We start from the raw sequence: 56699 nt of genomic DNA on the forward strand, positions 1-56699 counted from the left end.
AATCTGGGCCAGCCAGAAATATAGAATATAGTTTTTCGAGTCAGACCATAATTAATCCTGGAGGTCTTGTTGACGTTGAGAAAAGTACAAATTCAGCGGAGGGGGTTGCTTACAAAGTTGAACATATGGTCAATGGACAAGCGTTCAGTGATATTGAAACGAATAGGAGGGAGCGCATAGTTGTTAATGAAAACGAATTATCACCTAGTATTAATTTAAGAATAACTCCAATAAGGAGAGGTGATATCAAGCCAGGGGTTGCCAATATACATCTAACTCTAACGCTCACACATAATTGAATCATAATCTATACTAGGAGTTAATGTTGTGATAAAAAAAACGATTTTTGTCGGTATATTGTTTTTATTGAATATCTTTTTCGTAGATATACGTGCGGCCATACAAATTCATGGCACCCGTTTTATATATAATGAGGCTGATGCCTCTGCAATAGTTAGAATTACTAATGAGGGTAATTATGCCAGTTTAGTTCAGACATGGATTGATGCCGGTGATTTGCTGATGCAGCCGGGGGAGGATCTCTTACCTATATCAATCCTACCACCTATGGCAAAAATAGAGGCGAAGCAAGGGCAATTATTTAAGTTGATCTATACAGGGATTCCCTTGCCAAAGGATAGAGAGTCAATTTTTTGGATTAATGTACTTGATATTCCAAGAAAAGTACTTGATGAGAAAAGTTCAAATTTGGTTAAAGTGGCCGTACGATCTAGAATGAAGATTTTTTATCGTCCTACAGGATTAATGTACACGCATCAAGAGGCGATAAATAAGTTGCGCTTCAATATAGATAGGAAAAAAAATATGCTAAGGATCATTAATGATGGAGCGTACCACTTAACTATTGAAAGCGCAAAATTAGACGGCTCCGTTCTCGACATTAAGTCAATGATATCTCCGTTTTCTCAAAAGGAGTATAATATTTCAGGTGTTGCCTATCCCCTAAATGGGGCTGAGCATAAAGTGGTTTTAAATATAATCGGTGACTATGGACAAATCATTTCATCAAGTTTTTCATTTAAAACTGTGAAATAAAAACCCCGTTCAATTAATGATTGTTAGATATTTTGGGATGCTAAAATTTGTTCTGTGAGAAAGTAAAAGAAAAATGCGATGACGTTAATCGACACTCCAATGAGTACAGCGAATGCATCAGATACTGCCGACAATTAGAGATACCTAAATTTAACGTTGGGTGTGAATATATATCAGCTAATAATGTATACTGTGGTGAGACATTGAGGTGTGCACCTCAAATGGGGTCTGATGAAGGTGTCGGGCTCATTAGGAGAGCAGTCATGATGGCTATGAATCAATCTGAGCTGCAATGTAATTCCGTGATGTTCATATGTCAGGAATCAAAAAATTCTAAAGACCTCGCTTGCCATGCTAACAATTTTACTTGTAGTTGTTGCTTTTGTGATCTGGAGCAGATTTTTCTAAACGTAGGCATTGATAAAATAGAAAACGTGCAATATATATTATCTTCATTAATGAACTTAAATGTCAAGGTGTGTGTTTTTTTTGACATGCTCTCTATCTTAAATAAGGATGGGTTGAAAAAAGCTTGTGTATTGAGTGAATGCGGTGTATCCGTCGGTATTAGTGGATGTATTGATATCGACAGCATATATGATCATATCTTCTCATCAAATATTTTCGATTTTATTGAAATAAGCTTGCCTGATAACATGAGCGACGCTTGTGTTTATAATCGACTAAAGGATAAAATTCTTTACTTAAAAGAGAGCTTTGGTGTCGAGACAGTTTTAAATGGTCGGGGTGCTAGTATTAATGCTTTAGGTGCTACTGGATGTTGGGGGATTGTTTGTTGTTATCAATGTTTTTGGGGGCGCGATGTTAGGAACAAAAAATTTCAATCGCCGATATCGTGACAAGGCGAAAATATATACATTTACATTAGTGTTTTTTTTGTTATTAGTGGATATAATATTCCTTGTTAATGTTTATACTAAAAATCATGATGCGTTACGTGAGCAAGCTGATAATGGAGAAAGGCAATTAAAGAACGAGGTTAAAAAGATCTTGGATGAGGTTCGTGTTGCCGTTGAGCTTATCGCGGTCAATGATAATGCAGATTTGGCTTGCCATGATTTAAAACCACAGCTTTTTGATGCAGCGATACAGAATACATATGCTGCAATGTTTTATGTTATCAATGCTGATGGTAGCATTTGTTCGCCCCATAAAATCAGCGTTCAGTTACATCGTTTTTTATCTAATGATGATATACTAAAGTTAAATGATGGTATTCATAAAATCGTTGTGAGTGAGGATGATAACAACAGGTTCTTCATGTTGCTATCTAAACATATTGGTAGTAAGGTTTACGTCGGTGTCATTAACTATATTTACGTCATAGATGACATAGAGGATTACAATCGCGCTGGTGATGGAGTTAAATATAGTTTAAAGGTCTTGGGTGATGACATAAGTCATAGTTCTAACTATGTAGATGCTCAAAATAATAAAGGTGAGATCGGGGATTATAATTTAGCTATAAATTATAATCTTACTCATGATATGAACTACCTGTTTCTATTAGATAATAAGTTATCCATCTCTTTATTAGTTTTTTTTAATTTTTGTGTTATTTGTTTTTTATATAAACTAGCCCCTATAGTTAAAGAGTATTTTTTATATATTGATATTGTTGCAGGATGTAAATATAATGAATTTACTCCATATTTGCAACCGATAGTAGATAGTGGCAATAATAATGTTGTTGGGTGTGAGGTTTTGGTTAGGTGGAATCATCCACTTTATGGCCTCATTAGTCCATTAGAGTTCATTCATGTCGCTGAGCAAAAAGGACTTATTATAAGGTTAACTGAGAATTTAATGGCTCAGGTTGCAACTAGCCTTTCTAATGAAAAAGAACTTAGAGAATTTAGTGTCAGTTTTAATGTTACATTAGAGCATTTGTTATCACCTACTCTAATTTCTGCTTGTCAGCACTTTTACTCTGAGTTTATTGGTGAGTCATCACCTAAAATCTGTCTTGAAATTATCGAGCGCAGTTCATTTGATGATTATAATGATGCTGATATTCTTGCTGCAATGAAAAGTCTGAATGGCATTGGTGTCACTTTTGCTGTTGATGACTATGGTACAGGTTATTCATCATTAAAACATATATACTCTGAGTGTATTTCAGTTATTAAAATTGACCACCACTTTGTAAGACATATAGTTCACAGCACAATCGCAAGTAAAATTGTAATGAATATTCTTGATCTTGCGAGTAGAATCAATGCAGTTGTCGTTGCAGAAGGCGTAGAGCAAGATGAACAGGCTGAGTTTCTTAAATTACTTGGTGTTCATCGTTTTCAAGGATTTTTATATGGAAAGCCAATTCCATTAAATGAATTTAAAATGAGAAAATAGATTAATATATTCCTTAAGTGCGATTTTAAGATCGCGAAGATATAAATTTGTCTTGTACGATTCATAGAGACCGTTTCAATTTGCTAAGCTGTAAATCCAATCTATAATTGGGGTCGCGAATCCGTTCCTTTTCTGGGACGTAGTGGCTATCCACCTTGTACAGATCTAGTTATCACCTGACTCCGGCCTCAAACCTGTGTCTTGTTTACGCTACTTTAGTGCGCAACTGCGCACTTCCTTCGGTATCAATTTCAGACCCTTCATGAACATGCTGTAGGGTTTTCGTATCGAACAAACCCTGATTTTTGACGATGTTGGATAAGTGGTTTGACCACATGCCTGCTTAAAACCTTATGGATCGTTGCTAAAGCGAGGGAAATATTAAAATGCTGGCGTAAGTCGCTCTGTATACGCCGGGCTCCTAAGTTGCGAGTCCGCTTGATCTCTAGGATATGTAGCTCTTCTGAGCTCCAGACCTTACGGTTGGGAGAGTGTTGAGGTCGCTTACTGAGTCTCGCTAGACCGGCGTCACCGTAGTCTTTGTAGCGACGCCACCACTTCCTGAGAGTCGGTCTAGATACGCCGCACTGACGACATACAAGACCTGCGTTACCGGTTTCCTCGTAGAGGTGTATCCACCGTAATCTTTTCTGAATTTCCCTGTTCATAGCATCACATCATAGTGAAATGATCTCTATGAATCACACGACCTGAGAATGGCTATAGCACAGCGAAGGTGTAGCACGATTAGGATCAGTTATTTAGGTCGTACGCATTTTAAAAAAATATTAAATCAATGATTTTTATATTTTTTATATTTTTTTATATTTTTTTATATTTTTTGGTGTCTTTTTAGCGGACATATTTTTTCTTGGGCGTTACTGTGATGAAGCTATATGTCGCTCAAGCTCAATATGTCGCTCAAGCTCATTAGTCTATCCAAGCTCCATTTTCTATTATTAAGGCTGTTAAATAATGAATTTTTTAAGATTTAAAATTGTGACTTTTTTTGTGTGCCTGTCGTGTGTATCTGGGATGTCAAATGCAAATGGAGTAGGAGCATGCGAAACAAAAGTACCAGAATTGGTTGAACATAACTTAGCAGGGGTTAATCCTGGTCAGGGACAGGATGAAAAGTCAGCTACAATGCAAAAGAATTTGATTATTGTAATGGCTAAACAGCTTTGTGAGAAAGCAGAAAAAGCTCGTGGCAATGAAAAGGCTATAGCTCAAGTGAGGGCTAAATTCAAAGAAATGATTAATGGCAGCGGTACCGCTGAGAGTAAAATGACTCAGAAGATGATGTTGCAAGCTTTTGAAATTGGATTGAAAGGTTAGCTTCTATAATTTTTTGTTTGCAAAAAACATGACCAAGTTTATTTCTGGTCGTGTGATGTGCAGATAATTGGTTGTCGTATGGAGTCGCTTTTGGGGTGACTCCTTTTTACATAATTATGACACACATACCTTCTCTGGAGTAAGCCAATCTCAATGGACGGATATTGTGCGGCACCGGGCGTGTCTAATTTGAAGCGGGGAGCTCACACGATCTGACTACACCTGCAACTTTGAGCGTGGCGGCAATTTTTACGATGGCAATCATAGCTCTCGGGGTGGCCAATCGGTCAAACTGCCGAAACTTATAACGAAAATCTCTTCTACACTAAATTATGCCCATGATTTTTTCCACCCTGTTTTCCGGTTAACTATTTCTATGACAATTCGCCTGCTTGCCGCAGCTCTTGTTGCGGGATTTACCATCACAACGCCGACCTACGCCGGTACTTATCCGGATGACGCTCCCGCATTGGGCTATTCGCCGGCCAACATGGATACCAGCGTCAATCCGCGCCAGGATTTCTATCGCTACGCCGCCGGCAACTGGCTCAAGAAGACCGAGATTGCAGCCAGCGATTCGGACGTCGGCGGTTTTGTGTTGCTGGGACACAATCTGGACAAGCAGTTGCTTACGCTGATCATGGAGGCTTCCAAGGTAAGCGACGCACCCAAGGGCAGCCCCCGTCAGCAAGTGGGTGACTACTACAGGGCGGCCATGGACAACGCACGCCGTGATGCCATCGGCCTCAAGCCGCTGGAGGCCGACATGAAGCGCATCGCTGCGGCAGGTGGCACGCCGGCCGACTATGGCCGTCTCGCCGGCCGGCTACAGACTGCGGTGGGCGGCTCGCCGCTGATCATGGTCGGGGCCATGCCAGATGCCAAGGACAGCAGCACCGGCGTCATGGTGCTGGCGCCGGGCGCACAACTGCTCGAACAGGACGAGTACGCCCAACCCGAGCACCAGAAACTGCGCAACCTGTATCGCATGTACATCGTAGCCATGCTGCACGGCATCGGCGAGCCCATCGACGCCGCCAAAACTCAGGCGGCCAAGATTGTGACTATGGAAAAGCAAGCGGCGGCCGGGATGATGACGCCGCTGCAGCAGCGCGATCCGGCCAACACGTACAACATCATGACGCTGGATCAGGCGCAGGCGCTGGTGCCGGCGCTCGACCTGCGGGTCTATTTGGCCGAATTAGGCGTCGCCGTACCCGCGCGAGTACAAGTGGTGGATATCAACGCCATGAAGGCGCTGCAAAAAATGCTGACCGAGCGTTCGGTCGATGAGGTGAAACTGCTGATGCGCTGGTTCTTGCTGGCCGGCCGCGCCTCGGAGTTGGGACAACCGTGGCGTTTGCAGGAAGAAGCGTTCACGATGGAGCGCAGGGGCCTGAAAAACCCGCCCGAGCAGAAGCGCGTCGTCACCCAGCAAATTGGCGCGCAGCTGTATCACCCGTTGTCGCAGCTGTATGTGCAGACCTTCTTTCCCGATTCCACCCGGCGCGACATCACCGAGATGGTCGGGCATATCAAGGACGAGTTCGCCATCCGCCTGCGCAACAACCCCTGGCTGGACGAGGCGACCCGCGGCGCGGCGCTGGAGAAACTGGGCAAGATCGACATCCAGGTTGGCTACCCACAAGGGTGGGTCGATTTCAGCGGGATCGACATTCGTCCGGACGACCATTTCGGCAATGTGCAGCGCGCCAGCCGTTTCGCGTTTCAGCGCGAAATGGCGCAGGTCGACAAGCCTGTGCTCAACAACCGTTTTGCCGTGGCGACCAAAACCACGCCGATTGCGGTTAACTCCGCCTACAACTTCACCACCAACACCATCGACATCACGGCGGCCATTCTGCAGCCGCCGTTTTACAAGCCGGGTGCCGATCCAACTGCCAACTACTGCGCTATCGGCGGCGTGATTGGCCATGAGATCACCCATGGTTTCGACAGCCTGGGGCGTCAGTACGACCCGCAGGGCAACCTGCGCGACTGGTGGACGCCGCCGGCGAACGCCGAGTTCAAGCGGCGCACCGACGTGCTGGTCGATCAGTACAGCCACTACGAAATTCTGCCCGGCCTGATGCACAACGGCGCCATGACCGTGACGGAAAACACCGCCGATCTGGGTGGCATCACGCTTGCCCATGCTGCCTTGAAGCGCTACTTGGCAAAGAACCCGATGCCGGATGTCGATGGGCTGACCGCCGACCAGCGCTGCTTCGTGGCCTGGACGCAGATGTGGGCCTACAAGGCACGTTCGGAACGGCTGCGCTACCTAGTGTCGGTCGATGTCCATGCCATCGCGTCAGTGCGGGCCGTCGCGCCACTGCTGCATCTCGACGCCTTCCACCAGGCTTTTGACACGCGGCCGGGCGACCCGATGTGGCGGGCCCCTAAAGATCGCGTGGTGATCTGGTGAGCGGCACCATCCTCAATCGGGCACGCCAATGGGGCGTCACGATGTTCGCCGCCTGCTTGATGGGCGCGGCGGGCTTTGCAGGAGCCGCCAGCCCGGAAAGCCATGCGCCGGAGATTCTGCGTGTCAAGGCGGAACCGGCGACTGTCCAGGTTCAGGGCGACACGCTGTACTACACCGGCAATTTCTCGACAGCGAGTTCCGCGGCCTTCGACGCCGCTGTGGCTGGCATCGCCCGTGGTCAGGTGACCCGCCTGGTCATCAGTTCCGGTGGCGGCGATACGGTAGCTGGACGCCATGTCGGGCGCTGGGTCAGGGACATGGGGCTGGTAGTCGAGGTGGATTTCATCTGTTTTTCGTCCTGTGCCAACTACATTTTTCCGGCCGGGCGTGCCCGGGTGATCCGTGCCGATGCCTTCGTCGGCTGGCACGGCAACGAGCGGACGTTCCATGTGCAGGCCGCACGCAAGGGCATCAGCCTGGAAGACCAATTGGCTCAATATGTCCCCAAAGACGCATCGCCTGAAGAACAGACTGCCTTCTTTCGGGATTTTAAAGCAACGACGAGGGTGACACTGAAGGACGAGGCGGACTTCTACTCGAAACTCGGTCTCAACGACGCCTTTGCCGTGTGCGCAGTCGGTGACATTCTGGAGAAACGCCCTGGCTACGCTGGCCAGATCGGCTGGGGATTTTCTCTCGCCGACATGGCGCACCTTGGCCTGACCAACATTGTTTATCTGGGGGACGGTGCCTATGAAGACTCTGCCCGTTTCCGGAAGTACCTTGTGCGAATCAGCGCCGACGAATGCTCTGCAATGCTGAAATGACGCAAAGCTCATCAAATCGAAGAGAATATCCCAATGGCAAGTTTCATCAGTAGCCCAATCCGAAACGAAGAGCGGTTTTCCCGGCTGGAAGAACCCGCGACAGATTTCCCGTTTTATAACGGAGTGCCAGCTTCCATTTACGGAAGGCAATGGTTGTTTGTCATGGTCATGGTCGTTGCCGGCTTCCTGGTGTTGGCCTCACCTATTGACTGGCCAGATGGCGCGTTCTGGAAATGCCTGCCGGCGATATTGATGCCCGGCTTGCCACTGCTCACAATGGCTTACGTTGCGCCCGGTCACTGGAAGGCCATCTTCGGCAAGGTCGGCGGCCGCGAGGTCAAACTGATGTTCGGGTTTGCGCTGCTCAACATCGTCGTCAGCATGACCGTCGGCGCCATCGTCTTCGCGCTGTTCGGCACCAGTCCGAACTCCGCGACGGCCGAGTTGGCCGGCCTCGACACGGCAGGGCGCATCGCCTATTTTGCCAAGACCATCCCGCAACTGCTTGGTGAGGAAGTCATCACGCTTCTACCGTTTCTGGCTCTGTTGCAGTGGTTTTCGAAAGGCTTAGGCATGGGAAGAAAGGGCGCAATCATCTGCACATGGGTGATTACGTCCGTTGTCTTTGGCCTAATTCACCTGCCCACCTACGACTGGAACTGGATCCAGTGCATTGTCGTCATCGGCTCCGCACGCATGATTCTTACGTTGCCATGGATTCTGACCAAAAACATTTGGGTATCCACCGGGGCGCATATCGTTAACGACTGGCTGCTTCTCGTGGTGACTTTGCTGGGGGCCAGTCTTGTCGGCAAAATCTGAACAGTTATATTATTCGCCGCGTGAATGACGTAAGCGACTTCAGAAACGACGCTGTTTTAGTTGATCACTACAGGATGGGGTATAACGTCAAGCTTATGGTGCCGTAGTTCGTTAAGTCATATATAGAGAATAACAAGAACGATAATGCGGATGCCGAAGCTATTAAAGAACATAGAAGGAAGCGGCCCACTGGGCCGCTTCCTTCTTAATCTGCAGGTGAGGTTCTGGATACAAATTGAGCCCACGTATCCATCATTGGACGCCGCAGCTCCAGTAGGTCAGTGCGATGGTATGCAGCCTCCACTTTGTTTTGCACTGTGTGGGCTAACGCTCGTTCAGCGAGATCCCGTGCATATCCTTGCTCGCTGCACCAGTCTCGAAAGCTGGAACGAAAGCCATGAGCAGTGGCCAGACGACCAGGAGTAGAACTTGGCGCTTTTACCCGTCTCAAAAATGTCGTTAGTACCATATCTGAGAGTGGGACTTGATCGCGTGGCGAAGGGAATACCAATTCATCATGCAATCCCTGCAATCCCACCAAGATCTCGACGGCTCGAAGAGATAACGGGACGCGATGCATTTGTTTGGCCTTCATTCGTTCTGCTGGCAAGGTCCAAATCTTTGCTTCCAGATCTACCTCTGACCATGCCATCGCTCGAACCTCACCTGAGCGGCAAGCAGTCAGGATCAAGAACTCCAACATTAAACGAGTTACATCGTAACGTTGTGTTGTCCTCAGATGCTGCTGAACAAAGGCGGGAATGTCACGCCAGGGCATAGCTGGCTGATGCTCTGTACGCACGGCTTTACTGGGTTGTAGCGGGAGTAAGTGATTGACCACATCAACCGGGTTTGCTTGGCAGTGACCGTGCGCCCAGCCCCAAGCCATGACCGCATGCAGCCGTTGTTTCACACGGCTGGCAGTTTCAGGGATCTCCAACCAGATCGGCATTAAGACCTCGGCTATCTGTGCAGGAGTGATGGCAGAGATTGATTTCTGGCCAATCATAGGGAATGCATATTGCTCGAGCGTCGAGATCCACTGTTTGCCGTGTTTGGGGTTTTTCCATCCTGGTAGCAGTTTGGAGTGAACTTCTCGAGCAGCTGCTTCGAAAGTTGGGATAGAGGGTTTGCTCTCTTCTGCACGTTTGAGTTCGAGTGGGTCAAGGCCATTGGCGAGTTGCTCTCGCATCTTTTGGCCTTGCTTGGTTGCATCCGCGATAGATATCTCGGGGTAAGAGCCAAGCCCTGCATTTCGGCGTTTTCCGGTCACTGGGCTGACATAGCGAAGCACCCAGTTGCCACGACCTTTTGTTGTTGACGGATGAAGTGCAAGGCCAGTCATGCCACCATGTGCAATCGCTTTGTCATCTGGCTTGAGATTACGTGCTTTAGTATCGGTAATAAGTGCCATTGGGAAGATTCCTTGAGAATGTGGCATGCCATGGACTATGCCATCCATTGTGCCATTTAGTGCTGGATGGAGTCACTTCAAATTGGACGTTGCTGGATGGGCGTTAATGTAACTATATGATTTAAAATGAAGGTTGTGGGGGTTGTTGGATTGTTCTGGATTTGATTCAGGCGGTCTCCCTCACCGCCAAATTGCAAAGCCCTGACGGAAACGTCAGGGCCTTTTGCTTTTCTGCTTTTTCACCGGTAGGCCTCTGGCTATAACTCTGTCGCCTTACTCAGGATCCAGCTCCTGCGGGATCACATCGCGTTTTTTCAGGGTGGAGAGATAGACCAGTAGGGCAATGGCGGCCAATAAGGCTGCCGAGGCTGAGTATCTGCTGAGCTCCAGTCCCCCTTTGCCAAGCGGCTTGTCGAGGAAATCCCCCACCACAGCACCCAGCGGGCGAGTGATGATGAAAGCCGCCCAGAAGAGCAGGGTGCGTGAGACCCGGGTCAGCAGGTAGGTGGCGACAATGGCCAACAAAATACCGCCAAAGAGTACCATGCTGCCGGTATAGCCAAAGCCGCCATCATCGGCCACCCAGTCACCCAGCGCGGTGCCCAGTGTCTGGGAGAACATGATGGTGATCCAGTAGAACATCTCGGTTCTGGATGAACTGATGTCACTGGTCGCTATGCTGCCCTGAAATTTGTACCACACCAGAAAAGAGCCCATCAGCAGCAGGAACAGCAGGGTTGACCCGCCTGCATAACCCATCCCCAGTGAACGGTCGGCAAAGTCTGCCAACGTGGTGCCCACTGTGGTGGTAGCGATAATGGTTGTCCAGTAGAGCGCCGGGTTATAGCGCTTGGCAGAAATCTGGGCGCCGACGGCAATAAAGAAGATCACGGCAAAGATGCCGGTACTGACCAGATAGCCGAGATCCATCGACATGGATACCGCATCCCCTCCGGTTTCTCCCAGGGTCGTTGCCAATATTTTGGTGAACCAGAATGCCAGAGTGATCTCCGGCACCTTGCTGACTGAGTGAGCGACGCTGTTATGCATAATGCACCATCCTGTGGTTTGACGAAGAGCCGTCAGCAATGAGGATGTCGGGGATTTCTTAAGAGAGGCTTAAGGTCACAGAGGGGATGGCAAGAAAAGATCATTTTTGACCAGATGCAAACTTTGCGGGTATCAGCGGGATCTTAATTATTCCTTAAGGTTCAAGTTTTATTGTCCGCCAGCAATTCAATAGTTGATAAAGCTCACATTGTAACAAGGTGTTACTGATTAATTGAGGGGGTTATCAACTGGCGCTGTTAGTATCCCGATGCAGCTTTGGTTCAGGTTGCGTTCAATTTTCCGGCATTTGGTTCAAGAGGTGGTGTTTCGGTGGTAAAAATCAGAGTTGTACCCTTTATCTTCTTGTTGGCACTGATATTTGCCTTCCTGCTTAACTGGCCCGTGTTGCTTCACTTCTACGATATCCTCAGCAATCTGGAGCACTTCAAGATAGGGTTTGCCATCTCGATCCCGGTGCTGCTGGTGGCGGCGCTCAACTTCGTCTTCATGCCCTTCTCCCAGCGCTACCTGCTGAAACCCTTCTTTGCCTTTCTCTTTGTGACCGGCGCCATCGTCAGTTACACCATGCTGAAGTATCGGGTCATGTTCGATCAGGAGATGATCCAGAACATCTTCGAGACCAACCAGAGCGAGGCCTACTCCTATGTCAGCCTGCCCATCGTGGTCTGGGTGGCGTTGGCCGGTGTGTTGCCTGCCGTGCTGCTCTTCTTTGTCAAAATCGAGTACCCGAAAAAATGGTATCTGGGGCTGTTCCAGCGCGCCCTCTCCATGGCTGCATCCCTGGCTGTCGTGGGCATCATAGCGGCGTTTTACTATCAGGATTACGTTTCGGTCGGGCGCAACAACCAGACTCTCAATCGCGAGATAGTGCCGGCCAACTATGTCTACAGCACCACCAAGTATCTCTACAAACGTTACGTCGCCGAGCCCATTCCGTTCACCACCCTGGGTGATGATGCCAAGCGAGTCGCGAAAGAGGATAAACCGACCCTGATGTTCCTGGTGGTGGGGGAGACAGCCCGCGGCAAGAACTTCTCGATGAACGGCTACCAGAAAGAGACCAACCCCTTTACCAGTGAGGCCGGGGGCGTTATCTCCTTCAAGGACGTGCGCTCTTGCGGCACGGCTACGGCAGTGTCGGTGCCCTGCATGTTCTCCAACATGGGGCGCAAGGAGTTTGATGACAACCGGGCCCGCAACAGCGAAGGCCTGCTCGATGTGCTGCAAAGAAGCGGGGTTTCCATCTTCTGGAAGGAGAACGACGGCGGCTGCAAAGGGGTGTGCGATCGGGTGCCCAACATCGAGATCAAGCCAAAAGATCACCCGCAGTTCTGCGACAAGAACACCTGCTATGACGAGGTTGTGCTGCAGAACCTCGACGACGAGGTGGCGCAGATGAAGGGCGACAAGCTGGTCGGTTTCCATCTTATCGGCAGCCACGGCCCGACTTACTACAAGCGCTATCCGGATAACCATCGCCAGTTCGTGCCGGACTGCCCGCGCAGCGACATCGAGAACTGCAGCGATGAAGAGCTGGTCAACACCTATGACAACACCATCCGCTACACCGATTTTGTCATTGCAGAGATGATTACCAAGCTGAAAAAGTATGAAGATAAGTACAACACGGCGTTGATCTACCTCTCTGATCACGGCGAGTCGCTGGGGGCGATGGGGCTCTACCTGCATGGCACGCCCTACAAGTTTGCCCCTGACGACCAGACCCGGGTGCCGATGCAGGTCTGGATGTCGCCGGGCTTTGCCAAAGAGAAGGGGATGGATCTGAACTGCCTGCAGCAAAAAGCGGCAGACAATCGCTACTCCCATGACAACCTCTTCTCCTCTGTGCTCGGGATCTGGGATGTCAGCACGGCGGTGTACGACAAGCAGCTCGATATTTTCAGCCAGTGCCGCACCGTGCAGTAAGGTGAGGGCCGACTCGGGGCGCCACTGCGCCCCTTTTTTATCCCCAAAATTGTTTAGTTTTCATATATGACTTGCTCCATTTGTTTAGATGATATGTACGAAATGGAGCGGGTTGCCATCAAAAGAGGAAGCGAAAATGGCCAAACCTGGCGCTACAGGGATCACCCGGATTATCCATGCCACCCGTTACAGCATGAAGGGACTTTCGTCCGCCTGGCTGCATGAGGCTGCCTTTCGTCAGGAGCTGCTGCTGATCATATTGCTGATGCCGCTGGCTTTTCTGGTGGGGGATGGGCTGACCCAGATCCTGCTGCTGATGATCATCAGCTGGCTGGTGGTGATCGTGGAGATCCTCAACTCCGCCGTCGAGGCGGTGGTGGACAGAATTGGCTCCGAACATCACGAGCTCTCCGGTCGGGCCAAGGACATGGGCTCTGCCGCCGTCTTTATCGCGCTGGCGCTCAACGTGCTGGTGTGGGGGGCGCTGACCGGCCGCAATCTGCTGGGCTGGTGGTGATCAGCCGAAGTTGACGAGATCCCGAATACAAAAAGAGAGGGCGACCCTGTGGTCGCCCTCTCTGTTTTCATCGCCGCTCAGGGTGTGGTGAGGGCCATGTGCTTGGTGATGGCCTGATAGAGCACCGGGTAATCATCCTCAAAGTGGTGGCCGCCCGGCAGGGTGACGGTGGTGACGTTGGGCTGGTTGAGACGGGGGCAGAGGCGGTCGTCGTCATCGTCATCGGCACCTTGCAGGCAGACCATCGGCAGATCCCGGATGGTTTTCACCTGCGGTTCGGTCGGGTAGCTGCGCGCCTTGTGGGTCAGCATGTCGCTGACGTGGATCTCGAAGTCCGAGCTGGTGGAGGGGGAGAGCATCACGGCCCCGACCAGCCCCTGGCGATAGTGCTCCGGCAACCGGTTGATGACGAAGGGGACAATCTCGGCACCAAACGAGAAGCCGACCAGCAGCCAGCGGGGGCGCTGCCAGCGAGTCTGGTAATCATCGAGGATCCGCTCCAGATCGGCGGTCACCTGCTCCGGGGTTTTCTTCTTCCAGTAGTAGGTGAGGGAGCTCCAGCCCACGACCGGCATGCCGTGCAGCTGAAACTGGGCGCTCAACCCCTTGTCGAGGGCCGCCCAGCCACCATCGCCGCTGAGAAAGATCACCATGGGGGCGTCGGATGGCTGCTTGACCGGCAGCTCAATCAGGCTCAGGTCATCCTTGACCGGGGCGGCATGCGCCGCAAAAGATGAAACGGGCAGTACGAGACTGAGTAACAGCAATATCAAGGCTCTCATTGGCCATGCTCCTATTTCTTGATCAGCCCCAACGGGCCGCGGCTAATCAGGGTGATCAGGTGAGTCAGGGTTCTGGGCAGTACCAGCTTGCTGCTGCAGAGCAGGTAGCGGGGTTCCCAGCGGGGCGAAAATTTCTCCTTGTAGCGTCTGAGCCCCTGAAAGTTGTAAAAGCGGCTGCCACGGACGAACAGGGTATTGCCAAGGCGGGCCCAGTAGCTGTTGAGCGGGTGATCGTTGAAGCCGGACATGGGGGCCATCCCCAGATTGAAGCTGGCGTACCCTTGCGCCTTGCCCCACAGCAGCAGTTCGACAAAGAGAAAATCCATGATGGGGGCAGTACCGGTATCCAGGCTGTAGCGCATCAGATCGATGGAGAGCATCTCCTTGTTATCGCTCACCCAGAGGTTGGCAAAGCCGACGATCTGCCCCTCGTGCCAGACCAGCGCAGCCGGGCTCAAGGTCAGGTAGTCAGGCTCGAAGCGGCCGACCGAGAAGCCCTTCTCCTTGCCCATCTTGCTCTGCAGCCAGGTATCGGAGACGGTCTGCAATCTGGGCAGCAGGGGGGCCACGGCGCTTGCCTCGACCACCTCGAAGGTCAACCCTTCCCGTTTGCCCTTGGCGTGGCTCTGACGCAGGTTGCGCAGCCGGCTGCCCGCCAGATCGAAGGTAGCCAGATCGACCATCGCCTCTTCACCAAGCTTGAAGGGGATCAGCCCCAACTCCAGATAGAGCGGCAGATAGCGGGCCGAGACCTGATAGAAAACCGGATTGGCGTCGTGCTCGTCGCACCGCTCGCGAAATTGCCAGAGCAGCTCTTCGATCTGCTCGGGGCGACCGACCGGATCCCCCATCACAATCCAGCTGTTGCCCTCGATGCCATACATCAGGAAGGCGTCGCCGGCGGGGTGGAACAGCAGGGACTTGTCCTGCAACTGGGCCAGATAGCCGTGGATCCCCCCTTCGCGCACCACCAGCTCGTGAGCGCGCGCCAGCGTCTCCTTGTCAGGCTTTTCACCGACTACGCGCAGCGGTGCAAGCAGCTGGGCAACCCCGGCCACGGCCAGCACGGCCACCACGCTCCCCATGGCGCGCAGGCCGCGGGCAGCCCCGCCGTGGGGCGAGAAGTGGAACCAGAGGGCGTGGTCATACTCCACCTGACGGTAGGAGAAGAGCAGCAGCCACAGCGCCCCCAGCAGCACGGCGCCGACCGAGATGAGCCAGCCCGGGGTGTACTGGGGATAGAGCAGCGACCCCTTGCGATAGAAGAGGGAGCGGCAGGGGGTCATGATGAGCAGGAAGCTGCCGAGCAGCAGGGCTGACTCCCAGTCCCCCCCCTTGAGCAGGGAGAAGGCGATGCCCAGTGCCAGCAGCAGCTGGGTGATGCGAAACGCGGCGTCATGACGGCGATAGAGGCTGCGCGCCAGCAGGATCAGGAGGATACCGCTCACGCTGCCGAGCACGTGGGAGAGCTCGAGCAGGTGGAGCGGCAGCACTTGCAACCACACTTCGATGTGGCTGCGCATGGTCGGGATCATGCCCGAGCAGAGCAGCAGACTACCGGCGGCGAATGTGCCGACGCTGATCAGGGCGGGCAGAAACTCCTGAATGGCGCTCATGATCCCCTGCAACCGCTGCCAGCGAGCCTTCTGCTGCAACATCTCCTGACTGGTAAAGAGCAGCAGGGCGCAGAGGAATGGCAGCACGTAATAGATGCAGCGGTAGAGCAGCAGCGAGGCGAGCAGCTTGTCGGCCGGCAGGTAGTGGGCCAGCAGCAGGCTCATGCTCGCTTCGAATACCCCGATCCCGCCCGGCACGTGGGCCAGCACCCCGAGGAAGCTGGCCAGCACGAAGGCACTGAGCAGCACGGGGTAGGGGACGCTATTTGCGGGTAACAGCACAAACAGCACGGCGGCGGCGGCCATCCAGTCCGCCAGCGCGACCAGCAGCTGCAGCAGGCGTACCTTTATCCCGGGCAGGATCAGGCTGTGTTCGCGCCAGGAGAAGCTGGGACGGGGCCAGAGCAGATAGCCCAGCACCAGCAGCAAGGCGCCGGCACCCGCCAGATGGAGCAGGCTGTAGATCCAGCTTGGCCAATCGGGTAGCAGCTGGGCCGCCGTGCTGCCGAACAGCAAGGCACTGCCGCCCCAGCCGAGCAGCCCGAGGAAGAAGGTGATGGAGCAGAAGAGTACCACCCGTGCCACCTCGCCGGTCGCCAGCCCGAGGGCGGAGTAGATCCGGTAGCGCACCGAGGCACCCGTCAGCAGGGCGAAGCCCAGGGTGTTGGAGAAGGTGTAGGCGATAAAGGAGGTAACACCCACCTGCTGCCAGGGGAGCCGTTTGCCCAGCGCGTGCAGCGCCAGCATGTCATAGCCGCAGAGCAGGCCATAACTGAGCAGGGTCAGCAGCAGGGCGCCAGCCAGCGTGGGCAGCGGTTGTGACCAGATGGCGATACGAATATCGTGCCAGTGCCATGAATGGGTCAGATGATAGAGTACGGTCAGGGCGGCGCCCAGCAGCAGCAAGCTGCAGAGCGGGCCTAGCCATTTAATGAGATGACGCCACATTCCATGTTCCTATTGTCAGTTCAAACGATGAGCGTTGATGAGGTTACGGTAATGGGTTGGATGATGCGCGATAGCCTGAATAATGTGCGGCAGTGTCATGAGGTTATTACGATAGTCGGCATGATGGAACAGCAATGATCTTGTCATGTGGAACCTGCTTGGCAGAGGCAGTTTTCATCATGACCAGATGAAAAGGGAGGCGACCAGCCTCCCTTTTATCTCTCCGCTCTACTCTTGCTCTGTTATGCACAGATTGACGGTCTGGTCGTCACTCAAGGGTCAGAGGCGATTACTTGGTTTTCGGCGCGACTTTGACGGATGGCGTTTTGTGCGCAGTTTTATGGTGCTTTTTCACAACCTTGGTCTGGGTCGCTTGCGGAGCGGCAGTTTTGGTCGGGGTGGCAGCCATGGTGAAACCGGAAGTCAGGGCGAAAACGGCGGCCAGAGTCAGGGGAATGATTTTTTTCATGGTCAATTTCCTTATTCGGATTGGTGGTATGGAGCGTTTCTCCATGACTTCATCCTATGACGCTGAGCGCGGTACTTCAGTGAGCACTTGGTGACGGTTTGTATCCAAATGTACAGGGAGGGTGAGGCAGAAGCGGGCTCCCTTGCCGGTGGGAAGCAATGCCACATCACCGCCGTGGTGGAGCGCTATGCTGCGCACAATGGCAAGCCCCAGCCCGGTACCGCCGGTGCGGCGATCCCGACTCTGATCAAGACGCACGAACGGCTCGAAGATCTGGTGCGCCAGTGCGGGGTCGATACCCGGCCCGTCGTCGCTCACCTCAAGCAGATAGTTCTCCTGCAGCCGCGAGATGGAGAGGGTAACCTCGCTCTCGGCGTAGCGCAGGGCGTTGCCGATGAGGTTTTCTACGGCGCGTGTCAGCAGGCGATGATCGCCGCACCAGGGCATCTTGATGGGAGGCAGAGCGAGGATCAGGTGTTTCTCCGGCCGCAGTGCCTGCCAGTCGCCGAGGTGATGCTCTGCCCAGCTGCCCAGCTCCAGCTCATCCCGCTGCAGCGGCAGCTCGGGTCGATCCAGCTTGGCGTAGGTCAGCATCTCTTCGATAAGGGAGTCCAGTGCCCCCAGATCCCGCTCCAGCGCCTGCTGCTCTTCTGCGGCAGGGGCAGGATCGAGCATGGCAAGCCGATAACGCAATCTGACCAGCGGGGTACGCAGCTCATGGGCGATGGCATCGGTGAGCTGCTTGCGGCTGGTGAGCATGGCTTGCAGCTGGGCGGTCATCTGATCGAAGGTACGCCCCACCCTGGCCAGACTGCTGCCCGGCGGCAGGTTGGTACGGCAGGATAGATCGCCATCGCCTACCCGGCGGGCCGTCTGCTCCAGCTGCAGCAAGCCGTGCCAGTGTGGGCGCAGCCAGAGCAGGATGGGCAGCCCGAGAGAGAGGCCAATGATCAGCAGCAGTCCCACATCGACCCAGTGCAGTTCGTGCAGGTAGGAGAGATAGGGCACCGGGCCAACGATAAGCACCTGATCGGTATCGGGGATCCGTTGCAGGAAGGTGTCATCCTCCTCGACGATGACGATATTGCCGGCGGCAAGAAATGCCTGATCCTCGCTGGCAAGGGGCTGATGGGCCAGCTCGCCAACCTTGAGGGGGAGGGTGAACTGGCTGCTCTGCTCGGCCAGCCGATCTGGCCAGCGCTCGGGCGGAATTCTGGCCAGCTCGTCGGTCAGCAGACCAAGGGAGCCTTGCATCATCCGCTCAAGATAGCGGTCGCCGGCTCGCTCGGCGGTGACCTGATAGACCACGCCAACCAGCAGAATCGCCAGAGTGAAACAGCCGATCAACAACAGATAGAACTGGATAAAGAGACGGCGCATGGTTGTGCTCCCTGATTAAGGCTATTCCCAGGCGTGGGGGACGAAGAGGTAGCCCTTCTGGCGCACCGTCTTGATCCGGGTCGGGTTGTCAGGGTTATCGCCCAGTTTGCGGCGCAGGCGGGAGATGGCCACATCCATGCTGCGATCCTGACCGTCATACTCTCGGCCGCGCAGGCTGCGGAACAGGGCTTCCCGCCCCAGGATCTGGCCGGCGTGGCTGGCAAGCTCCCACAACAGATCAAAGTCGGCAGTCGAGAGGGCAATGCTCTCGCCATCGAGGCGGACATCCCGCCCCGGCCCATCGACCAGCAGACGGCCAAATTGCAACTGCTGCGGCACACTGCCGGCGGCGGCGATCGGTTGCGCGGCAGTTTGCTGATGCTGGCGGAATTGCACCCGCAATCTGGCCAGCAGCACGGGGGGAGGGGTGGTTTTAAGGATGTAGTCGTTGGCCCCCAGCTCCAGGCTCAGGATCTGGTTCATGTCGCTATCCAGCGAAGTGAGCATCACGATGGGGCCATCAAAGCGTGGCCGCAGATCCCGACAGAGGGACATACCATCCTGTCCCGGCAGCATGATATCGAGCAGCACCAGATCCGGTTGTTCGGCTTCGACCCGGGCCAGCGCCATATCGCCTCTGGGTTCGAGGATCACTTCCATATCGTGGCGGCCAAGCCAGCTGCTGATGAGCTGGCCAATCTCGGGATCATCTTCAACAAAAAGAATGCGTTGCATAGAAAAGCTCCAACCGGAAGCAGGAGAAAAGAGGAGCTGTCAGCATATCAATGCCACCCGGGAAATACAGAAAAAGAACGAGGGAGGGTTATATGGGACGCGCGATGAATAAGAGTGATAGCCGGGGTGGCGGAGCAATGATGAGGCTCTGGGCCATTAGCATTTCAGCCACTCAGGGCGCAGTGCGATGAGACATTCGGGGATATAAACGTAGAAAATGGCGCTGCAGAAACAAAAAAACCGGCCTAGGCCGGTTTCTTGACAAGCCAGAAGGCTTGTATATGGTCGCTTTGGGAACTTGTGCCAAACGACGGAATAATGGGGTGGCTGATGGGGCTCGAACCCACGACAACCGGAATCACAATCCGGGACTCTACCAACTGAGCTACAGCCACCACTGAAAACTGCATCGATTCTTCAACAAATTGAGAATCAATGGCGCGCCCTGCAGGATTCGAACCTGCGACCCACGGCTTAGAAGGCCGTTGCTCTATCCGACTGAGCTAAGGGCGCTTTTCTCGACTCGCCTGAATGGCAGATCGATAAACTTGGTCGGTGATAAAGGATTCGAACCTTTGACCCTCTGGTCCCAAACCAGATGCGCTACCGGACTGCGCTAATCACCGAAATTTTTGCTTTCAACGTACCAGCATAACGACATGAGCCGTACTGGGCAACGGGGCGGCATCATAACCAAGCAAAAGAGCCAGCGTCAACGTATTTTTCCCCCAGTAAATTCAAGTGCCTACTTATTGCCCGTTGCAGGCCAGACCTCTCTTGGACGCTAACATCCCGGCTAAAAAAATGCGACAATGCGCGGCAGTTGAACACATGGTGAGTGGAGAACGATGTCTGCCAAAATCATAGATGGAAAACAGGTTGCGCAAACGATTCGCAGCCAGGTCGCGGCACAGGTCCAACAGCGGTTGGCAGCAGGGAAACGGGCTCCAGGGCTGGCGGTCATTCTGGTGGGGGCAGATCCTGCCTCTCAGGTTTATGTCGGCAGCAAGCGTCGGGCTTGTGAAGAGGTCGGTTTTCACTCTCGCTCATATGACCTGAGTGCAACGGCAAGTCAGGATGAGTTGTTGGCGCTGATCGATCAGCTGAATGATGATCCAACAGTCGACGGGGTCCTCGTTCAGTTGCCGCTGCCGGATCACTTCGATACCACTCTGGTGCTGGAGCGGATCCTCCCTGACAAGGACGTAGACGGTTTTCATCCGTACAACGTGGGCCGTCTTGCACAGCGTATTCCGGCGCTGCGTCCCTGCACCCCGAAAGGGATCATGACGCTGATTGAGACTACGGGTGTCAAAACCCATGGTTTGCACGCCGTTGTGGTCGGTGCTTCAAATATCGTCGGGCGCCCCATGACCCTCGAATTGCTGCTGGCGGGCTGCACGACCACGACCTGTCACCGCTTTACCCGGGATCTGGAGGATCAGGTTCGCCGCGCAGATTTGCTGGTAGTGGCGGTCGGCAAACCCAATTTTATTCCCGGAGAGTGGATCAAGCCGGGCGCGCTGGTTATCGATGTGGGCATCAACCGTCTCGCGGATGGTTCGCTGGTCGGGGACGTGGAGTTTGAAACGGCGCGCAGTCATGCTTCATTCATCACCCCGGTTCCCGGTGGTGTTGGCCCCATGACGGTGGCCAGTCTGATGGAAAATACTCTGATAGCCTGTAATGAGTACCATGACTAAAGCGTGACAATGGTGCGTGCGTGGCTAATGCCAAGCGAGTCACATAAATGAAAATAAAAAACCGGTTGCTCAGAGAGGAACCGGTTTTTTATTTATCCAACGGGTTTTCGTTTATATATTTTGTGCTTCGTTCGGCACAATGACGGAGGCGTGATTTCCTTTCGGCCCCTGTTGCAGTTCAAAGTGGACAGCCTGACCCGCTTTCAGGGTCTTGTAGCCCTCCATTTGAATGGTGGAGTAGTGAGCAAAGATATCTTCACCACCCCCTTCCGGACAGATAAACCCAAATCCTTTTGCGTTGTTAAACCACTTAACTGTGCCGGTTGCCATACTTCTACATCCTTTTATTGATTACCCAGAAGTCGTTGAGTAACCTGCGCCAGCCCATTATAACTAGGGACATGAGCCCATAGCAGACGGGCACAGATTAGCAAGTAACCAATCTAGTCTAACTTTTGAGCGAGTCAAGGAGTTGTTAACAACTGATGTGATCTGGTTAACAAGTCTATTGACAAGCTTGTGTGAGACGGTAGTAATCTAGAGGTACCAAAGCGCGATTATGAGCAAGCAGAAAGAACTCTTTGCTAATGAAGAGATTGCAGAAGCAGAGAAAACAAAGCTGCAGCCGCCACCCATGTATAAAGTTGTGTTGAACAACGATGACTACACCCCGATGGAGTTCGTGGTGGAGGTGCTGCAAAAGTTCTTTGGTATGGATTTGGACAAGGCGACTCAGGTCATGCTGAGTGTGCATTATAGTGGTAAGGGTGTCTGCGGCATGTTTACCGCAGAGATCGCCGAAACCAAGGTTGTCCAAGTCAACACCTATGCACGTAACAACGAACATCCACTGCTATGCACTATGGAAAAGGCTTGAATCTGATGACTTGATGGCGAGTGTGACACCACATTGTAGCTGTACTAGGGGAGGTGCCTATGTTGAATAAAGATCTGGAAAAGACGCTGAACGAGGCTTTCAAACTGGCTCGTGACGAGCGCCACGAATTCATGACTGTCGAGCACCTGTTGTTAGCCCTTCTGGATAACAGCTCAGCCCATGAGGCGCTGAGCTCCTGTGGTGCCGATGTCGAGCAGATGCGCAAGGAGATCCGCGCATTCATCACTCAAACAACCCCGCTTATTCCGCGCGATGACGAAGATCGGGAAACCCAGCCGACCTTGGGCTTCCAGCGCGTACTGCAACGTGCCGTCTTCCATGTGCAATCCTCCGGCAATACCGAAGTCAGTGGTGCCAACGTATTGGTCGCCATTTTCAGCGAGCAGGAGTCTCAGGCAGCTTATTTTCTGAAAAAAGCCGAGATCAGTCGCCTCGATGTGGTGAACTTCCTCTCCCACGGGGTGCGCAAAGACAGCAAACCGGATGTCAGCAATAACAATCCGGAATCTGACGATGATGTCTCCGCCGCCCAGATCGAGAGCTTTGCCACCAACCTGAACCAATTGGTGCTGGAAGGGCGTATCGATCCGCTGATCGGTCGTGATCAGGAGCTCAATCGTACCATCCAGGTACTATGCCGCCGCCGCAAGAACAATCCGCTACTGGTGGGTGAGGCGGGTGTGGGCAAGACTGCCATTGCGGAAGGTCTGGCTTACCGTATCGTCAAGGGCGATGTGCCCGAGGTGATTGCCGGTAGCACCATCTACTCGCTGGATATGGGCTCTCTGCTGGCAGGAACCAAATACCGCGGCGATTTCGAGAAACGTCTCAAGGTATTGCTCAAGCAGATTGAGCGTCAGGAAGGGGCCATCCTCTTTATCGACGAGATCCACACTATCATCGGTGCAGGTGCTGCGTCAGGTGGCCAGCTGGATGCTGCAAACCTTATCAAGCCGCTGCTCTCCAATGGTTTGCTCCGTTGTGTCGGCTCCACTACCTATCAGGAATATGCCCAGATCTTCGAAAAAGACCGCGCCTTGGCTCGTCGTTTCCAGAAGATCGATATCACCGAGCCGACCGTGGATGACACAACCCGTATCCTGATGGGCCTCAAGAGCCGCTACGAGGCTCACCATGGAGTGCGTTATACCGCCAAGGCGATTCGCGCTGCGGCAGAGCTGTCCGCCAAGTACATCAACGATCGTCACTTGCCGGACAAGGCAATCGACGTGATCGATGAGGCGGGAGCTGGCCAACGGTTGTTGCCAGCGAGCAAGCGCAAGAAAGTGATCAACGTGCAGGAGATTGAAGCAATCGTCGCCAAGATCGCCCGCATTCCGGAAAAATCAGTCTCCTCTTCAGATAAAGAGGTACTGAAGAACCTGGAGCGCAATCTCAAGATGGTGGTCTTTGGTCAGGACAAAGCTATCGAGGTGCTGACCGATGCCATTCGCCTCTCGCGCTCAGGTCTGGGTAACGAGCGTCGCCCGGTGGGGTGTTTCCTCTTCGCCGGCCCGACCGGGGTGGGCAAGACCGAAGTTACCCAACAGCTTGGCAAGGCGCTGGGGGTGGAGATGCTGCGCTTTGACATGTCCGAGTATATGGAGCGTCACACCGTCTCCCGTCTGATTGGTGCACCTCCCGGATATGTCGGTTTCGAGCAGGGTGGTCTGCTGACTGATGCGGTGATCAAGCACCCTCATTCCGTTGTGTTGCTTGACGAAATAGAGAAGGCGCACCCGGATGTCTTCAACCTGTTGTTGCAGGTGATGGACAACGGTACCTTGACTGACAATAACGGGCGCAAGGCGGATTTTCGAAATGTCATTCTGGTGATGACTACCAACGCCGGTGTGCAGGAGACCCAGCGCAAGTCGATTGGCTTCCAGCAGCAGGATCTGAGCCACGATGCCATGGCGGTGATCAACAAGACCTTCAGTCCGGAATTCCGTAACCGACTTGATCACACCATCTGGTTCAACCATCTCGACATGACAGTGATCCACCAGGTGGTCGACAAGTTCATCGTTGAGTTGCAGGTGCAGCTGGATGCGAAAGGGGTGTCTTTGGAAGTATCCGAGCGTGCCCGTCACTGGTTGGCCGAGAAGGGGTATGACAGAGCCATGGGGGCCAGACCTATGGGTCGGGTCATTCAGGAGCACCTCAAGAAACCGTTGGCTAACGAGATCCTGTTCGGCTCACTGGTTGATGGGGGAATAGTGAAGGTTGAGCTGGTAAATGACAGCCTCAGCTTTGATTTTCAGGTCAATGTTGAAGCTGTTTCCCACTAAGTAACCGTAATTAGAAAACGACAAAAAACCCCAACCGACAGGTTGGGGTTTTTTGCTGAATTCCTGGCTTAGCGAGAGCGGAAAACAATACGTCCCTTGGAGAGATCGTAGGGAGTCAGTGCTACCGTTACTTTGTCTCCAGTCAGGATACGAATGTAGTTTTTGCGCATCTTGCCGGAAATATGAGCGATAACCACGTGACCATTCTCCAGTTCCACACGGAACATGGTATTGGGCAGGGTTTCGAGAATAGTGCCCTGCATCTCAATACTGTCTTCTTTAGCCATTGAATCCTCTTGATAAGCCACAACAAAAAACCGCTGGATCATGCCGGATTTAAGGCTATGTGTAAAGTTTACTCGGGCTTGCCGTCGATATTTTTCCATTCTCCATGAATGAGCACCTCGTGAGGGAGGTAATTGCGCTTGTAATTCATCTTGCGGCACGCCTCAACCAGATAGCCGAGATAGAGCCAGCTTCGTCCGGTACGCCTGGCCAGATCAAGCTGACTCAGAATGGCAAAGGTGCCGAGCGAGCGGTCGGCATAATCGGGGTCGAAGAAGGTATACATGGCGCTGAGGGAGTGGGGCAGCAGATCCGTAGTAGCCACGCCAATAAGGCGACCCTCCTTTCTCATTTCCAGATAGAGGGGCGGCATCCAGTCGCAATGGAGAAAACCGCGGTACTGTTTGCGGTTGGGGGGATACATGCTGCCATCCTGGTGGCGTTCGCTGATGTAGCGTTCATAAAGCTGGTAATACTCGGGCTTGTCATCGTAGCTCAGGACGATGTCGATATCCCTGTTGAGCTGGCGGATGCGTTTTTGTCCCCGGCTGGGTCTGAAGTGCTCGCTGTGAATGCGCAGCGATTGACAGGCATGACAGGCGGGGCAGTGGGGGCGATAGATGTCGTTGCCACTGCGGCGAAATCCGGCGGTCAGCAGGCGTTCGTAACCGTGGGCGTTGAGCAGGTTGTGATCCATCAGAACCAGCAACTGCTCCTGCTCATGATCCAGATAACTGCAGGGATGCTTGGGGGTTAGCCCAACCTTGAGGATCACTTCTTCGGTCATAAGCGGATCTCTCCCTTTTGCCAGCATGAATCCAATAGCGATTGGCGGCTCAGTTGCGCCAGTTCGGTCAGAAAGCGCGCTCTTGGCCACTCTTCAATACCCAACGTGGCCAGAAACGGATTCTGCATCTGGCAGTCGACAAGGGCGCCTCCGTGCCGGGCAAAGTGGCGACAGAGTGCCACCATGGCCAGCTTGGCGCCGTTATCGATATGGCTGAACATGGACTCGCCACAGAACAACCGGCCAATCGACAGGCCATAAAGACCCGCTTGCAGTTTTCCCTCTTGCCAGATCTCGACCGAATGAGCGTGGCCCAGACGGTGCAGCCGTTGGTAGGCCTCGATCATGGGTTGACTGATCCAGGTGCCATCGGCTGTGCGACGAGGCGCGGCGCAGGCATTGATTACCTCATTAAAGGCGCGATTGACGGAAATATCGAATGGGGTTCGGCGGATAATCTTCTGCAAGGTACGCCCAACATGCAGCTCATCAGGGCGGATCACACCGCGCGGATCCGGTGACCACCACAGGGTCGGCTGGTGGGGTTCGTTCCACGGGAAGATCCCCTTGTGGTAAGCTGCCAGCAATCTGGCAGGGGAGAGAGCCCCGCCGATCGCCAGCAGACCGTTGGGCTCTTCCAGGGCATGCGAGGGGTCGGGAAACCAGCAGAGCTCATCATCCAGTTGAGTGAGATAGCGAGACATAAGGCAACGAGGTTCGTAGATGAAGGCCATTATCCTGATAGTATCCAGCTTGCTCTGCTTTGTCACTGCGCCCGCCGGGGCCGAGGTTTACCAGCGCAACACGGCCCGCCCGGTCAATCAGGTGGTGTTTGGCCAGGTCGAGACGGTGCGCAATATTACCCAGCGCCAGATCCTGGAGTCGGAGCGTTCCGGCTGGAAAACCCTGGGCGGGGCAGTACTGGGCGGCTTGCTTGGTAACCAGTTTGGTGGCGGCCATGGCCGTGAAATTGCCACCGCCGTCGGGGCGCTTGCCGGGGCCGCTGCGGCGCAGCAGTATCAGTCAGGCGACACGGTAGTGGAGAACAAACTGGTCGAGCTACTTATTCGCAACGAGCAGAACGGGCTGGTCAATGTGATCCAGGATTATGATCCCGCCATGGTCTTCAGCAGTGGCGATAAAGTACGCATTCTCTATTTTGATGACGGCGTGCGAGTCGACAAGACGTTTTAAGCCGGTTGATATCAAAAGGTGTCGAGAGGGGAGATAACCCGCAGACTTTCCGGTTGGCAGAAAGTCTTGCGGGCGGTAATACACGGGACTGCGCAGGAAACTAGATGGCGTTCTCTTGCGAGACTATCTTGTCACGGCCGGTGTTCTTGGCCTGATACAGGAGCCGATCCGCTTCGCTCAGCGCCTCGTCCATGGATACCCGCCCGATACTGACCACACCATAGCTGGCGCGAACAAAGAGCGGAACATCCGGTGACAAGGGGTGCTGGCGCAACTGCTGACGCAGCCCTTCAAGACGCTTGATCAACACGGGGACGGTGCAGTGGGGCACCATCAGGGCAAACTCCTCGCCGCCAAAGCGGGCGATCATTGCATCGGGGAAGAACTGGGTCAGTTGGCGGGTCAGATGGCAGAGCAGCTGATCGCCAATGGCATGGCCCCAGTGATCGTTGACCTGCTTGAAGTGATCCACATCGAGCACGCAGAGTGAAAGTGTACTCTGCAGCCGCTGATGCTCCTCGAACCATTTCTGCCCTTCGTTGAACCAGTAGCGACGGTTGTAAAGACCGGTCAGGTAGTCGCGATTGGCCGACTCCTGAATGCTGTTGAACTGCTCGAGTGCCTCCAGATTGTGGCTGACCCGGCACTGCAACTCTTCCGGTTCAAACGGTTGGTTGAGAAAGTCGTTGGCCCCCTGTTTCAGGTAGCGAGCGGAGAGACCGCGCTTGTCCGAGACCGAGATCCCGATAATTGCCAGCTGCTGTTTGCTGTAACGCTCTCTCAGCATGCGCACCAGACTGATGCCATCGATCTCCGGCATATAGTAGTCGACCAGTGCCAGCCGGATGCCGGGATATTGCTCCAGCATCGCCATCGCTTCGCGTGCGTGACTCGCTTCGTGCACCTGCAGCAGTTGCTTGCGCAACTGGGCCATGGTGCGGTGGCGGGAGGTGCGCGAATCATCGACGACCAGCACTTCGATGGACTGGTTGAGATAGAGGCGGTGCACCAGGCTGACCGCATATTGCAGCGAGTGGCGCGAATCCTTCATCACATAGTCCAGTACGCCGGTTTCCAGCCAGGCCGCACGTTTATCCTCGCTGATATCGGCGGTGAGGATCACCACTGGCAAGCCGCGCTCCAGCAACACGCTGACCGCTTCCCCGCGAGGTGCATCCGGCAAGGTCAGATCCACCAGGGCGACCACATACTCATCTCCCCGACAGTGACGGGCGCCTTCGAGGGTATCAAAGGCGTCGATCTCCAGACCGGTCTGCTGGGCTATCGCCTGGGTCAGCATACGGCGGATCGTCAGGCTATCTTCGACAATCAATATCTTCTGTTTCATTAGACTCCTTCAAATAAAAAAGGCATACCGACTGGTATGCCTTATATCACATATGCGCTTATTTATTGCGCATCGAGATAGCGTTCTGCATCGAGGGCAGCCATGCAGCCGGTACCGGCAGAGGTGATGGCCTGACGGTAGTTGTGGTCAGCAACATCGCCGGCAGCGAAGACACCTTCAATGCTGGTCTGGGTGGCAAAACCGTCGAGACCGCCACGTACTTTCAGATAGCCGTTTTGCATCTCCAGCTGGCCATCGAAGATCTGGGTGTTGGGCTGATGGCCGATGGCAATGAAGACGCCCATCAGCGGCAGCTCGCTGGTGCTGTTGTCCTGGGTGTTACGCAGGCGCACACCGGTAACCCCCATCTGATCGCCCAGCACTTCGTCCAGGGTCTGGTGAGTGTGCAGTACGATGTTGCCACTCTCGACCTTGTCGTGCAGACGTTTGATCAGGATCTTCTCGGCGCGGAACTCGTCGCGACGGTGAATGAGGTGCACCTTTTTAGCGATGTTGGCCAGATAGAGCGCCTCTTCCACGGCAGTGTTGCCGCCGCCGATCACCGCCACTTCCTGATTGCGGTAGAAGAAACCGTCGCAGGTGGCGCAGGCGGAGACGCCGCGACCCTTGAAGGCTTCTTCAGAAGGCAGGCCCAGATATTTGGCGGAGGCGCCGGTCGCGATGATCAGGGCATCGCAGGTGTATTCGCCGTTGTCACCCTTGAGGCGGAACGGGCGCTGGGTCAGTTCGACGCTGTTGATGTGATCAAACAGAATGCGCGTATCGAACTTCTCTGCATGAGTTTTCATGCGCTCCATCAGGGCCGGGCCGGTCAGGCCTTCCGGATCGCCGGGCCAGTTCTCTACCTCGGTGGTGGTGGTCAGCTGGCCACCTTGCTGCATACCGGTGATGAGCAGGGGATTGAGGTTGGCGCGGGCGGCGTAGACGGCAGCGGTGTAACCGGCCGGGCCGGAGCCCAGGATCAGCAGTTTGCTGTGAGTGACTTGGCTCATGATGTGATTTCCGAGACGTGATGAGTTTGCGCGATTGTAGGTAATTCGTGATCCGGGGTCAAAGGCCAGTGAGTCGATTGTTTCAATCGCCTTCCCGCATCAACGCTCGGTTTTGCCGAGCACTATAAAAGAGATAAAAAAACCGCCCATCGCGGGCGGATTTTCACTCATCTCCAACTGGCGCAAGCCAGTGCAGATCAGTTCAGCAGGGTCAGGGGATCAGTGTAGGCAAGGCCATGAGCCACGGCAACCTCCTTGCAGGTGAGCTTGCCCTCCATCACGTTGAGACCGTGCAGCAGGTTGGGATCGCTCAGCAGTGCCTGACGATACCCTTGCTGGGCCAGCTTGATAATGAAGGGAAGGGTAGCGTTATTGAGTGCCACGGTCGAGGTACGTGCCACTGCCCCCGGCATGTTGGCCACGCAGTAGTGCACCACGTCATCGACGATGAAGGTGGGATCTTCGTGGGTAGTGGGGTGCGAGGTCGCCACGCAGCCACCCTGATCGATCGCCACATCGACGATAGCCGAGCCCGGCTTCATGCGCGCAATGTGGTCACGGCTGACAAGTTTTGGCGCAGTGGCGCCCGGTACCAGCACGCCGCCGATGACCAGATCGGCCGCCAGCAGATGGCGTTCCAGACTTTCGCTGTTGGAGTAGACCACTTTGGCCGCACCCTGAAACTCGTTGTCGAGACGGCGCAGGGTATCGACATTGTTGTCGAGGATGGTCACGTCGGCGCGCATGCCAATGGCCATGCGGGCTGCGTTGGAGCCAACCACGCCACCACCGATGATCACCACCTTGGCCGGTTCGACACCGGGTACGCCGCCCAGCAGCACACCGCTACCGCCGCGGGATTTCTCCAGCGCCTGGGCGCCCGCCTGAATGGACATGCGACCCGCGACTTCCGACATGGGCGCCAGCAGGGGCAGACCACCACGGCCGTCGGTGACGGTCTCGTAGGCGATGCAGATGGCACCACTTTTCAGCAATGCTTCAGTTTGTGGCAGATCCGGTGCCAGATGGAGGTAGGTAAACAGGGTCTGACCCGGTCGCAACATGGCACACTCGACAGGCTGGGGCTCCTTGACCTTGACGATCATCTCCGCCTTGGCGAAAACCTCGGCGGCAGAGGCCAAAATTTCGGCACCAGCAGCCGTATAATCTGCATCGCTAAAGCCAATCCCGTTTCCGGCACCGCTTTGGACGAAAACAGTATGGTTTCGTGCTGTCAGTTCACGTACACTGGCCGGAACCATGCCTACGCGATATTCATGGTTTTTTATCTCTTTAGGTACACCGATAATCATGCTATCCCTCGTCTATCGATTGGTGTTTCATGTTGCCAAAATGTTAACCAACATTTGCGCCTAGTATATTCAGGTATTGACAGGATTTGTGACCATAATTATAAAATGAATGGTGATTCTTACCAAAAAATAGCCAAAGGATGGAATAAAATGATGGAAGCTAAGAGTCGGCTAAAGGATTTGGACAGGATTGACCGCAACATTCTCAATGAACTGCAAAAGGATGGCAGGATCTCGAATGTTGAGTTGTCCAAACGAGTTGGCCTGAGTCCTACACCGTGTCTGGAACGGGTTCGTCGCCTCGAGCGACAAGGCTATATCGAAGGGTATGCCGCGATTCTGAACCCTCATTATCTGGATGCGTCTCTGCTGGTCTTTGTGGAAATTACCCTCAACCGTGGAGCCCCCGATGTGTTTGAACAGTTCAACAAGGCTGTTCAGGTGCTCGAGGAGATCCAGGAGTGTCATCTGGTCTCGGGTGATTTCGACTACCTGCTCAAGACCCGGGTAAGCGACATGTCGGCTTATCGCCGCCTGCTGGGTGAGACCCTGCTGCGCTTGCCGGGGGTCAATGACACCCGCACCTACGTGGTGATGGAGGAGGTCAAGCAGAGCAGCCGTCTGGTGATCAGCACCCGATAAAGCAGATTATGCCGTGGTTTCTTTTCCATATGAGACACTGCGACAGTCAGAAACGAGCGGCCGGTCCGCTCGTTTCTTCTTGTAAAGATGATTGCAAATATGGCCCCGTCCCATCAGGCACAGGCTGACAATCGATGGGCTTTTCGGGGATACTAGGCCCCCTTATTTCCTGCATTACATGTTTTCAGAAAGGAGCCGGAGTTTGGCCGATAAAAAGCTGTTTACTCCTTTATCAGGTACACAACGGATCTTCGAAGCCGTCTTGATCGCCATCACCCTGATGGCCGCTTATCTTCTGCTTGCCCTGTTGTCCTATCATCCCGCCGATCCCGGTTGGTCCCAGACCTCGTGGGAAGGGGAGGTCAAGAACCTCGCCGGCAGCGCAGGCGCCTGGCTTGCCGATATCACCATGTTTACCTTTGGTGCCTTCTCCTATCTGGTTCCGCCACTGGTGGTGCTGTTGGGCTGGAGTCTCTTCTGGCGGCCAAGCCGTCTGCTCGATGTGGATTACCTCACCCTCGGGGTGCGGATCATCGGCTTTATCCTGACCGTGCTCGGCATGTCGGCCATCGCCAGCATGAACTTCAACGATCTGCAGAACTTCTCCGCCGGTGGTCTGGTAGGGGATGTCATCGCCTCCGCCGTGGTACCGCTGTTTGGCGGTGTGGGTGCCAACCTGATGCTGCTCTGCTTCGTGGCAACCGGCATTACCCTGTTTACCGGCTGGTCCTGGCTCACCATCGTCGAGCGCATCGGTGCCGCCTGCACCGGCTCCGTCAGTGCCATCTACCACTTCCCGGGTACTCTGGGTCGCTGGTTGACCGGCGGCTGGCGTCAGCCTCGCGTTGAGGGACCGGATCCCCTGCTTGAAGGGGGCGTGGGCGCCATCGAACTCGATGAAGAGGATGAGGACGATCCCCACAGTAACTGGGGTCGCCGCGCCAAGGGCAAAAACCAGAAAGGCTCCAAGGAGGAGTGGTTGCCTGAACTGGACGACGACACCTTCGAGTTTGACCCGCAGTTTGATGATGAGGACGACGAACCTGCACCGGTGGTCAAGGCCAAACGGCCAGCCCCTGCCAGCACGCGTCGCCAGAGCGCCCTTGCCGTCGCCGATGATGAGGACGATGAAGATCTCGACCTGCCGTGGGCCGAGGGCGAGGATGCAGCGGTTGCACCTGTCGTTGCCATGCCGACCAAGCCCAAGCGCCGCGTACAGGCCAACCTGCCGCCGCTGCCGAGTCTGGAGCTGTTGGACCGTCCACCCGCCAAGACCCAGATGATGAGCAAGGATGAGCTGGATCGGATGGGCCGTCTGGTGGAGGCCAAGCTTGCCGATTACAACGTGCAGGCCAAGGTGGTCGGCGTCTATCCGGGCCCGGTCATCACCCGTTTTGAACTGGATCTGGCGCCTGGCATGAAGGCGAGCAAGATCACCAACCTGTCCCGCGATCTGGCCCGCTCTCTGTCGGCCAGCAGCGTGCGGGTCGTCGAGGTGATCCCGGGTAAAACTTATGTCGGGATCGAGTTGCCCAACCGGGTGCGCCAGACCGTCTACCTGCGCGAGACCCTCGACTGCGATGCGTTCCGCGATAGCCGCAACCCGCTCACCATGGGCCTGGGTCAGGATATCGCCGGTGAGCCGGTGGTGGTGAACCTGGCCAAGATGCCGCACCTGCTGGTGGCCGGTACCACGGGTTCAGGTAAGTCGGTGGGGGTGAACACCATGATCATCTCCATGCTCTACAAATCTTCGCCGGACGATCTGCGCTTCATCATGATCGACCCCAAGATGCTGGAATTGTCGGTCTACGAAGGGATCCCGCACCTCCTGACCGAGGTAGTGACCGACATGAAGGATGCCGCCAATGCCCTGCGCTGGTGTGTGGGCGAGATGGAGCGTCGCTACAAACTGATGTCGGCGGTCGGGGTGCGCAACCTCAAGGGCTACAACGACAAGGTACTGGCGGCCATCGAGGAGGGGGATCCCCTGCTGGATCCGCTGTGGCGTCCGGGCGACTCCATGGATCAGACGCCGCCGGAGCTGGAGAAGCTGCCCCATATCGTGGTGGTGGTGGACGAGTTTGCCGACATGATGATGATCGTCGGCAAGAAGGTGGAAGAGCTCATTGCCCGTATCGCCCAGAAAGCGCGGGCGGCCGGTATTCACCTTATCCTTGCGACCCAGCGTCCGTCGGTGGATGTCATCACCGGTCTTATCAAGGCCAACATCCCGACCCGTATCTCGTTCCAGGTGTCGAGCAAGATCGACTCCCGTACCATCATCGATCAGGGCGGCGCCGAATCTCTGCTCGGCATGGGTGACATGCTTTACATGCCGGCCGGTACTTCCAACCCGACCCGGGTACACGGCGCCTTTGTCGATGACCACGAGGTGCACAAGGTAGTGGCGGACTGGAAACTGCGCGGCGAGCCGAACTACATCGACGAGATCCTTTCCGGTGAATCAGGCGGTGAAGGTGGTAGCGGCGAATATGGCGGTAGTGACGATGAAGAGCTCGACCCCCTGTTTGACGAAGCGGTCGCCTTCGTGGTGGAGTCGCGCCGTGGCTCGACCTCCAGCGTGCAGCGCAAGTTCAAGATTGGTTACAACCGGGCTGCTCGTCTCATCGAGCAGATGGAAAATCAAGGCATTGTGAGCGCCCCGGGTGGCAACGGTCAGCGCGATGTGCTGGCGCCGCCGCCGGTGCGGGACTAAGGCCCACCCTTTTACTGTTATCCTGGCCATGCCCCTCACGGGCGTGGCCTTTTATCGAGATGGTCGTTATGAAAAGCATGATGAAAAAACAGCTGTTGATCGGATCCATGCTGCTGGTTGCCAGCAGCCAGGTGTGGGCCGACGCGGCCAGCGATCTCAAGCAGAAGCTGGCAAGTGTCAGCCTCTTCTCCGCCAAGTTCTCCCAGACTGTCTACGACAGCAAGGGCAAGGAGCTGCAGCGCGCCAGCGGTGATCTGGTGGTACAGCGTCCCAACCATTTCAACTGGCATACCACGGCGCCTGACGAGAGCCTGATCGTGGCCGATGGCAAGGATGTCTGGGTATATGACCCCTTCGTCGAGCAGGTGACCGCCCTTAAATTGAAGGATGCGGTGCTCAACACTCCCTTCGTGCTCATCACCGGCAATGACGACAAGCTGTGGAAGAACTACGACGTGACCCAGCAGGGGGATGTCTACACAGTCACCAGCCGTGATCCGAGCGAGCTTATCGCCTCCTTCCGTGTCACCTTCGATCGCGACAACAACATCAGCCGCTTCGATGTGAAAGAGGCGCAGGGGCAGTGGACCGAATTTACCCTCAATAACTTCAACCGCAAGCCGGTGCTCAAGGGCAACGAATTTGTCTTCAAGATCCCGAAGGGGGTCGAGCTGGATGATCAGCGCTGATGAGCAATCTCTCGCTGGATTTCTCGTCGGACTTTCGTCCGCTGGCGGCCCGGATGCGGCCGCAAAACCTCGACCAGTACATAGGTCAGCAGCATATCCTGGGGCCTGACAAGCCCCTGCGCAAAGCGATCCTGGCCGGTCACTGCCACTCGATGATCCTGTGGGGACCACCCGGGACCGGCAAGACCACGTTGGCGGAGCTGATGGCTCACTACTGTCAGGCGGAAGTGGAGCGACTCTCGGCGGTGACCTCCGGCATCAAGGAGATCCGCGCCGCCATCGACAAGGCCAAAGAGAACAGCTGGCGCGGAGTGCGCACCATCCTCTTCGTGGACGAGGTGCACCGCTTCAACAAGAGCCAGCAGGATGTGTTCCTGCCCCACATCGAAGATGGCACCATCACCTTCATCGGTGCTACCACCGAGAACCCTTCGTTCGAACTCAACAACGCGCTGCTCTCCCGGGCCCGGGTCTATCTGCTCAAGCGATTGGAGGAGGAGGACATCCTCGCCATGATCGATCAGGCGATGCAGGATCCCCGCGGTCTCAATGATCCGGCCCTTGCCTTTGCCCCTGGCGTCAAAGAGGCACTGGCCAAGGCGGTAGATGGCGACGGGCGCAAGTCCCTCAACTATCTGGAGCTGCTGGCTGACATGGCCGAGCTTGATGGCAGCGGCCACAAGCTTATCGACAGCGCGCTGCTTGCCGCCGTGGCGGGGGAACATGTGGCCCGCTTCGACAAGGGGGGGGATCACTTCTACGACCTCATCTCGGCAGTACACAAATCCATTCGCGGCTCGGCGCCGGATGCGGCGCTCTACTGGTATGCCCGTATGGTGAGTGCCGGCTGCGATCCGCTCTATATTGCCCGCCGCTTGCTGGCGATTGCCTCGGAAGATGTGGGCAATGCCGATCCGCGTGCCATGCAGGTGGCGCTATCTGCCTGGGATTGTTTCCACCGCATCGGATCGGCGGAAGGGGAGCGGGCCATCGCCCAGGCGATCGTCTACCTTGCCTGTGCGCCCAAGAGCAATGCGGTCTATACCGCCTGGAAGGCAGCGCTCAATGATGCCAAAAACCTGCCCGACTTCGAGGTACCGGTGCACCTGCGCAACGCACCGACCCGTCTGATGAGCGATCTGGGCTATGGCGCCGAGTATCGTTATGCCCACGACGAACCGGGCGCTTACGCCGCAGGCGAGGAGTATTTCCCGCCCGAGCTTGCCGGCAAGCAGTACTATCAGCCGACTGATCGTGGCCTTGAAAAGCAGATCGGCCAGAAGCTCGATTATCTGCATGAGCTCGATCGACAGAGCCCGCAAAAACGGGGCCGATAGTCCCCCATTTGGGCCAGCAGAATGAAAATTGGTCAGACACCGGAATAATTGGGGTGTTTGACCCCACAAGTTGGCAAAAACGACCCAAATAGTCCCTGTTCGGGCAGGGGGGCGGTCTGCTACACTGCCCCTCTGACCCCGTTGGTTTCGGCCTGATACCATCTTCTTGATTTCGAAGGCCTGACTCTCAAAACGACGGGGGCGCCAACCGATGTTAACTTCCGGATCTGTTTTCCCGCCCGTCATGATGACTCAGGCCCAGATCCCTTTTACAAAAAGTAGGTAACCCATGCTGGATCCCAAATATCTGCGCAGCGACATCGACGAAGCTGCCGCTCGTCTGGCGACACGTGGCTACGCTCTTGACGTAGCGGCTGTCAATGCTCTGGAAGAGAAGCGCAAGGATCTGCAGTCCCGTACTCAGGAGCTGCAGGCCGAGCGCAACGCCCGCTCCAAGTCCATCGGTGAGGCTGCCCGTCGCGGTGAAGATGTTGCTCCGCTCAAGGCTGAAGTGACCAAGATCAACGACGAGCTGGAGACCAGCAAGGTTGAGCTGGATGCTTTGCTGGCCGAGCTGAAAACCATTGCCGATGCCATCCCCAACCTGCCGAGCGAAACCACCCCGGTTGGTCGTGACGAAAACGACAACGTGGAAGTGCGTCGCTGGGGTACCCCGCGTCACTTCGACTTCCCGGTACGCGATCACATCGATCTGGGTGAAGCGGCCAAGGGCGTTGATTTCAAGAACGGCGTCAAGCTCTCCGGTTCCCGTTTCGTGGTGATGAAGGGCCAGATTGCCCGTCTGCACCGCGCCCTGGCCCAGTTCATGCTGGATCTGCACACCCTGCAGCACGGTTACACCGAGTGCTACGTGCCTTATCTGGTCAACCCGGACAGCCTGTACGGTACCGGCCAGCTGCCGAAGTTCTCCCAGGATCTGTTCAATACCGGTATTGACGGCGAAGGGGAGGAAGAGGGCAAGGTGCGCAAGTTCTCCCTGATCCCGACTTCCGAAGTGCCGCTCACCAACATGGCGCGCGACGAAATCTTCGAAGAGCAGGAGCTGCCGATCAAGATGACCGCTCACAGCCCGTGCTTCCGTTCCGAAGCTGGCTCTTACGGTCGTGATACCCGTGGCCTCATCCGTATGCACCAGTTCGACAAGGTCGAAATGGTACAGCTGGTTCACCCGGAGAAATCCTGGGAAGCGCTGGAAGAGATGGTGGGTCACGCCGAGAAGGTGCTGCAACTGCTGGAGCTGCCGTATCGCGTGATGGCGCTCTCTACCGGTGACATGGGCTTCTGCGCTGCCAAGACCTACGATCTGGAAGTGTGGCTGCCGGCCCAGAATACCTACCGCGAGATCTCCTCTGTCTCCAACTGCACCGACTTCCAGGCGCGCCGCATGCAGGCTCGCGTGCGTGTCGATGGCAAGCCGCAGCTCATTCACACCCTGAATGGCTCCGGTCTAGCTGTAGGCCGTACTCTGGTGGCGGTGATCGAGAACTACCAGCAGGCAGATGGCCGTATCGCCATCCCGGCTGCGCTGCAATCCTACATGGGCGGCCTGACCCACATCGGGTAAGCGCCCGTTGCAGACGACAACGCCATGGCCATGCCATGGCGTTGTGCATTCTGGCGCCGGTCAACCGTTTTTATCGTGAATAAAGCTGCGTTTCCGGCGCCTCTTTGAACATGTAACACAATTTTATCAAGCATTGCGCAATCGTTTTTGTTAGACTGCGCCGCAATTTCGCAGGACATCTTTTTCTATGGTCTGGATTGATTACGCCATCATCGGCATTGTCGGTTTTTCTGCACTCATCAGCCTGGTGCGCGGCTTCGTCAAAGAGGCCATGTCTCTCGTCACCTGGTTCGTTGCCTTCTTTATTGCCAGCCATTTCTATCCTGATCTCGCCGCCTATTTTACCTCTTTCTCCGATGCGCTGGTGCGCAACGGTCTGGCCATCGCGGCCCTGTTCGTGGCAACCCTGATCCTGGGCAGCGTGGTGAACTACGTGGTGGGTCTGCTGGTGGACAAGACGGGGCTCTCCGGTACCGATCGGGTGCTCGGGGTCTGCTTCGGCGCAATTCGCGGGGTACTGATCGTCAGTGCCCTGCTTTTTTTCATGGATACCTTCACCAGCCTCTCCCAGAGCGACTGGTGGGCGGCATCCAAGCTGGTGCCGGAGTTCAAGCCGGTGATCCAGTGGTTTTTCGGGTTCATGCTGAACTCTTCGAGTTTTCTTAAACAGGTATAGCGACTTCGAGGTAGCAAATACATGTGTGGTATTGTCGGTATAGTAGGCACCACTCCCGTCAATCAGGCCCTCTACGACGCCTTGACGGTGTTGCAGCACAGGGGACAGGATGCCGCCGGGATTGTGACCATTGACAGTGGGAACTTCCGGCAACGCAAGGCCAATGGCCTGGTCAAGGACGTGTTTGAAGTGCGCCACATGCAGCGCCTGCAAGGGAACATCGGCATCGGTCATGTCAGATATCCCACCGCAGGCAGCTCCAGTGCCGCAGAAGCCCAACCTTTTTATGTCAACTCTCCTTACGGGATCGTGCTTGCCCACAACGGCAACCTGACCAACGCCAAGGAGCTCAAGGAGCAGCAGTTCCGCGTCGCGCGTCGTCACATCAACACCACTTCGGATTCCGAAGTGCTGTTGAACGTGCTGGCTCACGAGCTGGACCGTTGTGACAAGATGGCGCTGGCGCCTGCGGACATCTTCGCTGCGGTGCGCAAGACCCATCAGCAGATCCGCGGTGCCTATGCCGTGGTGGCGCTGGTCATTGGCCACGGCCTCATCGGGTTCCGTGATCCCAACGGCATTCGCCCGCTGGTCCTCGGCCGTCGTCAGGATGAGCAGGGGCAGGTGGAGTACATGCTTGCCTCCGAGAGCGTGGCGCTCGATGCCATCGGTTTCGAGACGGTGCGTGACATCGCGCCGGGAGAGGCCATCTACATCACCGAGCAGGGCCAGCTCTTCTCCGAGCAGTGCGCGGAGAACCCGCAGATGAGCTCCTGCATCTTCGAATATGTTTACTTTGCCCGTCCCGATTCGTGCATCGACAAGGTGTCGGTCTACGCCGCCCGCCTCAATATGGGTCGCAAGCTGGGTCAGAAGATTGCACGCGAGTGGGAAGATCTCGATGTGGACGTGGTCATCCCCATCCCCGAGACCTCCTGCGACGTGGCACTGGAGATCGCCCACACCCTGGATCTGCCATACCGTCAGGGTTTCGTGAAAAACCGCTATATCGGCCGCACCTTCATCATGCCGGGTCAGACCCAGCGCAAGAAGTCGGTTCGCCGCAAGCTCAACGCCATCAGCTCCGAGTTCAAGGGCAAGAAGGTGTTGCTGGTGGATGACTCCATCGTTCGGGGTACCACGTCCGAGCAGATCATCCAGATGGCCCGTGAAGCAGGGGCTGCCAAGGTCTACTTCGCTTCGGCGGCACCGGAAATCCGCTTTCCCAACGTCTACGGTATCGATATGCCCACCGCCAACGAGTTGATTGCCCACGGCCGCGAAGTGGAAGAGGTGTGCAAGCTTATTGGCGCTGATGGCCTCATCTTCCAGGATCTGGAAGATCTGGAAGCGGCGGTGCGGGAGATCAACCCCGAGCTGCGCCACTTCGAGACCTCGGTATTCAATGGCCACTATGTCACTTCCGATGTGGATCAATCCTATCTTGACCACCTCAATGCCCTGCGTAGCGACGACAGCAAGGCTGTGCGCGAGTGGCAGGAAGGGACCAGCAATCTGGAAATTTTTAACGAAGGTAGTTAAACGTTTTCCTTCTAGCTGGTGTGCATAACGCAATGGGAGCCTTGGCTCCCATTGTTGTTTTTGCTGGGAGGTGACGAAAGGGGAGAGATGGCATCTGTTTGAAAAAACAGCGCTTATCTTGCCAGATATGGGCATGCAACGGCTGATCCGCTAGCATAGGGCCACTTTTCTCATACGCCTTTAACGAGAGTTCAGATGGATGATCTGCTAGCCCCCGTGCGCCAGTTCTTGCAGTGTGAAACCCCTGACGAGTGGGTGGAAATGGCGCGGGATCCGGCCCGTTTGCCAACCCTGCTTATCGATCACGCCAACTGTGAAACCAAGGCTGCACTCACTGCACACAGTCTGGTGCGCCGCTACTGCCTGCCCAAGGGAAAGCGTCATCTGCTGCCCAAACTGGAGTTTTATCGCGAGCTGGACGCCATTCCGGAGAAGGCCGAGATCCTGGGCAAGCGCACCATGGGCGAGTCTGATCGCTCGGTCTTTGCTGAACTTGAGCGCAATCCGCTGCTGTTTCCCATGGTGCGGCTCATTCAGGAGGAGTTGCACCACTTCGAGCAGGTGCTGGAGATCATGCAGGCCCGCGGCATCGAATATGGCCCGGTCACCGCTTCTCGCTATGCCCGGCAACTGATGCAGCATGTGCGCACCCATGAGCCCGCCACCATCGTCGACAAGATGATCATCGGTGCCTATATCGAGGCGCGCTCCTGCGAGCGTTTTGCCAAGCTTGCCCCCCATCTGGACGAGGAGCTGGGGCGCTTCTACGTCTCCCTGCTGCGCTCCGAGGCGCGCCACTATCAGGATTACCTCGCGCTGGCCGAGCAGTATGCGGGGGAGGACATCAGCGAGCGGGTTGCCTATTTTGGCAAGCTGGAAGCCGAGCTTATCTCGTCGCCAGACCCCCAGTTCAGGTTTCATAGCGGCCTCCCTGTCACATCTGACAGTTGTTGACGCACAGGAGGCGCAACTACTATTGCGCTGTTCCTACTACGAGCGACAAGTAGTTACTTTTGAGCGCAATTCCCGGCCTTGAGCCGGGATTTTTTTATCCCCGTCATCAGCTCACTGTCAGCACTCCTGTTGAATTTTCACTCACTTTTCCCGTAAGCCCGTCAATTTGTATGGCGTCGTGTCGCCGTTTTTTATGGCGATAAAGTGGCCATTCAGGCGGCGCGAGCTTGTAGAAACGGGCGAAACCGTGTACTTTTTTGCCTTCGCAAGATTTGAATAACCAATCAATAGGAGCGTGTATGCGCATTGTTCTGTTGGGGGCTCCGGGCGCCGGCAAAGGTACCCAGGCTCAGTTCATCATGGAAAAACACGGTATTCCCCAGATCTCCACCGGCGACATGCTGCGTGCGGCGATCAAAGCGGGCACCGAGCTCGGTCTGAAGGCCAAAGCCGTGATGGACGCAGGTCAGCTGGTCTCTGACGACATCATCATCGGTCTGGTCAAGGAGCGCATCGCTCAGCCGGATTGTGCCAAAGGCTTCCTGTTGGACGGTTTCCCGCGCACTATTCCTCAGGCGCAAGCCATGAAGGATGCCGGTGTCAACGTTGATTTCGTGCTGGAGTTCGATGTGCCGGACGAAGAGATCGTCAAGCGCATGAGCGGCCGTCGCGTTCACTCCGGCTCTGGCCGTACCTACCACGTGGTGTTCAACCCGCCGAAAGTGGAAGGTAAAGATGACGTGACCGGCGAAGATCTGGTGATCCGTGCCGACGACGAAGAGACCACAGTGCGCAAGCGTCTGGATGTATACCATCAGCAGACTGCTCCGCTCATCGGCTTCTATGGCAAAGAGGCGGAAGCGGGCAATACCCGTTACGTCAAGATCGATGGCACCCAGCCGGTTGATCTGGTCAGCAAGCAGCTTGCCACCATTCTGGGCTAAGCGTTACTGCCGGCACAGTCCCCTGGGCCATCAGGCAAATGATAAAAAGGGCCCAGCGGGTCCTTTTTTGCATCATGACAGATAGACAGGAAGCCAATGTGACCACGAAAACCGGAATCTTGCTGGTCAATCTGGGTACCCCAGCCGCCCCCACTACCTCCGCCGTCAAAGCGTTTCTCAGCCAGTTTCTGCACGATCCCCGGGTCGTCGATCTGCCACGCTACCTCTGGTGCCCGTTGCTCCACTTCATCATTCTGCCAACCCGCTCGCCCAAGGTGGCCAAGCTCTATCAGCAGGTGTGGACCGAGCAGGGTTCGCCACTGATGGTGATCAGTAAACAGCAGCGGGCTGCGCTGGAGCAGGAGCTCAAGCGTGAAGGGGTCGATGTACCGGTCGAGCTAGCCATGACTTATGGTTCTCCTTCGCTGGAGGAGGGGTGGCAGGCACTCAAGGCCAAGGGGGTCAACCGGGTGATCCTGTTGCCGCTCTATCCGCAATATTCGGTCAGTACCACGGCATCCGTGTTCGATGCCTGGGGCCGGGCGATGAAGCATGAGCGCAACCTGCCCGTGGTGCGGCTCATTCGCGATTACCATGCCCACCCCGAATACATTCAGGCACTGGCGATGAGCGTGCGTCGTCACTGGGAGCAGCATGGCCGGGGTGAACATCTGTTGATGTCGTTTCACGGTATCCCCGAGCGCTACGAGCAGGAGGGCGATCCCTACGGTCATCAGTGCCGCCATACCGCATCTCTGTTGGCCGATGCGCTCGGGCTGGAGGCGGGACAGTGGACCGCCAGTTTCCAGTCGCGCTTTGGCAAGGAGGAGTGGCTCAAGCCCTATACCGATGAGACGGTGGGTGGCATGCCTGCCCGAGGCATCAAGCGACTCGATGTGATCTGCCCGGCCTTTGCCGCCGATTGCCTTGAAACGCTGGAGGAGATCCAGGTGCAGAACAAGGAGATCTTCCTGGCTGCAGGTGGCGAGGAGTTTGGCTATATTCCGGCGCTCAACTGCGATCAGGCCCATATAAGGATGATGGTCTCGCTCATTTGCCGTGAATTGGCATGAGTGACCGACAGTCAGTTAAACAAGGAGTCGAGTCATGGTACATATCACGCTGATCTACGCAGGCTTGCTGGGGCTGCTGTTTCTGGGGCTCTCTGCCTGGGTGGTCAGACGCCGCGCCCAGTTCGGGGTGATGATAGGGCAGGGGGAGGCCCCTGAGTTGTTGGCGGCGATCCGGGCTCACGGCAACTTTGCCGAGTACGTACCGCTAACCCTGTTGCTGATGGCCCTGAGTGAAATGGCCGGTGCCAGCGCACTCTTGCTGCATGCCGGCGGCATCATGCTGCTGGTTGGTCGCGTACTGCATGCCATTGGCATACAGATCCCGCGAGCACCCAATGTGCCCCGTTTCGTTGGCACCTTGCTGTTCTGGCTATCCCTCGGGCTGTTCTCCGGGTTGACCCTTTTTCACGGCTTGATCAACGGGTGAATCCTCCCTTTGGATCGCATGTCAAAAACCGCCCGCTTTCGGGTGGTTTTTTTGTGGTTAAATGGCAAACGTTTTTCCTCGCAACCCTTGTCTATACTGACTCCATTATTTAAACAGAGCGACTTTTCGGTGCGACAGATTGTGTTAAAATCCCGCCCCTCTTTCCCCCAGAGCACAAGAACATTGCCATGAAATTTCCCGGTCAGCGCAAGTCCAAACACTACTTTCCTGTGGATCGTCGTGATCCCCTCATCTCCCAGAGTGCGGTGCTTTCGGAGCGGGGCAAGGCCTATGTGGTCGGGATTGACCAGACGCTGGTCGACATCGAAGCCCATGTCGATCTGGCGTTTCTCGAGCGTTATGGCCTGAGCCGTGGCCACTCCATGCTCATCTCCGATGAAGTGGCCGAGCAGATCTACGACGAGCTCAAGAGCAATAACATGGTAGTGAGCGAATTTGCTGGTGGCACCATCGGCAACACCATGCACAACTACTCGGTGCTGGCTGATTCCCACTCCATCCTGCTTGGCGTCATGAGCCAGGATATCCGCATCGGCAGCTACGCCTATCGTTACCTCTGCAATACCTCTTCTCGCGTCAACCTCGACTACCTGCAGCCGGTAGACGGCCCGGTTGGTCGCTGCTTTACCTTCATCACTGAAGGGGGCGAGCGCAGCTTTGGCATCAACGCCGGCAAGATGGATCATCTGGATGTCGAGCACATCCCCGAAGAGATCATCAAGGAGTCCTCCGCGCTGGTCATCACTGCCTATCTGGTGCGCGGTGAAGATGGCACTCCCATGAAAGATGCCGCAATGGCCGCTGTGCGTTATGCCCGCGAGGCTGGTGTGCCGGTGGTGCTGACTTTGGGTACCCGTTTCGTCATCGAGTCTGACCCCCAGTGGTGGCGTGACTTCATCAGCGAAAACGTCACCGTGCTCGCCATGAACGAGGAGGAGGGCGAGGCCCTGACCGGTTTCTCCGATCCGCTGGCCGCAGCCGACAAGGCGCTTGACTGGGCTGACATGGTGCTTTGTACCGCCGGTCCGGTGGGGCTCTATATGGCTGCCTACACCGAAGATGACTTCAAGCGCGAAACCACCTTGCCGCTGCTGCCCGGGGTTATTCCCGAGTTCAACATGTACGAGTTCAGCCGCCCCATGGCGCGCGCCAAGTGCCGCAAGCCGGTGCGGATCTACTCCCATATCTCTCCCTACATGGGCGGGCCTGAGAAGATCAAGAACACCAACGGGGCAGGGGATGGTGCACTTTCCGCCGTGCTGCACGACATGGTGGCCAACTCCTATCACCGGATGAATGTGCCCAACTCTGCCAAGCACATCTCCGAGTTCCTCACCTACTCTTCGCTCTCTCAGGTGTGCAAGTACGCCAACCGGGTGAGTTACGAGGTGCTGGCCCAGAGCAGCCCGCGTCTCTCTCGCGGTCTGCCGGAGAAAGAGGACAGTCTGGAAGAGGTTTACTGGGAGCGTTGATCCCGAATTGTTGCAAAACACCGCCATTGGCAGATGTTTTGACGTGAAAAGGGGCCTTCAGGCCCCTTTTTTCATCAATAATCCCAATATGCTTGAGTCCATGTCGCTTTTGCGACACCATTTGGCCACCGCATTGCCGGCCGGCAATGCCGCCGCACCTGAGAAAATGAGAGAGCCCCATGAGCATGCTTACCGAGAACCTTGACGCCAATTTCCAACTTTTTATCGAACAAGTCCGCGAGTCGGGTCAGGTGTGGGGCCTGCGCTATGGTGAGGACTGGGTGGTCTGCCGCTCTGCCGAGTTTGAAGATGCCGACGTCATGCCGCTCTGGTCTGCCGAAGAAGATGCCCGTCTGCACTGCGTGGACGAGTGGGCCGATTACGAGCCGGAAGTAATTGATCTGGAAGAGTTTCTCGATATCTGGATCAACGATCTGGATGAGGACGATGTGCTGGTCGGCCCGAACTGGAACGCCGATCTGGAAGGCCAGGAGCTCGAACCCATTGAGCTGGCCAAAGCGCTGGTTGAACTGGACGCCTGAAAGCGCCTCCACTGATGCACTGAGCGTACAGGGCAGACCGGTATTCGTGAGAATACCGGTCTTTTTTATGGTCGAATGGCCACGTTGATGAGTTAAATGCCAATTTGCCTTTGCACCTCGCCGGGGGATGGTCCATCATCAACCTTTTGCCATGGGGGGCGCCATGTTTCTATTCGATGTCGCAGGTGCGACGGGAGGACGGGCCAGCATCCGCATCCAGGCGCTGGACTGGGCACAATCCGGGCCGGTCATTTTCCAGTGTGACGATGATGCACTGGCGGTCGTGCTGCTGAGCGGCTGTCGCTGCGATTCGGTCGGCTTCTTCAATCTGCTGGCTGGCTGCAAACCGCTCTATGTCGAGCAGTGGCTTGCCTATCTGCAAGAGAGTGGCCGTATCGGCAAGTGGAGTTTCCAGACCGAAAGCCCGGCCGACAGCCACTATCTGGCAAGAGCCGGTCTGGATAATGAGGAGTTGAATACCCTGCTGGCACAGGTTTATCAGGTGGCGGGGTTCAATCGCCTGCAGATCAATCGTTACCTCAAGAACCGCCACAACCCCACCACCCTGGCTACCCGTTACGATCAGAAAGAGCTGGAGCGTTACCGCCAGCTCAACGAGATCATTCTGACTCTGTTGAAGTTGAAACATCCTCAGTAAAGAGACCAAGCTGGCTGATATCCGGTCGCAAAGGTTGCGGCCGGGCGATCAGGTAGCCTTGCAGTCCATCCACATACATTCCCTGCAGCAGCTGCTTCTGGCCCAACTGCTCAACCCCCTCGGCAATCACCTGGCACCCCATCCGGTGCGATACATCGACAATCATCCGCACAAATTGCTGGTTGGTCTGATCCTGCTCCAGTCCGGTGATGAGCGCGGGGTCGAGCTTGATGTAGTCAGGTTTCAGTTCGCGAAACAGGGTGAATGAGCCGATCCCCTTGCCGAAGTTGGCGATGGCCGAGCGGCTGCCATTGCGCCTGAGCAGCTCAAACACCCGCTTGGCACCGGTCAGATTGCGCTCCAGATGCTCCTCGTCGAGTTCAAACACCAGATTGGCACTGGTGTTGGGATCCTTGAGCAGCTGTCTGTCCAGCCAGATCAGAAAGGTGCTGTTTTGCAACAGGTTGGATGAAAGATTGATCCCCCAGCGACTCTGGTTGGAGCCAAATGCCCGGTACTGGCGCATGATGTGGGTGATGACCAGCTGCTCCAGTCGCATCACCATATCCAGCCGCTGTGCCATGGCAAAGAGGGTATCGGTGGGCAGCGCCGTGCCATCGCTGCCAGCAAAGCGGGTATAGATCTCGTTGTAGGCCAGCATGCTGCGATGCAGCGGCTGGATGGGCTGATAGGTAAAGCCGAGCCGCTCCTGCGCCAGCACCTCGGTCAATACGTCGCGCCAGTGTTGCTGGCCCTGCATGTCGGAGACATTGTCATCCTGCTGAATGGCCCAGCCATTGATGGTTTCGGTCTGGGCGCGGGCCAGTGCCAGATCGGCCCGGGCCAGCACGGCCTCGATTTTTTGGCCGCTGCTGAGCTTGGTCAGCCCGGAGTAACCGGTGCTCTCCAGCTCGTGTTGCTCCTGATAGTGATCGAACGCGACTTTCAGATCCTGCCCCAGCAGGTGAGGGGGGATATTGGCAGCTGGTTGCACCAGCACCGCGAAGTCTGCCCCCGAGATGCGATAGACCTGGTTGCCGGGAAACCGGCTGACCACTCGCTTGATGAGTGCAGCCATGTCCTTGATGTAGGCATCCCCCGATTGAAAACCCCGCTGGGCGTTGATCTTGCCAAGCTCGGTGGCGCGCACCAGCACCAGCGTCGCAGTCTGGGTATCCTGATCCCGCTGCAGCAACTCGGTCATGTCGCGGCGAAAGGCGTGGCGGTTGAGCAGCTGGGTCAGCTCGTCGGTAGTGGCCAGATTGCTCAGCTCGGTGAGTTGGCGATGGACATGCTGCTCGGCGCTTTCAAACTGCTCCAGCAACTGTTGCAACGCTTCTTGCGAGCGGGGAGTTTCCAGTAACTGCGGATCCCGGCTGCGCAGTGCTTTTATCCAGAGCTGTTCCTGATGTTGCTGAATGCCGCCCAGAGTGCGCAGAGCCAGCATCAGCAATAGGGCCATGCCGATCAGCGTGGTGCCCAGAATCAGAACGAGCGTCAGCGGAGTGCTCTGCATAGCCAGCCAAACCCCTTGCAGAAGCAATAGAGGTATGGCCACTATGATGGCGATCAAAACGAGAGGGCGTCCGAGCTTGTGAACCATCTTGTCATCCTTGAAGTGGCTGCTTTATGAGGAAATTTTAACCAAGCTTACCAAGCAAAACATGTTATGACTCGCAACTCGGATAAAAGGGCCAATTGAGATCGGTTAAATGTGAGTGAAACCACTTTCAGTGCTACTGAAACAGGCGAAGATGGGTTGAAAATAGATCAAACAAGGCAGAGGTAAATCATGTTGTTAGAGCCCGAAAATAGTGCCAAAGCACGTCAGTTGTTGAACCAGAGTATGGCACTGGTGTTGGCGGGAGGACGTGGCAGTCGCCTGAAGCAGTTGACCGACAACCGCGCCAAGCCGGCCGTCCATTTCGGCGGCAAGTTCCGCATCATCGATTTTGTACTCTCCAACTGTATCAACTCGGGGATCCGCCGCGTGGGGGTGGTGACCCAGTACAAATCTCACAGCCTGCTGCGCCATCTGCAATCAGGCTGGTCTTTCCTGCGCTACCAGATGAACGAGTTCATCGATCTGCTGCCTGCCCAGCAGCGGGTGGACGAGGTGCACTGGTATCGCGGTACTGCCGATGCCATCTATCAGAACGTCGACATCATTCGCGACTACGGCCCCAAATACATAGTGGTGCTGGCGGGGGATCACATCTACAAGATGGACTACGCCGCCATGCTGCTCGATCACGTGCGTCTCGGTGCCAAGGTCACGGTAGCCTGCATCGAGGTGCCGCGCGCCGAGGCGTCAGCCTTCGGCATCATGGATATCGACGAGCAGCGCAAGATCCGCGCCTTCGTCGAAAAGCCGGCCAACCCGCCCGCCATGCCGGGGTGTGATGATCGCTCCCTTGCTTCCATGGGGATCTACATCTTCGAGGCGGAGTATCTCTACCAGCTGCTGGAGGAAGACATTCTAAACCAGGACTCCAAACACGACTTCGGGATGGATGTGATCCCCCGCATCGTGGAGGAGGGGCTGGCCTTTGCTCACCCCTTCAACATGTCCTGTGTCGGGGCGCGCGAGGGACAAAAGCCCTACTGGCGTGATGTTGGTACCCTGGATTCATTCTGGGAAGCGAACATGGACCTCGCCTCCGTGTTGCCCGAGCTCGATATTTACGATCAAAACTGGCCTATCTGGACCAGCCAGACCCTGACGCCGCCCGCCAAGTTCGTGCAGGACAGAAATGGCCAGCACGGCATGACCATCAACTCCATGTTTGCCGGCGGAACCATCGTCAGCGGTTCGTTCGTGCTCAACTCGGTGCTCTTTACCAACGTACGGGTGCACTCCTTCTGTACTCTCGATCAGGCAGTCATCTTCCCGGGGGTCGAGATCGGTACTGGCTGCCGTCTGCGCCGGGTGGTGGTGGACAAGGGCTGCAAGGTGCCAGACGGGCTGGTGGTGGGCGAGAATGCCGATGAGGATGCACGCCGCTTCTATCGTTCCGAGCAGGGCATTGTGCTGGTGACCAAGGAGATGCTGGACAAGCTGGGTTAACCCAAGCGAATTAATTGAAGTGCCCTGAAATGAAGAGTCAGACGATGTAATGAAAAGGGAGCCAAATTGGCTCCCTTTTTCATACGGGGTGAATGGTGCGAATTACTCGCTAACCACCGCTTTGGCGGCCATCACCATGGCGGTGCCGTGCTTGCCACCGGCGGCGGTCACTTGCGGGACGCCATCTTCGTCGGTGTCACCACTGGCGCCTTCGATGACGTTCTCGCCGGAGTCGCCGACCCACTCGGCCATCTGCATGCCGCCGTTGACGGTGCCGCGAAACCAGCTGACGTACTGACCAGTCAGCTTGGCCAGCTCCAGTTCGGGCGCCTTCTCGGCCCCTTCGTTGCGCAGGTTCAGCATGGCAGAACGCAGCGCGCCGGAGATGGCTGCCTGGGTCCAGGGAGTGTACTCGCCCTTTTTGCCAGCCAGCCAGGTGCCCGCTTTGGCACTGAAATAGGCCTTGTCAGCGGCGATAAACAGCTCGCGCGCGGCGGTGCGGTACTTGGCATCGGAAGTCGCGAGGAACGCAGCGGTCAGGCCGCGGATAGCAGCAAACTGGGCATCAACGGATTGCGCCTTGTCTACCTTGCCACCCAGTGTCAGACCATCGTGTACCAGCCCGTTGTGCCCCTTGAGATTGGCAAGGATGAAATCGGCCTGTTTGCGGATAAGCGCGAGAGCCTGCTGACCCTGCTCGGTCTTGAGGTTCAGCTCGCCGTTGTCGCCTGCGGCGTAACCGACCGGCAATGCATCCTGAGCGCGCTGGAAGATCTGCAGGGCGACCAGTGCGTAAGCGGCGTCAAAGGTGGTGACGTGCTTGCTCTGTTTGCCTGCCTGCCAGCTATCGACCAGGGTGCCGGCCTTGCTATCAAAGTGCAGGGCGGTCAGGTTTTTGAAGGTGAAGCTGGAGAGGTTGAGCGCCAGCGAGAAAGCATCGCTGCCCGCGACCGCCTTGCCCAGATCGTTGGTCTGGTTGGCCTTGGGGGTTGCGGCAAACGGCTCGCCGTCAAACACGGCGTGGAAGGCCGGATTCTGGTTGGTGTTGGCCGTGCGCTGGTCGCTGAAAGCGTAGAACTCGGAGAGTGGCCACAGCATCATCCAGGCATCGCGCAGCTGGGCTGAGCCATCCACTACGTCGAGCTTGCCGATGGCGCCCGCATCGTTGTTGCGAGTCTCGGTCACTTTCACCTGATGGGGGAAGTAGATAACGCCCTTGGCCGGATCATACTGCGGGGTGATCTTGGCACCCAGTTGCTTGCCATCGAAGCCGAGCTGGTTCTGCATGATGGTCAGCTTGTCGATGGATTGCTCGGTCAGCATCATGCCGTTGAAGCCGTCGGCAGCGGAGACGCCGAGCTTGTGCTTGCCATCCTGATCCATGGTGGCGGAGGCGGCTTCAACCTCTTCATCGCTCTCGGCCACGTGCATGCCGCCGAGGAAGTCCTGGGACCACATGACCTCTTTGAGCAGAATGCCGCCCACAGCCACCGGTACCAGCAGGTTGTCACTGCCGCTCCAGCGCAGGGTGGTGTAGTCGCGGAAGTAGGCCGGAACCTGGGTCTTGACGGTTTTCTCGACGCCTTTGGCGGTCTTGATGGTGATCTGGTCACCATTGACCGGCGTGGTATTCACCGCCTCGGCAAACTCCGGGTTGGCGGAGGCGTAGGGCAGGGAGAGGGGATACATGCCTTGCGGGATTTCGTCAGCCGGGAAGCCAACTGCCTCCGCCATGGCCATGACCCGTTTGCCGAGATCGGCCATGGTGCCACCACGGGCCAGGTTTTGCGGCCCGTTCACCAGATGGGGGCCCATGCCGGACTGATAGTTGAGGGCGTACATCGCCTCTTCGGAGTATTCATAGGATTCGATGCCGGCGGCGAAGTCGAACGGGGTCGGCTCATCGGCGCGATTGGCATCCAGCACGTCCAGATCCAGCCCCAGCGCTTCGGCCAGCGGCTCGCCGGAGAGTTCAAATTCGGTATAGGCCAGCATGTTGGCGGCGGTGTTGAAAGTCTTGTCTTCAACCTTGACGGCTGCGTGTGCGATGCCACTCACCAGAGCACAGGCAACGGCCTGTACCAGAACGGTTTTTCTCATGTCCCTTTTCACCATTGGTTTTATTATTGACGCTTCTCATGACGAATCTAAATGAGAATGGTGTGCATTATGCTCTGTTCGCGCCGGGTTGAGAAGCAAAAAACCGCCCAGCAGCTTGTCTGGGGAACAGGACAAGAGGCCGGGCGGTTTGCACAACCAAGGTGAGGGGGGAGAAATTGCCTGATCAGAGCACCTTGAAGGGGATCACCAGACGACCCGGCTCCACCTTGAGATCTTCGACTTTGTCCTTGATCCTCGCTTCGTTCTTGCGGCTGCTGTCGAGGCGATAGACCGGCGTCTGCGACAGGAAGAGGGAGAGCGACTGATTGAAGGTAGGCAGGATAGGGGTCAATGCGGCACCTATGTTGGCCGGATCGGTCTGCACCGAGACCAGTTCGAGGTCACGCAGATAGATAGCCCCCTGATCGGCGACATATTCCGGGCGGGCGCTCAGGGCAAAACGAACCTTCATCTGCTGGCTGCCAAGGGGGCTGCTTACCCGCAGGTCGCCAGCTGCATCGAGTTCGATGCGATCCGGTTGCTTGCGGCCGATACGGCTTTGCATCTCGTCCAGGCGGATCTTGCTCGACATGATGCCGGGGATCCCCAGCTGTTTTTCAAAAGAGACCTGCTTTTTGAGGTACTGGTTGATTTCGGCTTCGCTGACGTTGTACTGGGTCAGCGAGCAGGCCGCCAGCAGCAGGGCGAGGGGGAGTAACAACAGCTGTTTCAGCATGAGAGGTTCCGGTTGGTCAACATAATGGGGCGTATCTTACGCGATAACCCGCCCCGGGCGGGAGTCTGGTGACGAGGTTGTTGTGAGGGGCATCTCGGAGGTTGTCTTTTGCCTGTGACGGGGTTCATCATCGAACAGCTGGTTCGGGTCCAGGAGGATATGTGATGGGCAGTCTGACGAGATATGAATGCAGGTGGCTGCTGTGGCTCTGCTGTATGGCGGGGATATGGAGCTCACCTTCGTGGGCCGATGTGAAGGTGATCCCGGTATTCGAAGCGCAGGCCGCGGTGCAGACCCTCAAGGAGATCTATCCCCGGCTTGGAGTAAGCGCCATGGGCAATCAGCTGGTGCTGAGCGGGACGCCGGACCAATTGCAGGAAGCCGAGGCGACTCTGGCGCAAATCAACCTGCCACCGCAAAGCCTGCTTATCGAGTGGCGGGTGGATGGGCTTTCCAACAGTGAACAACTGGGCGGTTCAGTAAGCCGTGACGAGGCCAAACGGCAGTGGCTGCTCGATGGCAATGCCCGGCAGTACCAGCGCAGCCAGAACGACAGCTGGCAGGTGCGCGGGCTGTCGGGTCGTCCCGTGTTGCTGCAAATGGGCTCCTATCAGCCGGTCACCTTCTATCAGTGGAACGGGGGCGCGGCAGTGGGGATGATGCCGCTGGTGAACGGCCTCTATGCCACCGCAACCCTGATAGGGGAGAGGGTTCAGGTAGCGCTCAGCAGCGAGCAGGCGAGGCTGGAGCAGGGAACTATCAATCGTGGGCAGAGTGCCACCGAGGTCAGTGGAGCACCGGGCCAGTGGCTGACGGTGGGTGAGCTATCCACCAGCTCGGCGCAGCAGGGCAGCACTCTTGGTTCGCAGTTGCAGGGCGGGCGTGGTAGCCAGAGCGATCGCCAGACCCTGCAGATCCGGGTTACTCCCCAATAGGTCTGAACGCTTCGCAAACCGTGTCCGGAGCCCCGTTAGTGGGGCTCGTCGGCCGCATATTCGCGCAACTGACGACTGCGCAGCAGATACCAGAGCGCCCAGAGGCTGGCGACCAGCACCAGCGCGGTGGGCCAGCTGAACGACCACTTCTGCAAGTTGAGGCTGTGCAGCTGCATCAGCATGCCGCTGGTGGCAGAGCAGAGCAGCAGCAAGGGGCTATGGCGCCTGAGTCTGGCGCGAATGCCATGGGTCTGCTGATAGGTGCCGCCACAGGCGAGCAGTGCCAGCATGGCGGGCACATCGGTCAGCAGGCTGATATAGAGAGTGAGCTTGTCGGGGTAGAAGAGCTCAAGGATCTCGCTGCCACTTTGGCGGGTGACGCCAGCCATCAGAAAGAGCCAGACCGAGCGGGTCAGTAGCAGGGCTATGGGCCAGAACCAGAGAGGGGGACGAAGCTGGCCGTGATCGTCATAGCGGTGTTCGGGGTAGAGGGTCATGGTTGCCCGATATCCATTCATAGAGTGCAAGTGATGCAAGGGATATGGGGCGAAGGAGAGCCCTTTGCAAGGCGAGGGAGGGGGCGGGAATTAATCGGGGGGACATGCCCCCCAATGTGCGAGAATCTTTTTGTGCCGGGCAGCCGGCGTTACAGCCAGCCTTTGCGCTTGAAGAAGAGACCGGTGCCGAGCGATGACATCACCATCAGCACCAGCGAGAGGGGGTAACCATACTCCCAGGCGAGCTCAGGCATGCGGCCAAAGTTCATGCCATAGATACTGGCGATCAGGGTAGGCGGCAGGAAGATTACGGCGGCTACCGAGAAGATCTTGATCACCTTGTTCTGCTCCAGATTGGTCACCCCCATGGAGGCCTCCAGCTGGAAGTTGATCTTGTCGAACAGGAACTGGGTGTGGGGCAACAGTGACTCCACGTCGTGCAGCATTTCGTCGATCCACTTGTTTTGCTCAAGGCTCATGCGCTGGCGCAGGCTGCGCTTGAGGAAGCGCAAGGCGCGGCGGGTATCGTGCAGGGAGAGACGGATCTGGCCGTTGGCCTCTTCCTGAGCCATCAACTCCTTGAGCATGGGGTTGATCTGATCCGGCTCGAAGATCTGATCGGCGGTGTTTTCCAACGTCTTGTAACCGTCTTCGATAAGGTCGGATAGGTACTCTACCTTGAGGTTTTGTACCTCCAGCAGGATGTCGAGGGCATCCTCCACCTCCAGCCGATCCTGGCGCATATAGTGGCGCAGCAGGCGAACCAGCCCGATGTCATCTTCACGAATGCTGATCAGCAGGTTGTTGCGCAGGGTAAAGGAGACGTGGACACCCTTGGTGTCACGACCGATCCGCTGGGGAAACAGGGAGTGAATGTGCAGACCATCGGTATCCCAGTAGAAACGGGCTGATGCCTCGATGTCGTCGAGCTCTTCCTTGTCGGGAACCTCTTCCAGGAACAGGCCCGTCAACCATTCTCGCTCTGCCGTGTCCGGCTTGTAGGCATCCAGCCAGACCGTGTTGTCAGGTACTATGTCGTCAGGCCCGAGCGTGACTATATCCAGCACCTTGTTATTGAGAATGTAGGCGGTGATCATCTGTCCCCCCTTAAAAAGTCATGGGTAATCAGGGATGGTTGCACAGGTCATGCGGCCTTAGATCGCTGCAGAAGGCGATCCCGTGGATAAGCAGATCGGGCCGATGGAAAACCTGAATGCGGCGAACTATACAGGGGCGGGCCGCGCTTGTCAGGGGCTATTCATTGGGGATTCAGCCTGTTTGTTCAAAAAAACAGCTGCAAGGTGGCGAGGTCGGAGCAGCTCGTCCCGTTTTGAGTGCTGCTCCTTGTGCATCTCTCCTTGCCTTCCTGCCCCCTTTATCCGAGCCCTTTGTTGCAGGCTCGCCTTCGCAACAGGTGAGCTGCAGCTTACATATTGGGATAGTTGGGCCCAGAGCCCCCTTGTGGCGGTGTCCAGACGATGTTTTGGCTGGGATCTTTAATGTCACAGGTCTTGCAGTGAATGCAGTTGGCGGCGTTGATCTGCAGCTTGGCCACCCCCTCCGTTTCCAGCACCTCAAACACCCCTGCCGGGCAGTAGCGCTGGGCGGGTTCTCCCCAGGTCGGCAGATTGACCTTTACCGGGATCAGCTCATCCTGCAGCTTGAGATGACAGGGCTGATCCTCGTCGTGACTGGTGTTGGCGAGATAAACGGAGGAGAGTTTGTCAAAGCTCAGCTTGCCATCGGGTTTGGGGTAATGGATGGGCTCGCAGCGGCTGGCCATGCGCAGCTGGCGGTAATCGGGCTCCTTATCGATCAGTTTGAAGGGCGAGTTTGCGCCAAACAGCCGCTGCTCCAGCCAGTTAAAGGCGCCACCAAGCCAGGGGCCCCAGCGATGCAGGGCTGCTCCGAAGTTGCGGGCCGCGCCCAACTCTTGTGCCAGCCAGCTCTGGTGCAGTTCGTCGGCATAGTGAACCAGATCCCGTCCTCCCTCATCGCCACCTCGCAGCGCCATCGCGACGGTTTTTGCCGCCAGCATCCCCGATTTCATTGCGGTGTGGATCCCCTTGATACGGGAAAAGTCGAGGGTGCCGGCATCGCAGCCGATCAGCAGCCCGCCGGGGAAGTGCATGCGGGGCAGGGAGTGCCAGCCTCCCTTGGTGATGGCGCGGGCACCATAGCTGATGCGCTCACCCCCTTGCAGCAGGTCGGCGATAAGTGGGTGATGCTTGAGACGCTGGAATTCGTCAAACGGGCTGAGCCAGGGATTCTGATAGTTGAGATCGACGATCAACCCGACCGCGACCTGATCTCCCTCCATCTGATAGAGATAGAAGCCGCCGTGACTGTTGTTCTCTCCTTCCTTGCCAAGGGGCCAGCCACTGCCATGGAGTACCTGTCCCGCTTTGCCTTGGCCAGCTGGCAGTTGCCACAGCTCCTTGAATCCGATGGCGTAGTGTTGGGGTTGGGCTGGGTTTTCCAGATTGAATGTGGCTATCAGCTGTTTACCCAGATGGCCGCGGGCTCCCTCGGCAAAGAGGGTATAGCGGCCATAGAGCGCCATGCCGGGAACATGATCCGGTTTTGGATTGCCCGCGCGATCAAGTCCCAAATCGCCGGTGATCACCCCCTTGACCCGTCCCGCTTCCATGATAAGGTCGCTGGCGGTAAATCCTGGGTATATTTCGACTCCCAGCTGCTCCGCCTGCTGGCCAAGCCAGCGGCAAAGGTTGCCAAGGCTGACGATGTGACAGCCCTCATTGTGCATCCGTGGCGGTACGGCCCAGTTTGGCAGTTGCAGGGAGCGGTTCTCGCTTTGCAGCAGGTGTACCTGGTCGTCATTGACCGCTACCCCGAGCGGTGCCTGCTGCCAGCTTTGTGGCAGCAGCTCCTTGAGGGCGACGGGATCCAGCAGGGCGCCGGAGAGCAGATGAGCGCCAATTTCGGCGCCCTTTTCCAGCAGGCAGACCGAGATGTTGGCATCCTGCTGTTTCAACGCGATGGCGGCGCTGAGCCCCGCCGGGCCGCCACCTACGATGACGACATCAAATTCCATTGCTTCCCGTTCCATCTTGCCTCTGCACCGAAGTTGACCTAGGGTAGTGCTGGTAGTTTACGTAAACGTAAAGCGGTTGTAAGCAAAAAATTAAGTGAAACACGACGCAAAAGTGCAGGGACTGGTGAATGAATTCAATCCAAAGAGACGAGGCATGACCCCATGAAGCTGCTGGTCGCAATCAAACGGGTAGTGGATTACAACGTCAAGATCCGGGTCAGGGCGGATGGCTCTGATGTGGATCTGGCCAATGTGAAGATGGGGATCAACCCCTTTTGTGAAATCGCGGTGGAAGAGGGAGTCCGGCTGCGTGAGGCCGGTATCGCCAGCGAGCTGGTGGTGGTGACCTTTGGCCCGGACGCGGCCGCCGAGCAGCTGCGCCATGCGCTGGCGCTGGGAGCGGATCGGGCGCGACACTATGTGACAGACGAGACGCTGGCGCCATTGACGGTTGCACGGGCTTTGCAAAAGGTGTGTGAGCTGGAGCAGCCGGA

General features: G+C 56.1%; 52 protein-coding genes and 3 tRNA genes (2 of these 55 only partly in view). 31 read left to right on the forward strand and 24 right to left on the reverse strand.

Features of this window, described 5'->3' with window-relative positions; all coding sequences use genetic code 11:
* The 4 genes from AAHA39_RS01760 to AAHA39_RS01775 all read left to right on the forward strand — a co-directional run.
* Window positions 1-299, forward strand: the 3' end of a protein-coding gene (locus AAHA39_RS01760) for a fimbrial protein (protein ID WP_320657231.1). It extends 763 nt beyond the left edge of the window; only the last 299 of its 1062 coding nucleotides appear in the window; the start codon falls outside the window, past its left edge; it ends in the stop codon at window positions 297-299.
* A 28-nt stretch (window positions 300-327) separates the two neighbouring features.
* Window positions 328-1056 carry a fimbrial biogenesis chaperone gene (locus tag AAHA39_RS01765; RefSeq protein WP_320657230.1) on the forward strand — a complete coding sequence of 243 codons (729 nt, stop codon included), beginning with the start codon at window positions 328-330 and terminating at the stop codon, window positions 1054-1056.
* Between the two features lie 263 nt (window positions 1057-1319).
* A complete protein-coding gene (locus tag AAHA39_RS01770; RefSeq protein ID WP_320657229.1) occupies window positions 1320-1916 on the forward strand; it encodes a hypothetical protein in 597 nt (198 codons plus the stop codon).
* Complete coding sequence (locus AAHA39_RS01775; protein ID WP_342689990.1) at window positions 1846-3429, forward strand: EAL domain-containing protein; 1584 nt, start codon at window positions 1846-1848, stop codon at window positions 3427-3429. Before AAHA39_RS01770 ends, AAHA39_RS01775 begins: the two co-directional genes overlap by 71 nt.
* Before the next feature lie 260 nt (window positions 3430-3689).
* Here the strand turns inward: AAHA39_RS01775 and AAHA39_RS20555 are convergent, their stop codons facing one another.
* Entirely contained in the window at window positions 3690-4097 is a 408-nt protein-coding gene (locus AAHA39_RS20555) for a helix-turn-helix domain-containing protein (RefSeq protein WP_407707132.1), read from the reverse strand.
* A gap of 307 nt (window positions 4098-4404) precedes the next feature.
* Between AAHA39_RS20555 and AAHA39_RS01780 the strand changes: the two genes are divergently transcribed.
* The 4 genes from AAHA39_RS01780 (at window position 4405) to AAHA39_RS01795 (ending at window position 8844) form a co-directional block, all read left to right on the forward strand.
* Window positions 4405-4767 (forward strand): hypothetical protein, encoded by a 363-nt coding sequence (locus AAHA39_RS01780; protein WP_320656076.1) that lies wholly within the window; start codon window positions 4405-4407, stop codon window positions 4765-4767.
* A gap of 376 nt (window positions 4768-5143) precedes the next feature.
* A complete protein-coding gene (locus AAHA39_RS01785) occupies window positions 5144-7195 on the forward strand; it encodes a M13 family metallopeptidase (RefSeq protein ID WP_320656075.1) in 2052 nt (683 codons plus the stop codon).
* Window positions 7192-8022 (forward strand): hypothetical protein, encoded by an 831-nt coding sequence (locus AAHA39_RS01790; RefSeq protein WP_320656074.1) that lies wholly within the window; start codon window positions 7192-7194, stop codon window positions 8020-8022. The genes AAHA39_RS01785 and AAHA39_RS01790 overlap by 4 nt, the downstream gene beginning before the upstream one ends.
* 33 nt (window positions 8023-8055) lie before the next feature.
* Window positions 8056-8844, forward strand: coding sequence for a CPBP family intramembrane glutamic endopeptidase (locus tag AAHA39_RS01795; RefSeq protein WP_320656073.1), 789 nt, complete (start codon window positions 8056-8058; stop codon window positions 8842-8844).
* Window positions 8845-9049: 205 nt separating this feature from the next.
* On the opposite strand, the gene AAHA39_RS01800 is transcribed toward AAHA39_RS01795, so the two are convergent.
* Together AAHA39_RS01800 and AAHA39_RS01805 are read right to left on the reverse strand one after the other, a co-directional pair.
* Entirely contained in the window at window positions 9050-10258 is a 1209-nt protein-coding gene (locus AAHA39_RS01800; RefSeq protein ID WP_320656072.1) for a tyrosine-type recombinase/integrase, read from the reverse strand.
* 273 nt (window positions 10259-10531) lie between these two features.
* Window positions 10532-11308 carry a COG4705 family protein gene (locus AAHA39_RS01805; RefSeq protein WP_268017532.1) on the reverse strand — a complete coding sequence of 259 codons (777 nt, stop codon included), beginning with the start codon at window positions 11306-11308 and terminating at the stop codon, window positions 10532-10534.
* 330 nt (window positions 11309-11638) lie between these two features.
* Here AAHA39_RS01805 and AAHA39_RS01810 point away from each other — a divergent pair, with 330 nt between their 5' ends.
* Both AAHA39_RS01810 and AAHA39_RS01815 read left to right on the forward strand, forming a co-directional pair.
* The gene (locus tag AAHA39_RS01810; protein ID WP_320656071.1) at window positions 11639-13255 is read left to right on the forward strand and encodes an MCR-3-related phosphoethanolamine--lipid A transferase; all 1617 of its coding nucleotides are present in this window, start codon (window positions 11639-11641) and stop codon (window positions 13253-13255) included.
* A 136-nt stretch (window positions 13256-13391) separates the two neighbouring features.
* Entirely contained in the window at window positions 13392-13772 is a 381-nt protein-coding gene (locus AAHA39_RS01815) for a diacylglycerol kinase (protein ID WP_041207472.1), read from the forward strand.
* 77 nt (window positions 13773-13849) lie between these two features.
* On the opposite strand, the gene AAHA39_RS01820 is transcribed toward AAHA39_RS01815, so the two are convergent.
* From AAHA39_RS01820 to AAHA39_RS01855, 8 genes are all read right to left on the reverse strand, one after another.
* On the reverse strand, window positions 13850-14554 hold the full coding sequence (locus AAHA39_RS01820) for an AcvB/VirJ family lysyl-phosphatidylglycerol hydrolase (protein WP_041207473.1): 705 nt from the start codon (window positions 14552-14554) through the stop codon (window positions 13850-13852).
* A gap of 11 nt (window positions 14555-14565) precedes the next feature.
* The gene (mprF, locus tag AAHA39_RS01825) at window positions 14566-17118 is read right to left on the reverse strand and encodes a bifunctional lysylphosphatidylglycerol flippase/synthetase MprF (protein WP_320656070.1); all 2553 of its coding nucleotides are present in this window, start codon (window positions 17116-17118) and stop codon (window positions 14566-14568) included.
* Window positions 17119-17407: 289 nt separating this feature from the next.
* Complete coding sequence (locus AAHA39_RS01830) at window positions 17408-17587, reverse strand: hypothetical protein (protein WP_320656069.1); 180 nt, start codon at window positions 17585-17587, stop codon at window positions 17408-17410.
* Between the two features lie 54 nt (window positions 17588-17641).
* Window positions 17642-18967 (reverse strand): two-component system sensor histidine kinase RstB, encoded by a 1326-nt coding sequence (gene rstB, locus AAHA39_RS01835; protein WP_320656068.1) that lies wholly within the window; start codon window positions 18965-18967, stop codon window positions 17642-17644.
* A 21-nt stretch (window positions 18968-18988) separates the two neighbouring features.
* Complete coding sequence (gene rstA, locus AAHA39_RS01840) at window positions 18989-19702, reverse strand: two-component system response regulator RstA (protein ID WP_042032315.1); 714 nt, start codon at window positions 19700-19702, stop codon at window positions 18989-18991.
* 319 nt (window positions 19703-20021) lie between these two features.
* Window positions 20022-20097 (reverse strand) — tRNA-His (locus tag AAHA39_RS01845).
* Between the two features lie 41 nt (window positions 20098-20138).
* Window positions 20139-20215, reverse strand: a tRNA-Arg gene (locus AAHA39_RS01850).
* A gap of 36 nt (window positions 20216-20251) precedes the next feature.
* Window positions 20252-20328, reverse strand: a tRNA-Pro gene (locus AAHA39_RS01855).
* Between the two features lie 222 nt (window positions 20329-20550).
* On the opposite strand from AAHA39_RS01855, the gene folD reads away from it, so the two are divergent.
* Complete coding sequence (gene folD / locus AAHA39_RS01860; RefSeq protein ID WP_320656067.1) at window positions 20551-21405, forward strand: bifunctional methylenetetrahydrofolate dehydrogenase/methenyltetrahydrofolate cyclohydrolase FolD; 855 nt, start codon at window positions 20551-20553, stop codon at window positions 21403-21405.
* Between the two features lie 111 nt (window positions 21406-21516).
* On the opposite strand, the gene cspD is transcribed toward folD, so the two are convergent.
* Window positions 21517-21735 carry a cold shock-like protein CspD gene (cspD, locus tag AAHA39_RS01865; RefSeq protein WP_033115164.1) on the reverse strand — a complete coding sequence of 73 codons (219 nt, stop codon included), beginning with the start codon at window positions 21733-21735 and terminating at the stop codon, window positions 21517-21519.
* Between the two features lie 229 nt (window positions 21736-21964).
* Between cspD and clpS the strand changes: the two genes are divergently transcribed.
* Together clpS and clpA are read left to right on the forward strand one after the other, a co-directional pair.
* Complete coding sequence (gene clpS / locus AAHA39_RS01870) at window positions 21965-22282, forward strand: ATP-dependent Clp protease adapter ClpS (RefSeq protein ID WP_005337111.1); 318 nt, start codon at window positions 21965-21967, stop codon at window positions 22280-22282.
* Window positions 22283-22341: 59 nt separating this feature from the next.
* On the forward strand, window positions 22342-24594 hold the full coding sequence (clpA, locus tag AAHA39_RS01875) for an ATP-dependent Clp protease ATP-binding subunit ClpA (protein ID WP_033115165.1): 2253 nt from the start codon (window positions 22342-22344) through the stop codon (window positions 24592-24594).
* 68 nt (window positions 24595-24662) lie between these two features.
* Here clpA and infA read toward each other — a convergent pair whose 3' ends face one another.
* From infA to aat, 3 genes are all read right to left on the reverse strand, one after another.
* Window positions 24663-24881 (reverse strand): translation initiation factor IF-1, encoded by a 219-nt coding sequence (gene infA / locus AAHA39_RS01880; RefSeq protein ID WP_005300033.1) that lies wholly within the window; start codon window positions 24879-24881, stop codon window positions 24663-24665.
* 68 nt (window positions 24882-24949) lie between these two features.
* A complete protein-coding gene (locus tag AAHA39_RS01885; protein ID WP_033115166.1) occupies window positions 24950-25666 on the reverse strand; it encodes an arginyltransferase in 717 nt (238 codons plus the stop codon).
* Window positions 25663-26370 (reverse strand): leucyl/phenylalanyl-tRNA--protein transferase, encoded by a 708-nt coding sequence (gene aat, locus AAHA39_RS01890; RefSeq protein ID WP_320656066.1) that lies wholly within the window; start codon window positions 26368-26370, stop codon window positions 25663-25665. Before aat ends, AAHA39_RS01885 begins: the two co-directional genes overlap by 4 nt.
* A 19-nt stretch (window positions 26371-26389) precedes the next feature.
* Here aat and AAHA39_RS01895 point away from each other — a divergent pair, with 19 nt between their 5' ends.
* Window positions 26390-26860, forward strand: a complete 471-nt coding sequence (locus tag AAHA39_RS01895) for a glycine zipper 2TM domain-containing protein (RefSeq protein WP_043851079.1) — start codon at window positions 26390-26392, stop codon at window positions 26858-26860.
* Window positions 26861-26960: 100 nt separating this feature from the next.
* Here AAHA39_RS01895 and AAHA39_RS01900 read toward each other — a convergent pair whose 3' ends face one another.
* From AAHA39_RS01900 to ald, 3 genes are all read right to left on the reverse strand, one after another.
* Window positions 26961-28208 (reverse strand): diguanylate cyclase, encoded by a 1248-nt coding sequence (locus AAHA39_RS01900; RefSeq protein WP_320656065.1) that lies wholly within the window; start codon window positions 28206-28208, stop codon window positions 26961-26963.
* Between the two features lie 62 nt (window positions 28209-28270).
* Window positions 28271-29221 (reverse strand): thioredoxin-disulfide reductase, encoded by a 951-nt coding sequence (gene trxB, locus AAHA39_RS01905; RefSeq protein WP_041207482.1) that lies wholly within the window; start codon window positions 29219-29221, stop codon window positions 28271-28273.
* Window positions 29222-29418: 197 nt separating this feature from the next.
* Complete coding sequence (gene ald / locus AAHA39_RS01910) at window positions 29419-30534, reverse strand: alanine dehydrogenase (protein ID WP_033115170.1); 1116 nt, start codon at window positions 30532-30534, stop codon at window positions 29419-29421.
* Between the two features lie 150 nt (window positions 30535-30684).
* Here ald and lrp point away from each other — a divergent pair, with 150 nt between their 5' ends.
* The 14 genes from lrp (at window position 30685) to AAHA39_RS01980 (ending at window position 45815) form a co-directional block, all read left to right on the forward strand.
* Window positions 30685-31176 carry a leucine-responsive transcriptional regulator Lrp gene (gene lrp / locus AAHA39_RS01915; RefSeq protein ID WP_005300047.1) on the forward strand — a complete coding sequence of 164 codons (492 nt, stop codon included), beginning with the start codon at window positions 30685-30687 and terminating at the stop codon, window positions 31174-31176.
* Window positions 31177-31378: 202 nt separating this feature from the next.
* Window positions 31379-33895, forward strand: a complete 2517-nt coding sequence (locus tag AAHA39_RS01920; RefSeq protein ID WP_209298706.1) for a DNA translocase FtsK — start codon at window positions 31379-31381, stop codon at window positions 33893-33895.
* Between the two features lie 80 nt (window positions 33896-33975).
* Entirely contained in the window at window positions 33976-34584 is a 609-nt protein-coding gene (gene lolA / locus AAHA39_RS01925; RefSeq protein WP_033115213.1) for an outer membrane lipoprotein chaperone LolA, read from the forward strand.
* Window positions 34584-35921, forward strand: coding sequence for a replication-associated recombination protein A (locus tag AAHA39_RS01930; RefSeq protein WP_320656064.1), 1338 nt, complete (start codon window positions 34584-34586; stop codon window positions 35919-35921). The genes lolA and AAHA39_RS01930 overlap by 1 nt, the downstream gene beginning before the upstream one ends.
* Before the next feature lie 289 nt (window positions 35922-36210).
* Window positions 36211-37506 (forward strand): serine--tRNA ligase, encoded by a 1296-nt coding sequence (gene serS, locus AAHA39_RS01935; RefSeq protein WP_017785405.1) that lies wholly within the window; start codon window positions 36211-36213, stop codon window positions 37504-37506.
* Between the two features lie 187 nt (window positions 37507-37693).
* A complete protein-coding gene (locus AAHA39_RS01940) occupies window positions 37694-38182 on the forward strand; it encodes a CvpA family protein (protein WP_033115174.1) in 489 nt (162 codons plus the stop codon).
* 21 nt (window positions 38183-38203) lie between these two features.
* On the forward strand, window positions 38204-39724 hold the full coding sequence (gene purF, locus AAHA39_RS01945; RefSeq protein WP_033115175.1) for an amidophosphoribosyltransferase: 1521 nt from the start codon (window positions 38204-38206) through the stop codon (window positions 39722-39724).
* Window positions 39725-39919: 195 nt separating this feature from the next.
* Window positions 39920-40678 carry a tRNA isopentenyl-2-thiomethyl-A-37 hydroxylase MiaE gene (gene miaE, locus AAHA39_RS01950; protein ID WP_041207487.1) on the forward strand — a complete coding sequence of 253 codons (759 nt, stop codon included), beginning with the start codon at window positions 39920-39922 and terminating at the stop codon, window positions 40676-40678.
* A gap of 299 nt (window positions 40679-40977) precedes the next feature.
* Window positions 40978-41622 (forward strand): adenylate kinase, encoded by a 645-nt coding sequence (gene adk, locus AAHA39_RS01955; protein ID WP_041207488.1) that lies wholly within the window; start codon window positions 40978-40980, stop codon window positions 41620-41622.
* Between the two features lie 98 nt (window positions 41623-41720).
* On the forward strand, window positions 41721-42695 hold the full coding sequence (hemH, locus tag AAHA39_RS01960) for a ferrochelatase (protein WP_320656063.1): 975 nt from the start codon (window positions 41721-41723) through the stop codon (window positions 42693-42695).
* 34 nt (window positions 42696-42729) lie between these two features.
* On the forward strand, window positions 42730-43122 hold the full coding sequence (locus tag AAHA39_RS01965) for an MAPEG family protein (RefSeq protein WP_236763544.1): 393 nt from the start codon (window positions 42730-42732) through the stop codon (window positions 43120-43122).
* 188 nt (window positions 43123-43310) lie between these two features.
* Window positions 43311-44615, forward strand: coding sequence for an inosine/guanosine kinase (locus AAHA39_RS01970; protein WP_033115180.1), 1305 nt, complete (start codon window positions 43311-43313; stop codon window positions 44613-44615).
* Window positions 44616-44794: 179 nt separating this feature from the next.
* Window positions 44795-45157 (forward strand): DUF2750 domain-containing protein, encoded by a 363-nt coding sequence (locus tag AAHA39_RS01975; RefSeq protein ID WP_033115181.1) that lies wholly within the window; start codon window positions 44795-44797, stop codon window positions 45155-45157.
* 163 nt (window positions 45158-45320) lie between these two features.
* Window positions 45321-45815: a hypothetical protein gene (locus AAHA39_RS01980; protein ID WP_033115182.1), complete on the forward strand. Its 495-nt coding sequence runs from the start codon at window positions 45321-45323 to the stop codon at window positions 45813-45815.
* On the opposite strand, the gene AAHA39_RS01985 is transcribed toward AAHA39_RS01980, so the two are convergent.
* The gene (locus tag AAHA39_RS01985) at window positions 45778-47418 is read right to left on the reverse strand and encodes an EAL domain-containing protein (RefSeq protein ID WP_320656062.1); all 1641 of its coding nucleotides are present in this window, start codon (window positions 47416-47418) and stop codon (window positions 45778-45780) included. The genes AAHA39_RS01980 and AAHA39_RS01985 overlap by 38 nt on opposite strands.
* 189 nt (window positions 47419-47607) lie before the next feature.
* On the opposite strand from AAHA39_RS01985, the gene glgC reads away from it, so the two are divergent.
* Window positions 47608-48882 carry a glucose-1-phosphate adenylyltransferase gene (glgC, locus tag AAHA39_RS01990; RefSeq protein WP_041207494.1) on the forward strand — a complete coding sequence of 425 codons (1275 nt, stop codon included), beginning with the start codon at window positions 47608-47610 and terminating at the stop codon, window positions 48880-48882.
* Between the two features lie 102 nt (window positions 48883-48984).
* On the opposite strand, the gene AAHA39_RS01995 is transcribed toward glgC, so the two are convergent.
* Together AAHA39_RS01995 and AAHA39_RS02000 are read right to left on the reverse strand one after the other, a co-directional pair.
* On the reverse strand, window positions 48985-50982 hold the full coding sequence (locus AAHA39_RS01995; RefSeq protein ID WP_320656061.1) for a hypothetical protein: 1998 nt from the start codon (window positions 50980-50982) through the stop codon (window positions 48985-48987).
* Window positions 50983-51166: 184 nt separating this feature from the next.
* Window positions 51167-51718, reverse strand: coding sequence for a lipoprotein (locus AAHA39_RS02000; RefSeq protein ID WP_320656060.1), 552 nt, complete (start codon window positions 51716-51718; stop codon window positions 51167-51169).
* Between the two features lie 164 nt (window positions 51719-51882).
* Here AAHA39_RS02000 and AAHA39_RS02005 point away from each other — a divergent pair, with 164 nt between their 5' ends.
* Window positions 51883-52653 (forward strand): hypothetical protein, encoded by a 771-nt coding sequence (locus AAHA39_RS02005; RefSeq protein ID WP_407707131.1) that lies wholly within the window; start codon window positions 51883-51885, stop codon window positions 52651-52653.
* A gap of 35 nt (window positions 52654-52688) precedes the next feature.
* Here the strand turns inward: AAHA39_RS02005 and AAHA39_RS02010 are convergent, their stop codons facing one another.
* The 3 genes from AAHA39_RS02010 to AAHA39_RS02020 form a co-directional block, all read right to left on the reverse strand.
* Window positions 52689-53150 carry a DUF2919 domain-containing protein gene (locus AAHA39_RS02010; protein ID WP_041207498.1) on the reverse strand — a complete coding sequence of 154 codons (462 nt, stop codon included), beginning with the start codon at window positions 53148-53150 and terminating at the stop codon, window positions 52689-52691.
* 149 nt (window positions 53151-53299) lie between these two features.
* Window positions 53300-54247 (reverse strand): magnesium/cobalt transporter CorA, encoded by a 948-nt coding sequence (gene corA, locus AAHA39_RS02015; RefSeq protein ID WP_026456618.1) that lies wholly within the window; start codon window positions 54245-54247, stop codon window positions 53300-53302.
* A gap of 329 nt (window positions 54248-54576) precedes the next feature.
* Complete coding sequence (locus AAHA39_RS02020) at window positions 54577-56220, reverse strand: electron transfer flavoprotein-ubiquinone oxidoreductase (RefSeq protein WP_320656058.1); 1644 nt, start codon at window positions 56218-56220, stop codon at window positions 54577-54579.
* Window positions 56221-56367: 147 nt separating this feature from the next.
* On the opposite strand from AAHA39_RS02020, the gene AAHA39_RS02025 reads away from it, so the two are divergent.
* On the forward strand, window positions 56368-56699 hold the 5' portion of the coding sequence (locus AAHA39_RS02025; protein ID WP_320656057.1) for an electron transfer flavoprotein subunit beta/FixA family protein. The gene runs 418 nt beyond the window's last position; 332 of the gene's 750 nt are visible here — the first part of the coding sequence; its start codon is at window positions 56368-56370; the stop codon falls past the right edge of the window.

It is taken from the genome of Aeromonas sp. SE22 (genome assembly GCF_038739755.1).
In the GTDB taxonomy this organism is placed as follows: domain Bacteria; phylum Pseudomonadota; class Gammaproteobacteria; order Enterobacterales; family Aeromonadaceae; genus Aeromonas; species Aeromonas jandaei.

What these genes read in the sequence shown, in the direction of transcription:
- infA (WP_005300033.1), bottom strand. Translation starts at nt 24,881, where the DNA reads ATGGCTAAAGAAGACAGTATTGAGATGCAGGGCACTATTCTCGAAACC.
- AAHA39_RS01830 (WP_320656069.1), bottom strand. Translation starts at nt 17,587, where the DNA reads ATGAAAAAAATCATTCCCCTGACTCTGGCCGCCGTTTTCGCCCTGACT.
- AAHA39_RS01930 (WP_320656064.1), top strand. Translation starts at nt 34,584, where the DNA reads ATGAGCAATCTCTCGCTGGATTTCTCGTCGGACTTTCGTCCGCTGGCG.
- AAHA39_RS02020 (WP_320656058.1), bottom strand. Translation starts at nt 56,220, where the DNA reads ATGGAACGGGAAGCAATGGAATTTGATGTCGTCATCGTAGGTGGCGGC.
- aat (WP_320656066.1), bottom strand. Translation starts at nt 26,370, where the DNA reads ATGTCTCGCTATCTCACTCAACTGGATGATGAGCTCTGCTGGTTTCCC.
- clpA (WP_033115165.1), top strand. Translation starts at nt 22,342, where the DNA reads ATGTTGAATAAAGATCTGGAAAAGACGCTGAACGAGGCTTTCAAACTG.
- AAHA39_RS01980 (WP_033115182.1), top strand. Translation starts at nt 45,321, where the DNA reads ATGTTTCTATTCGATGTCGCAGGTGCGACGGGAGGACGGGCCAGCATC.
- rstA (WP_042032315.1), bottom strand. Translation starts at nt 19,702, where the DNA reads ATGCAACGCATTCTTTTTGTTGAAGATGATCCCGAGATTGGCCAGCTC.
- AAHA39_RS01895 (WP_043851079.1), top strand. Translation starts at nt 26,390, where the DNA reads ATGAAGGCCATTATCCTGATAGTATCCAGCTTGCTCTGCTTTGTCACT.
- clpS (WP_005337111.1), top strand. Translation starts at nt 21,965, where the DNA reads ATGAGCAAGCAGAAAGAACTCTTTGCTAATGAAGAGATTGCAGAAGCA.
- adk (WP_041207488.1), top strand. Translation starts at nt 40,978, where the DNA reads ATGCGCATTGTTCTGTTGGGGGCTCCGGGCGCCGGCAAAGGTACCCAG.
- AAHA39_RS01795 (WP_320656073.1), top strand. Translation starts at nt 8,056, where the DNA reads ATGGCAAGTTTCATCAGTAGCCCAATCCGAAACGAAGAGCGGTTTTCC.
- rstB (WP_320656068.1), bottom strand. Translation starts at nt 18,967, where the DNA reads ATGCGCCGTCTCTTTATCCAGTTCTATCTGTTGTTGATCGGCTGTTTC.
- AAHA39_RS02000 (WP_320656060.1), bottom strand. Translation starts at nt 51,718, where the DNA reads ATGCTGAAACAGCTGTTGTTACTCCCCCTCGCCCTGCTGCTGGCGGCC.
- AAHA39_RS01900 (WP_320656065.1), bottom strand. Translation starts at nt 28,208, where the DNA reads ATGAAACAGAAGATATTGATTGTCGAAGATAGCCTGACGATCCGCCGT.
- ald (WP_033115170.1), bottom strand. Translation starts at nt 30,534, where the DNA reads ATGATTATCGGTGTACCTAAAGAGATAAAAAACCATGAATATCGCGTA.
- mprF (WP_320656070.1), bottom strand. Translation starts at nt 17,118, where the DNA reads ATGTGGCGTCATCTCATTAAATGGCTAGGCCCGCTCTGCAGCTTGCTG.
- AAHA39_RS01965 (WP_236763544.1), top strand. Translation starts at nt 42,730, where the DNA reads ATGGTACATATCACGCTGATCTACGCAGGCTTGCTGGGGCTGCTGTTT.
- AAHA39_RS01995 (WP_320656061.1), bottom strand. Translation starts at nt 50,982, where the DNA reads ATGAGAAAAACCGTTCTGGTACAGGCCGTTGCCTGTGCTCTGGTGAGT.
- AAHA39_RS01975 (WP_033115181.1), top strand. Translation starts at nt 44,795, where the DNA reads ATGAGCATGCTTACCGAGAACCTTGACGCCAATTTCCAACTTTTTATC.
- lrp (WP_005300047.1), top strand. Translation starts at nt 30,685, where the DNA reads ATGATGGAAGCTAAGAGTCGGCTAAAGGATTTGGACAGGATTGACCGC.
- AAHA39_RS01970 (WP_033115180.1), top strand. Translation starts at nt 43,311, where the DNA reads ATGAAATTTCCCGGTCAGCGCAAGTCCAAACACTACTTTCCTGTGGAT.
- miaE (WP_041207487.1), top strand. Translation starts at nt 39,920, where the DNA reads ATGGATGATCTGCTAGCCCCCGTGCGCCAGTTCTTGCAGTGTGAAACC.
- purF (WP_033115175.1), top strand. Translation starts at nt 38,204, where the DNA reads ATGTGTGGTATTGTCGGTATAGTAGGCACCACTCCCGTCAATCAGGCC.
- glgC (WP_041207494.1), top strand. Translation starts at nt 47,608, where the DNA reads ATGTTGTTAGAGCCCGAAAATAGTGCCAAAGCACGTCAGTTGTTGAAC.
- lolA (WP_033115213.1), top strand. Translation starts at nt 33,976, where the DNA reads ATGAAAAAACAGCTGTTGATCGGATCCATGCTGCTGGTTGCCAGCAGC.
- cspD (WP_033115164.1), bottom strand. Translation starts at nt 21,735, where the DNA reads ATGGCAACCGGCACAGTTAAGTGGTTTAACAACGCAAAAGGATTTGGG.
- AAHA39_RS01985 (WP_320656062.1), bottom strand. Translation starts at nt 47,418, where the DNA reads ATGGTTCACAAGCTCGGACGCCCTCTCGTTTTGATCGCCATCATAGTG.
- AAHA39_RS01815 (WP_041207472.1), top strand. Translation starts at nt 13,392, where the DNA reads ATGGCCAAACCTGGCGCTACAGGGATCACCCGGATTATCCATGCCACC.
- folD (WP_320656067.1), top strand. Translation starts at nt 20,551, where the DNA reads ATGTCTGCCAAAATCATAGATGGAAAACAGGTTGCGCAAACGATTCGC.
- AAHA39_RS01770 (WP_320657229.1), top strand. Translation starts at nt 1,320, where the DNA reads ATGATGGCTATGAATCAATCTGAGCTGCAATGTAATTCCGTGATGTTC.
- AAHA39_RS02005 (WP_407707131.1), top strand. Translation starts at nt 51,883, where the DNA reads ATGGGCAGTCTGACGAGATATGAATGCAGGTGGCTGCTGTGGCTCTGC.
- serS (WP_017785405.1), top strand. Translation starts at nt 36,211, where the DNA reads ATGCTGGATCCCAAATATCTGCGCAGCGACATCGACGAAGCTGCCGCT.
- AAHA39_RS02010 (WP_041207498.1), bottom strand. Translation starts at nt 53,150, where the DNA reads ATGACCCTCTACCCCGAACACCGCTATGACGATCACGGCCAGCTTCGT.
- corA (WP_026456618.1), bottom strand. Translation starts at nt 54,247, where the DNA reads ATGATCACCGCCTACATTCTCAATAACAAGGTGCTGGATATAGTCACG.
- AAHA39_RS01780 (WP_320656076.1), top strand. Translation starts at nt 4,405, where the DNA reads ATGAATTTTTTAAGATTTAAAATTGTGACTTTTTTTGTGTGCCTGTCG.
- AAHA39_RS01940 (WP_033115174.1), top strand. Translation starts at nt 37,694, where the DNA reads ATGGTCTGGATTGATTACGCCATCATCGGCATTGTCGGTTTTTCTGCA.
- trxB (WP_041207482.1), bottom strand. Translation starts at nt 29,221, where the DNA reads ATGAGCCAAGTCACTCACAGCAAACTGCTGATCCTGGGCTCCGGCCCG.
- AAHA39_RS01800 (WP_320656072.1), bottom strand. Translation starts at nt 10,258, where the DNA reads ATGGCACTTATTACCGATACTAAAGCACGTAATCTCAAGCCAGATGAC.
- AAHA39_RS01820 (WP_041207473.1), bottom strand. Translation starts at nt 14,554, where the DNA reads ATGAGAGCCTTGATATTGCTGTTACTCAGTCTCGTACTGCCCGTTTCA.
- AAHA39_RS01785 (WP_320656075.1), top strand. Translation starts at nt 5,144, where the DNA reads ATGACAATTCGCCTGCTTGCCGCAGCTCTTGTTGCGGGATTTACCATC.
- AAHA39_RS20555 (WP_407707132.1), bottom strand. Translation starts at nt 4,097, where the DNA reads ATGAACAGGGAAATTCAGAAAAGATTACGGTGGATACACCTCTACGAG.
- AAHA39_RS01885 (WP_033115166.1), bottom strand. Translation starts at nt 25,666, where the DNA reads ATGACCGAAGAAGTGATCCTCAAGGTTGGGCTAACCCCCAAGCATCCC.
- AAHA39_RS01805 (WP_268017532.1), bottom strand. Translation starts at nt 11,308, where the DNA reads ATGCATAACAGCGTCGCTCACTCAGTCAGCAAGGTGCCGGAGATCACT.